The 57671-nt window shown below is 30.3% G+C and carries 55 protein-coding genes, 1 tRNA gene and 4 pseudogenes (1 of these 60 running past the window's edge); 38 read left to right on the top strand and 22 right to left on the bottom strand.

All coding sequences use genetic code 11. The features are described 5' to 3' along the window. Nucleotides 1-426: pseudogene (locus AJ888_RS01745) on the top strand (hypothetical protein) (it extends 152 nt beyond the left edge of the window). On the opposite strand, the gene pdxA reads toward AJ888_RS01745, so the two are convergent. Further along, on the bottom strand, nucleotides 409-1503 hold the full coding sequence (gene pdxA, locus AJ888_RS01740) for a 4-hydroxythreonine-4-phosphate dehydrogenase (RefSeq protein WP_002861933.1): 1095 nt from the start codon (nucleotides 1501-1503) through the stop codon (nucleotides 409-411). The pseudogene AJ888_RS01745 and the gene pdxA sit on opposite strands and share 18 nt — an antisense overlap. Further along, nucleotides 1500-2273, bottom strand: coding sequence for a pyridoxine 5'-phosphate synthase (locus tag AJ888_RS01735; RefSeq protein WP_002861932.1), 774 nt, complete (start codon nucleotides 2271-2273; stop codon nucleotides 1500-1502). The genes pdxA and AJ888_RS01735 overlap by 4 nt, the downstream gene beginning before the upstream one ends. A gap of 56 nt (nucleotides 2274-2329) precedes the next feature. On the opposite strand from AJ888_RS01735, the gene AJ888_RS01730 reads away from it, so the two are divergent. Continuing rightward, the gene (locus AJ888_RS01730; RefSeq protein ID WP_002861931.1) at nucleotides 2330-3304 is read left to right on the top strand and encodes an exopolyphosphatase; all 975 of its coding nucleotides are present in this window, start codon (nucleotides 2330-2332) and stop codon (nucleotides 3302-3304) included. Here the strand turns inward: AJ888_RS01730 and AJ888_RS01725 are convergent. The 8 genes from AJ888_RS01725 to AJ888_RS01690 are packed head-to-tail and all read right to left on the bottom strand — an operon-like array spanning nucleotide 3301 to nucleotide 10990. Next, a complete protein-coding gene (locus AJ888_RS01725) occupies nucleotides 3301-4251 on the bottom strand; it encodes an SAM-dependent methyltransferase (RefSeq protein WP_070296104.1) in 951 nt (316 codons plus the stop codon). The genes AJ888_RS01730 and AJ888_RS01725 overlap by 4 nt on opposite strands. Further along, nucleotides 4248-5069, bottom strand: a complete 822-nt coding sequence (locus tag AJ888_RS01720; RefSeq protein ID WP_070233561.1) for a M23 family metallopeptidase — start codon at nucleotides 5067-5069, stop codon at nucleotides 4248-4250. Before AJ888_RS01720 ends, AJ888_RS01725 begins: the two co-directional genes overlap by 4 nt. Continuing rightward, nucleotides 5066-7060, bottom strand: a complete 1995-nt coding sequence (gene glyS, locus AJ888_RS01715) for a glycine--tRNA ligase subunit beta (RefSeq protein WP_070296103.1) — start codon at nucleotides 7058-7060, stop codon at nucleotides 5066-5068. The genes AJ888_RS01720 and glyS overlap by 4 nt, the downstream gene beginning before the upstream one ends. 55 nt (nucleotides 7061-7115) lie before the next feature. Next, the gene (locus tag AJ888_RS01710; protein ID WP_052857466.1) at nucleotides 7116-7736 is read right to left on the bottom strand and encodes an HAD family hydrolase; all 621 of its coding nucleotides are present in this window, start codon (nucleotides 7734-7736) and stop codon (nucleotides 7116-7118) included. Further along, nucleotides 7733-8065, bottom strand: coding sequence for a hypothetical protein (locus tag AJ888_RS01705; RefSeq protein WP_002861926.1), 333 nt, complete (start codon nucleotides 8063-8065; stop codon nucleotides 7733-7735). Before AJ888_RS01705 ends, AJ888_RS01710 begins: the two co-directional genes overlap by 4 nt. A 9-nt stretch (nucleotides 8066-8074) precedes the next feature. After that, complete coding sequence (locus AJ888_RS01700) at nucleotides 8075-9700, bottom strand: cation:proton antiporter (protein ID WP_002861925.1); 1626 nt, start codon at nucleotides 9698-9700, stop codon at nucleotides 8075-8077. A gap of 6 nt (nucleotides 9701-9706) precedes the next feature. Next, nucleotides 9707-10081 (bottom strand): heat shock transcriptional regulator HspR, encoded by a 375-nt coding sequence (gene hspR, locus AJ888_RS01695; protein ID WP_002861924.1) that lies wholly within the window; start codon nucleotides 10079-10081, stop codon nucleotides 9707-9709. Nucleotides 10082-10096: 15 nt separating this feature from the next. Then, the gene (locus AJ888_RS01690; RefSeq protein WP_002861923.1) at nucleotides 10097-10990 is read right to left on the bottom strand and encodes a DnaJ family protein; all 894 of its coding nucleotides are present in this window, start codon (nucleotides 10988-10990) and stop codon (nucleotides 10097-10099) included. 199 nt (nucleotides 10991-11189) lie between these two features. Between AJ888_RS01690 and htrA the strand changes: the two genes are divergently transcribed. From htrA to AJ888_RS01670, 4 genes are all read left to right on the top strand, one after another. Beyond that, on the top strand, nucleotides 11190-12608 hold the full coding sequence (gene htrA / locus AJ888_RS01685) for a serine protease HtrA (RefSeq protein ID WP_002861922.1): 1419 nt from the start codon (nucleotides 11190-11192) through the stop codon (nucleotides 12606-12608). Nucleotides 12609-12683: 75 nt separating this feature from the next. After that, nucleotides 12684-13358 carry a response regulator transcription factor gene (locus AJ888_RS01680; protein WP_002777451.1) on the top strand — a complete coding sequence of 225 codons (675 nt, stop codon included), beginning with the start codon at nucleotides 12684-12686 and terminating at the stop codon, nucleotides 13356-13358. After that, on the top strand, nucleotides 13355-14602 hold the full coding sequence (locus AJ888_RS01675; RefSeq protein ID WP_002861921.1) for an ArsS family sensor histidine kinase: 1248 nt from the start codon (nucleotides 13355-13357) through the stop codon (nucleotides 14600-14602). Before AJ888_RS01680 ends, AJ888_RS01675 begins: the two co-directional genes overlap by 4 nt. A 92-nt stretch (nucleotides 14603-14694) precedes the next feature. Continuing rightward, a tRNA-Asn gene (locus AJ888_RS01670) sits at nucleotides 14695-14769 on the top strand. Between the two features lie 87 nt (nucleotides 14770-14856). Here AJ888_RS01670 and AJ888_RS09595 read toward each other — a convergent pair. From AJ888_RS09595 to AJ888_RS01660, 3 genes and pseudogenes are all read right to left on the bottom strand, one after another. Next, nucleotides 14857-14943 (bottom strand): annotated as a pseudogene (locus AJ888_RS09595) (CopG family transcriptional regulator); the annotation flags it as partial. Nucleotides 14944-14988: 45 nt separating this feature from the next. Then, nucleotides 14989-15228, bottom strand: a pseudogene (locus AJ888_RS09345) (ribbon-helix-helix domain-containing protein); the annotation flags it as partial. A 10-nt stretch (nucleotides 15229-15238) separates the two neighbouring features. Beyond that, complete coding sequence (locus tag AJ888_RS01660) at nucleotides 15239-15838, bottom strand: bacteriohemerythrin (protein ID WP_002861919.1); 600 nt, start codon at nucleotides 15836-15838, stop codon at nucleotides 15239-15241. 148 nt (nucleotides 15839-15986) lie between these two features. Between AJ888_RS01660 and dccR the strand changes: the two genes are divergently transcribed. After that, complete coding sequence (dccR, locus tag AJ888_RS01655; protein ID WP_002861918.1) at nucleotides 15987-16652, top strand: two-component system response regulator DccR; 666 nt, start codon at nucleotides 15987-15989, stop codon at nucleotides 16650-16652. Next, nucleotides 16645-17835 (top strand): two-component system sensor histidine kinase DccS, encoded by a 1191-nt coding sequence (gene dccS / locus AJ888_RS01650; RefSeq protein ID WP_002861917.1) that lies wholly within the window; start codon nucleotides 16645-16647, stop codon nucleotides 17833-17835. The genes dccR and dccS overlap by 8 nt, the downstream gene beginning before the upstream one ends. A 42-nt stretch (nucleotides 17836-17877) precedes the next feature. On the opposite strand, the gene groL is transcribed toward dccS, so the two are convergent. Together groL and groES are read right to left on the bottom strand one after the other, a co-directional pair. Next, nucleotides 17878-19515, bottom strand: coding sequence for a chaperonin GroEL (gene groL, locus AJ888_RS01645; RefSeq protein ID WP_002853460.1), 1638 nt, complete (start codon nucleotides 19513-19515; stop codon nucleotides 17878-17880). 21 nt (nucleotides 19516-19536) lie between these two features. Then, nucleotides 19537-19797, bottom strand: coding sequence for a co-chaperone GroES (gene groES, locus AJ888_RS01640; protein ID WP_002825273.1), 261 nt, complete (start codon nucleotides 19795-19797; stop codon nucleotides 19537-19539). 161 nt (nucleotides 19798-19958) lie between these two features. Between groES and AJ888_RS01635 the strand changes: the two genes are divergently transcribed. From AJ888_RS01635 to AJ888_RS01620, 4 genes are read left to right on the top strand one after another with little or no spacing between them, the layout of a single operon-like run. Continuing rightward, nucleotides 19959-22499, top strand: coding sequence for a hypothetical protein (locus AJ888_RS01635; protein ID WP_002861916.1), 2541 nt, complete (start codon nucleotides 19959-19961; stop codon nucleotides 22497-22499). A gap of 9 nt (nucleotides 22500-22508) precedes the next feature. Further along, the gene (locus tag AJ888_RS01630) at nucleotides 22509-23120 is read left to right on the top strand and encodes a riboflavin synthase (RefSeq protein ID WP_002853518.1); all 612 of its coding nucleotides are present in this window, start codon (nucleotides 22509-22511) and stop codon (nucleotides 23118-23120) included. Continuing rightward, nucleotides 23084-23764, top strand: a complete 681-nt coding sequence (locus AJ888_RS01625) for a polyphenol oxidase family protein (RefSeq protein ID WP_002861915.1) — start codon at nucleotides 23084-23086, stop codon at nucleotides 23762-23764. Before AJ888_RS01630 ends, AJ888_RS01625 begins: the two co-directional genes overlap by 37 nt. Before the next feature lies 1 nt (nucleotide 23765). Next, the gene (locus AJ888_RS01620) at nucleotides 23766-23969 is read left to right on the top strand and encodes a hypothetical protein (RefSeq protein ID WP_002853612.1); all 204 of its coding nucleotides are present in this window, start codon (nucleotides 23766-23768) and stop codon (nucleotides 23967-23969) included. Here the strand turns inward: AJ888_RS01620 and AJ888_RS01615 are convergent. After that, entirely contained in the window at nucleotides 23966-25126 is a 1161-nt protein-coding gene (locus AJ888_RS01615) for a M23 family metallopeptidase (protein ID WP_002852845.1), read from the bottom strand. The genes AJ888_RS01620 and AJ888_RS01615 overlap by 4 nt on opposite strands. 121 nt (nucleotides 25127-25247) lie before the next feature. Here AJ888_RS01615 and AJ888_RS01610 point away from each other — a divergent pair, with 121 nt between their 5' ends. From AJ888_RS01610 to AJ888_RS01600, 3 genes are read left to right on the top strand one after another with little or no spacing between them, the layout of a single operon-like run. Then, nucleotides 25248-25973 carry a plasminogen-binding N-terminal domain-containing protein gene (locus tag AJ888_RS01610; protein ID WP_002853792.1) on the top strand — a complete coding sequence of 242 codons (726 nt, stop codon included), beginning with the start codon at nucleotides 25248-25250 and terminating at the stop codon, nucleotides 25971-25973. 2 nt (nucleotides 25974-25975) lie between these two features. Next, on the top strand, nucleotides 25976-27358 hold the full coding sequence (locus tag AJ888_RS01605) for an FAD-linked oxidase C-terminal domain-containing protein (RefSeq protein ID WP_002861914.1): 1383 nt from the start codon (nucleotides 25976-25978) through the stop codon (nucleotides 27356-27358). A gap of 3 nt (nucleotides 27359-27361) precedes the next feature. Continuing rightward, the gene (locus AJ888_RS01600) at nucleotides 27362-28168 is read left to right on the top strand and encodes a YihY/virulence factor BrkB family protein (protein WP_002861913.1); all 807 of its coding nucleotides are present in this window, start codon (nucleotides 27362-27364) and stop codon (nucleotides 28166-28168) included. On the opposite strand, the gene AJ888_RS01595 is transcribed toward AJ888_RS01600, so the two are convergent. The 4 genes from AJ888_RS01595 to AJ888_RS01580 are packed head-to-tail and all read right to left on the bottom strand — an operon-like array spanning nucleotide 28112 to nucleotide 32037. After that, nucleotides 28112-29371 (bottom strand): ComEC/Rec2 family competence protein, encoded by a 1260-nt coding sequence (locus AJ888_RS01595; RefSeq protein ID WP_002861912.1) that lies wholly within the window; start codon nucleotides 29369-29371, stop codon nucleotides 28112-28114. The genes AJ888_RS01600 and AJ888_RS01595 overlap by 57 nt on opposite strands. Further along, nucleotides 29371-29928, bottom strand: a complete 558-nt coding sequence (locus AJ888_RS01590) for a DedA family protein (protein WP_002861911.1) — start codon at nucleotides 29926-29928, stop codon at nucleotides 29371-29373. Before AJ888_RS01590 ends, AJ888_RS01595 begins: the two co-directional genes overlap by 1 nt. An 8-nt stretch (nucleotides 29929-29936) precedes the next feature. After that, complete coding sequence (gene rny / locus AJ888_RS01585) at nucleotides 29937-31490, bottom strand: ribonuclease Y (protein ID WP_070296102.1); 1554 nt, start codon at nucleotides 31488-31490, stop codon at nucleotides 29937-29939. Next, a complete protein-coding gene (locus tag AJ888_RS01580; RefSeq protein WP_002860439.1) occupies nucleotides 31411-32037 on the bottom strand; it encodes a 5-formyltetrahydrofolate cyclo-ligase in 627 nt (208 codons plus the stop codon). The genes rny and AJ888_RS01580 overlap by 80 nt, the downstream gene beginning before the upstream one ends. An 82-nt stretch (nucleotides 32038-32119) precedes the next feature. Here AJ888_RS01580 and AJ888_RS01575 point away from each other — a divergent pair, with 82 nt between their 5' ends. The 8 genes from AJ888_RS01575 to AJ888_RS01540 all read left to right on the top strand — a co-directional run bounded on the left by AJ888_RS01575 (nucleotide 32120) and on the right by AJ888_RS01540 (nucleotide 39432). Then, the gene (locus tag AJ888_RS01575; protein ID WP_002861908.1) at nucleotides 32120-32677 is read left to right on the top strand and encodes a TlpA family protein disulfide reductase; all 558 of its coding nucleotides are present in this window, start codon (nucleotides 32120-32122) and stop codon (nucleotides 32675-32677) included. Continuing rightward, nucleotides 32677-33543, top strand: coding sequence for a signal recognition particle-docking protein FtsY (gene ftsY / locus AJ888_RS01570; protein WP_002861907.1), 867 nt, complete (start codon nucleotides 32677-32679; stop codon nucleotides 33541-33543). Before AJ888_RS01575 ends, ftsY begins: the two co-directional genes overlap by 1 nt. Next, on the top strand, nucleotides 33543-34883 hold the full coding sequence (gene radA, locus AJ888_RS01565; RefSeq protein WP_002861906.1) for a DNA repair protein RadA: 1341 nt from the start codon (nucleotides 33543-33545) through the stop codon (nucleotides 34881-34883). The genes ftsY and radA overlap by 1 nt, the downstream gene beginning before the upstream one ends. Nucleotides 34884-34951: 68 nt before the next feature. Continuing rightward, a complete protein-coding gene (locus AJ888_RS01560) occupies nucleotides 34952-35632 on the top strand; it encodes a F0F1 ATP synthase subunit A (RefSeq protein ID WP_002858390.1) in 681 nt (226 codons plus the stop codon). Further along, nucleotides 35629-35814: a hypothetical protein gene (locus tag AJ888_RS09340; RefSeq protein WP_002861905.1), complete on the top strand. Its 186-nt coding sequence runs from the start codon at nucleotides 35629-35631 to the stop codon at nucleotides 35812-35814. Before AJ888_RS01560 ends, AJ888_RS09340 begins: the two co-directional genes overlap by 4 nt. A 118-nt stretch (nucleotides 35815-35932) precedes the next feature. Then, nucleotides 35933-37351, top strand: a complete 1419-nt coding sequence (gene gatB / locus AJ888_RS01550; protein ID WP_002861904.1) for an Asp-tRNA(Asn)/Glu-tRNA(Gln) amidotransferase subunit GatB — start codon at nucleotides 35933-35935, stop codon at nucleotides 37349-37351. Beyond that, nucleotides 37348-38244, top strand: coding sequence for an NAD(P)H-dependent glycerol-3-phosphate dehydrogenase (locus tag AJ888_RS01545; RefSeq protein WP_074468983.1), 897 nt, complete (start codon nucleotides 37348-37350; stop codon nucleotides 38242-38244). Before gatB ends, AJ888_RS01545 begins: the two co-directional genes overlap by 4 nt. 9 nt (nucleotides 38245-38253) lie before the next feature. Continuing rightward, complete coding sequence (locus tag AJ888_RS01540) at nucleotides 38254-39432, top strand: metal-dependent hydrolase (protein WP_002861903.1); 1179 nt, start codon at nucleotides 38254-38256, stop codon at nucleotides 39430-39432. 7 nt (nucleotides 39433-39439) lie between these two features. On the opposite strand, the gene AJ888_RS01535 is transcribed toward AJ888_RS01540, so the two are convergent. Beyond that, nucleotides 39440-40966, bottom strand: a complete 1527-nt coding sequence (locus AJ888_RS01535) for an inorganic phosphate transporter (protein ID WP_002861902.1) — start codon at nucleotides 40964-40966, stop codon at nucleotides 39440-39442. Nucleotides 40967-41107: 141 nt separating this feature from the next. Here AJ888_RS01535 and AJ888_RS01530 point away from each other — a divergent pair, with 141 nt between their 5' ends. Then, nucleotides 41108-41914 (top strand): inverse autotransporter beta domain-containing protein, encoded by an 807-nt coding sequence (locus AJ888_RS01530; protein ID WP_002861901.1) that lies wholly within the window; start codon nucleotides 41108-41110, stop codon nucleotides 41912-41914. Here AJ888_RS01530 and AJ888_RS01525 read toward each other — a convergent pair. After that, nucleotides 41911-43287 (bottom strand): cation:dicarboxylate symporter family transporter, encoded by a 1377-nt coding sequence (locus AJ888_RS01525; RefSeq protein ID WP_002861900.1) that lies wholly within the window; start codon nucleotides 43285-43287, stop codon nucleotides 41911-41913. The genes AJ888_RS01530 and AJ888_RS01525 overlap by 4 nt on opposite strands. 261 nt (nucleotides 43288-43548) lie before the next feature. Here AJ888_RS01525 and cetC point away from each other — a divergent pair, with 261 nt between their 5' ends. The 14 genes and pseudogenes from cetC to AJ888_RS01455 all read left to right on the top strand — a co-directional run. After that, nucleotides 43549-44043 carry an energy taxis response protein CetC gene (gene cetC / locus AJ888_RS01520; protein WP_002861899.1) on the top strand — a complete coding sequence of 165 codons (495 nt, stop codon included), beginning with the start codon at nucleotides 43549-43551 and terminating at the stop codon, nucleotides 44041-44043. 117 nt (nucleotides 44044-44160) lie between these two features. Continuing rightward, entirely contained in the window at nucleotides 44161-45540 is a 1380-nt protein-coding gene (cetA, locus tag AJ888_RS01515; RefSeq protein ID WP_002861898.1) for a bipartate energy taxis response protein CetA, read from the top strand. 17 nt (nucleotides 45541-45557) lie between these two features. Next, nucleotides 45558-46055: a bipartate energy taxis response protein CetB gene (gene cetB, locus AJ888_RS01510; protein ID WP_002861897.1), complete on the top strand. Its 498-nt coding sequence runs from the start codon at nucleotides 45558-45560 to the stop codon at nucleotides 46053-46055. An 87-nt stretch (nucleotides 46056-46142) separates the two neighbouring features. After that, on the top strand, nucleotides 46143-48002 hold the full coding sequence (gene mnmG / locus AJ888_RS01505) for a tRNA uridine-5-carboxymethylaminomethyl(34) synthesis enzyme MnmG (protein WP_002861896.1): 1860 nt from the start codon (nucleotides 46143-46145) through the stop codon (nucleotides 48000-48002). Continuing rightward, nucleotides 48003-49289, top strand: coding sequence for an arsenic transporter (locus tag AJ888_RS01500; protein WP_002861895.1), 1287 nt, complete (start codon nucleotides 48003-48005; stop codon nucleotides 49287-49289). Nucleotides 49290-49378: 89 nt separating this feature from the next. Continuing rightward, the gene (petA, locus tag AJ888_RS01495) at nucleotides 49379-49882 is read left to right on the top strand and encodes a ubiquinol-cytochrome c reductase iron-sulfur subunit (protein ID WP_002852880.1); all 504 of its coding nucleotides are present in this window, start codon (nucleotides 49379-49381) and stop codon (nucleotides 49880-49882) included. A 1-nt stretch (nucleotide 49883) separates the two neighbouring features. Next, nucleotides 49884-51134, top strand: a complete 1251-nt coding sequence (locus AJ888_RS01490) for a cytochrome b (protein ID WP_002861894.1) — start codon at nucleotides 49884-49886, stop codon at nucleotides 51132-51134. Continuing rightward, complete coding sequence (locus AJ888_RS01485) at nucleotides 51131-52255, top strand: cytochrome c1 (RefSeq protein WP_002861893.1); 1125 nt, start codon at nucleotides 51131-51133, stop codon at nucleotides 52253-52255. The genes AJ888_RS01490 and AJ888_RS01485 overlap by 4 nt, the downstream gene beginning before the upstream one ends. Nucleotides 52256-52382: 127 nt before the next feature. After that, nucleotides 52383-53546: an SAM-dependent methyltransferase gene (locus tag AJ888_RS01480; RefSeq protein ID WP_002861892.1), complete on the top strand. Its 1164-nt coding sequence runs from the start codon at nucleotides 52383-52385 to the stop codon at nucleotides 53544-53546. A 115-nt stretch (nucleotides 53547-53661) separates the two neighbouring features. Then, the gene (gene rpsB, locus AJ888_RS01475) at nucleotides 53662-54453 is read left to right on the top strand and encodes a 30S ribosomal protein S2 (RefSeq protein ID WP_002861891.1); all 792 of its coding nucleotides are present in this window, start codon (nucleotides 53662-53664) and stop codon (nucleotides 54451-54453) included. Beyond that, nucleotides 54453-55526 carry a translation elongation factor Ts gene (tsf, locus tag AJ888_RS01470; protein ID WP_002852901.1) on the top strand — a complete coding sequence of 358 codons (1074 nt, stop codon included), beginning with the start codon at nucleotides 54453-54455 and terminating at the stop codon, nucleotides 55524-55526. The genes rpsB and tsf overlap by 1 nt, the downstream gene beginning before the upstream one ends. A gap of 12 nt (nucleotides 55527-55538) precedes the next feature. Further along, nucleotides 55539-56174 carry an ABC transporter ATP-binding protein gene (locus tag AJ888_RS01465; RefSeq protein WP_002861890.1) on the top strand — a complete coding sequence of 212 codons (636 nt, stop codon included), beginning with the start codon at nucleotides 55539-55541 and terminating at the stop codon, nucleotides 56172-56174. Continuing rightward, on the top strand, nucleotides 56161-56928 hold the full coding sequence (gene fliR / locus AJ888_RS01460) for a flagellar biosynthetic protein FliR (protein WP_002855878.1): 768 nt from the start codon (nucleotides 56161-56163) through the stop codon (nucleotides 56926-56928). Before AJ888_RS01465 ends, fliR begins: the two co-directional genes overlap by 14 nt. 56 nt (nucleotides 56929-56984) lie before the next feature. Beyond that, nucleotides 56985-57671: pseudogene (locus tag AJ888_RS01455) on the top strand (highly acidic protein); the annotation flags it as partial.

Here is a 57671-nt window from a genome sequence, read left to right as displayed (position 1 = left end):
AAATTGGTATATGTAATGAATTTGAGAATAACAAACTTGCTTTAGCAGATAATTCTATAGCAGTTTATATCAAAATATTTCAAAAAAGCAGATAAAAAGATGAAAAAATATTTTAAAGCCATTTCAAAAAAGATGGTCAAAGAAAGAAAAATTTGTATAAAAAATATGCAAAATACAAAAGCAGGGGAAAATCCTATTTTACCTTTACTCAATGCAAGTGATTGCATGCAAGAAGCTTATGCAAAGAGCAAATAAAGATACAAAGATCAAAGAATTTTTAAGCAAATTTTTAAAAATAAAGTTGATAAATATGAAAATTTACTCGCTCAAAGTTTAAATACCAATAAAGATTTGCAAGATTTTATAGACAGCTTAGCTAAAGAAGATTTGATTGATTCTAGGGCTAAATTAAGCCTTAGGATTTAAATTAATTGCGAATTTAGCCGCTTCAAAATAACTTTTAGTGTTGATTTTAGCATTTTTATAGGCCTTATCAAAGGCCGTACCATGATCAACGCTGACGCGTATGATAGGTAAATTTAAACTCACATTGATGCTTTTATCAAAATACAAGGCCTTTAAAGGAGCAAGGGCAAGATCGTGATACATAGCTACCAAGCGATTGCAGTTTTTTAAACCAGCCTTAGTAAAAGCCGTATCAGCTACTAAAGGATAGGGTAGATAAACACCCTTGTCTTTAAAACTTAAAAGCAATTCTTTTTGTAAATTTTCATCTTTTAAAGCTTTTTTGAAAAATTTTTCATCTTTTTTAGAGCGTAAAAAGGCATTAACAAAAGTTATAGATTTTTCCATGATTTTTTCTTCTTCTCCGCCTATGACTCCATAATCTCCAGCGTGAGGATTAAAACCTAAAAGCCCTATTTTTTTAAAATGCGTTTCTTTGTAAAAATCTTTTAAAAAGATGCTTAAATTTTTAAAAGTGATTTTTTTACTCACCTTAGCTAAAGGTACATGTTCGCTAAAAAGTCCTACAAACAGCTCTTTACAACCTAGCATCATAATGGCATTTTTTTTAAAAAAATCCCTTAAAGCATCGGTATGTCCTTTGTATTTAAGTCCTGCGTCTCCCCAAGCTTTTTTGTGTATAGGTAGAGTAAGCAAGGCATGGGCGTGTTTTTCATAGACAAAATAACTTGCCGCCTTAAAGCTTAAAAAACCATAAAGTCCACTTTTTGCATCTATTTCTCCGGCTTTGATTTCAAAATTTTCATCTACTTTAAAGCCTAAAGGAAGGCAAAAAGAGTAAATTTCAAGAGAATTTTGCTTTTTAAGAAATTTAAACTCATAGTCTTTTTTATCTTTAAAAGCTACGATTTTTACATTAAAAGGTTTTAAATTTAAAAGTTTTAAAGCTTTATCAAGCAAGCTTTCGTGGATAAAATAAAAAGGCGTGCAGATTTTACTTAGTTCTTCATGAGAACGCACTAAAATTTCAAGTCCTATGCCGTTTATATCGCCTATGCTAATGGCTAGTTTTTTCATCTTTTAATAAGTTCTTTCATTTCTAAAATAGCGTTTTGAAGTCCTGTAAATACAGATCTTGCTACAATGCTTTGTCCTATATTTAGCTCACAAATTTCTTTAATTTTTGTTATAGGTTTTACATTTTTGTAATTTAAACCATGTCCTGCGGCTACTTTTAAACCAAATTCTGTGCCTTTTTTAGCACAGAGTGTTAAATTTTGCAATTCTTTTTCAAAGTGAGCTTGCAGGGTTTTTTTATCTTGATCAAGTTCTTTTAAGGCAAAAGCAGTATGAGAGATATTGCTAAAAAGTGCGTTGTGTAAATTCGCATAATGTCCTGTATGAAGCTCTATGAATTGGGCTTTTAAAATTTTTGATTTTTCTATATCTTCTAAACTAGGATTGATAAAAAGCGAAACTTCAATGTTTGCACTTTGAAGTTTTTCTATGCTTTGTTTTAATTTAGCATGATTTAAACAAAGCCCTCCTTCTGTAGTAAGCTCTTCTCTTTTTTCAGGCACTAAGGTAACGCGGTGGGGTTTGAGTTTAAGAGCTAAATTTAAAATTTCATCATTTAAAGCACATTCTAAATTGATAGGGCTTTTGCAAAATTTTATAATATTTTCCAAGTCAAAATCCTGAGCATGACGGCGATCTTCTCTTACATGCAAAGTGATTTGATCTCCGTGTTTAGCTGCTATAAAAGCAGCCTCTAAAAGATCAGGATCATTTACCATTCTAGCTTGTCTTAACACTGCGATATGATCGATATTTACACCTAAAAGCATATTTTTCCTTTAGAACTTTTTTTGCTATTATACTATAAAATCAAATAAGGAAAGTCATGTTAGGTATAGATCTTGGTTCAAATACTTTAAGAGCAGTACAAATGGATGAAAAATTAAATAAATTAAAAGAATATGAATTTGTTATTGGGGCAGCGAAAAATCTAAATCAAAGTGGAGAAATTTCTAAAGAAGCCATACAAAGATTAAAAAATACTTTGAGTATTTTAGCTAAAGAGCAAGATTTAAGCAAAGCAAGAGCTGTGGCGACTGCAGCTTTTAGAAAAGCAAGCAATACAAATGAAATTTTTGCCTATTTAAAAGAAGAATTTGGGATTGATTTTAAGCTTATAGATGCTAAAAGTGAAGCTAAGATCAGTGTTTTAGGTATGCAATCAGGTTTAAGAAGGCTTAAAATTTGGGGAGAGTTTGCGTATTGTGATTTAGGAGGGGCTTCTTGTGAGCTTTCTTTTAGAAAAAGTTTTAAAAGTTTTGATTTTGGTATTATTAGTTTTTATGAAAAAAATTGCCATTCTTATTATAAATCTTGTATTTCTTATAAAAAATTGATAAAAAAATATCCTAAATTTATCATCAATATTAAAGATAAAAAACTTAAAATTCATTTTTTAATCGCAAATCCCTATTTAAAGCATTTAGCTTTTATGGCTTTTGATGAGGTGGCTATGATTAAAAAGGAGCTTCGTTCTTTAGGGGCTAAAGCGGTGGTTTTAAATTCCGGAGTTCCTACTACGCTTAGCGCATTAAAACAAAATATAAGCTATGAAAAGTATGAAACAACTAGAGTAAATGGTAAAAAACTTTGCCATAAGGATTTTTTAAATTATGCTATTAAACTTTTTCATATGGAAGAAAAAAAGGCTATAAAAGAAGTAGGCATGATGAGAAAAAATTATTTGAGTGCAGGTTGTTTGCTGTTTTATGCTTTGTTTGATAAACATAAACTTCTAGTCATTGATGAGGGTTTAAGGGAGGGAGTTTGTTTAGCAAGTATGAAAAATATAAAATTTTAGTTTTTTTGAAATTCGAAAAAATGAAATTTTTCATCAAAATTAAAAAATAAAATTTTAGCTTGAGATAAAAAACTTTCGTAAGTTTTAATGTTTTTATTTTTTGTGTATTCTAATAAATCTTCAAAACCAAAATCCATTAAAGCAAGACTTTGTTTTTTAAAAGCTAAAGGTTTAAAATCATATGCTTTGATGAGTTTTTGAAGATGAGTAAAATTGACATTATAGGTTAGATCGCTTTTGCCAAAAAAATCTTTCAAAGGTGCTTCAAAGGGGTTAAAAACTTCGTGCTTTTGATAAATTCTTAAACTAAAATTTTGCACATTAAAAGTTCCATAGTCAAATCCCGCAAATATAAACCTCTCGCAAGCTTGATCCAAATCTTTAAAAAAATTTTCAAGTTCTAAGCTGAGTTCGCCTTTTGTAAGATTTAAAGTTTTGCATTTTGTGATTAAATTTTCATCCATATTTTTAAAAATAAGTTTAAAATTTTCTACAAATGCCATTTTATCATGATCTATAAGTTCACAAGTAAAACTATCAAAAAGTTCATTGCAAAAGAAAAAAGCGTTCTTAAAATGGCATTCTTTAAGGCTATTTTTGTGAGTAAATTCCACTCCTTCTAAGGTCTTTTTCTGTAAATTTTTTAATTTTTCATGCGGTTCTATGATGAAAAAAGAAATTTGAGAAAAAATTTCAGGTCTTAATTCAAGCAAAGCGGCTAAAAAATCACGACTTAAATAGCCTTCATTAGCGCCTATTTCTACAAGTTCTAAAGGGGGTTGTAAAATTTTTTTATCTATTAAATTTAAAATATGCTTGGCTAAAAGTGTGCCAAAAAGATTTCCTACGCTCACAGCAGTAAAAAAATCTCCGTTTTTTCCTATACTTACAGCATTTTTATAATAGCTCTTATGGAGCCAAGCATGGAAAAAGTCACTAAATTTCATTGAAAAATAGCATTAAATTTGGAGACAAAATCCAAAGGATCGACTTGTTTGCCTCCAGCTAAAATTCCAAAATGCAAATGCGGTCCACTTACCCTACCTGTAGCCCCGCTAAGTCCTATAAGCTCACCTTTTTTTATCTTTTGTCCTACTTTAACATCGATTTTAGAAAGATGATAGTATTGTGAATAAATTCCAAAACCATGATCAATGACTACTGAATTTCCTGCAAAATAACGATCTTTTGCAATTTTTACTATGCCTGAATTGGCTGCATAAATAGGTGTTCCTGTGGCAGCTCTAAAGTCTGTTCCACTGTGATAACTTGCTACTTTTTCATTAAAAGTTCTTGCTTTGCCAAAATCACTTGTGATAAAAGATTTTAAAGGTATATTAAAAGCACCGTTAAATAAAGCTTTTGGAGTATAAGAGCTATAAATCGCATTGGCTTCTTTTAATTCTTTAGCGATGCGTTCTTGTACGGTTTTTGGCGGAAAAATCTTTTTGTTTTCAACTTGCAATTTTTCACTTTTATAATTACCTTCTAAAGTTTTTATGAAAATTTCTTCTTTTTTATTTTTATAAAATGCGATAAGTTTTGTATTTTTCGGGGGATTTTTGTAAGGTAAGGAAAAAATAGCTAGAATTTTTTCTTGATTTTTAGGATGTGCAAAGGTGAGAATATTTTTATCATTATTTTTTAAAGATAAAAAATCTTTCTTATCTAGCTCCAAAAATAAAGCTTGACCTTTGATGAGTTCTAAATTTTGAACTCCAAAAAGCCAAAGAGTAAGGCTTAAAAAAAGCCATAAGGCTTTCATAGGCTTAACTCTTTAAGATCGGCGATTTTTAAAAACTCCGCATAAATTTCATAAACCAAAGCTTGGCGATTATTTTTAAGTTTTTCATCTTCAGCATTAATCATCACTTGATTAAAAAACTCATCAATAAAAGGCTTGAGTGCAAAAAGATTTTCAAGTTTTTCTTGTAAAGAGTTGGCTTTAGTTTTTTCTTGAAAAGCTTTGTAAAGTTTGCTTTCTGCTTCTTGAGTAAAAAGACTTTCATCAACTTTATGAGGATTTTTAGTGGCGATATTGGCTAGTCTTTTAAAGGTTGCAAAATTTTCATTAAAATTATCTTTTTTGCTAAGTTTTATAAGAGCATTTACGCTTTGATTGATATGAATAAGATCTGTATTTTGTGAGCTTAAAACCGCTTTTACAAAAGAAGCATTGACCGTATAAAAAGTATAAAGTCTTTCAAAAATAAAATCTTTTAAAATTTGCATATCAAAGCTTTTATAATGACTTGAAAGTTTTTCTAATAAAATTTGGATATCAAATTCTTTATTTAAATTTAGAGCGATTTTAATGATCCCATTGGCTGCTCTTCTTAAGGCATAAGGATCCTTTGTTCCGCTTGGAATTTTTCCTATACTAAAAAGTCCTATAAGGGTATCAAGCTTGTTTGCAAGGGCTACTATGCTTGAAAATTCTGTGCTTGGAAGTGGAGCTTGTTCAGAATTAGGAAGATATTGTTCTTTGATGGCTAAGCAAATTTCATAATCTAAGCCCATTTTTTGCGCATAATAACTTCCCATAATGCCTTGCAAATCAGTAAATTCATAAACCATTTGTGTGGCTAAGTCTGCTTTGGCGTATTTTAGTGCTGTGCTGATATTTTCGATTTTATCATTATGAAGCATTTGACATAAAATTTCAGCAATTTTAATCTCTCTTAAACTTTTATCTTGCATTGTGCCTAAACCTTCAAGATAGGTCATTTTGGCAAGTTTTTCAGGTTGTAAACCATTTTGTAAATCATTTTGATAAAAAAACATTGCATCGCTAAGTCTTGCACGCAAAACTCTTTCATTTCCATGTATGATTTTTGAATAATCCTTACATACTGCATTGCTTACTACTATAAAATGATTACTTAAGCCTTTATCGTTAAAAACTGCAAAATAACGTTGATTTTCTCTCATTGAAGTGATGATTACTTCGCTAGGAATTTCTAAAAATTCTTCTTCAAAGCTTCCTAAAAGTGCATTAGGATATTCTGTGATAGCAACTACTTCAGCTAAAAGCTCCTCATCTTCTCCAATTTGTATATTTTTTTGACTTTCTATGAGTTTAAATTGTTCAAGTATTTTTTCTTTTCTTTTGATTGGATCAAGGATGATATAGTTTTTTTCTAGTAGTTCAAAATATTCTTTTGCATTGTTAAAATCTTGCAAATCATAACTTACACTTCTGTGAATGAAAGTTTTTTTAGCACTTTTTACCCCATAACTTTGAAAATTTACAAGTTCATCATTTAAAATGCAAGCTATAGAACGGATCGCACGAATGAATTCAAAAGAATTTGCACCCCAACGCATACTTTTGCCAAAACTAAGACTTTTTAGAAATTTTTCTACCATTTCTCCTAAAATTTCTTGACTTTGTAAACCTTTGATAGCTTTTTGATGATATAAAACTTCCTTACCTTTGATTTCTTTAAAAGCGAGTTCATTTTCACTGATCCCTGCTTTTTGCAGGAAGCTTTGTCCCGCAGGAGTTAAAACTCCATCTTTATAAGCAACATTTTTAGGTGCTCCTATAAATTCAGCAAAACTATCTTCTTGTTTGTCTGCAAAATTTTCATGAAAAAAAACTAAACGACGCGGAGTATAATAAAATTTAAAATCACTTACCAAGCGATATTCTTCTAAAACATTTTTCCATTTTTTTTCTATATTAGCTAATTCTTTTAACAAAGGAATAGCAGGTAATTCTTCTGTGCCAATTTCTATTAATAATTCACTCATAATTTACTCTTTTTAAAATTTGTTTCTAATTTTAACTAAAATTTCATTAAAAAACTTATAAATACTTTTGCAAAAAGCCTTTAAGTTCACTAGCGTTGCTAAATTCATTTTCTTTTAAATCTTTTTGATACCATTTGGCATGAAAATAAGGCAAATTGGCATTTTTAGCACATTCTTTATCTTTTTGACTATCTCCTATAAAAACGCTTGTTTTATGTGGAGCCTCGCTTTTTAAAAGCTCTAGCATCATAGGATGAGGTTTGGGTTCTATACCAAAACTTATGCCTAAAATTTTATCAAAATAAGGAATGATATCGTGTTTTTTAAGTATGCTTGAAAGTGAGCTTTGAGGGGCGTTAGTGGCAATAGCTAAAAAACAATTTTTGCTTTTTAAAAATTCTAAAAGTTCCTTCACTCCTTCAAAAAGCACCACGCTTTGTTCATAGTGTTTGACAAAATATTTTTCATAGCCTTCTTTAAAACTAGAATGATGGAAATTTTCTATATTATAAAGTTCTTTTGCCCAGTCAATATTGGGAGTATTGATGGTTTGCATAATGATTTCTCTTGAAAGTGGGGCTAGGTTTAAATCCTGCCTTATTTCATTAACTGCATAAGAAATGGCATTTGCACTATCGATTAAAGTTCCATCCATATCAAAAAATATATTAATCATTCATAATCCTTTAAATAATTTTTATGTTTTTCTTTTTTCTCACCTTGTTTTTTTTGCCTATCTAAAGCATTGGCAAGATTTAAAAGTTCACTTTTTTCTTTGGAAAAATCTAAACAAGCATTGACAAAAAATTCAAGATTTTTTGCATAGGTTGAGTTAAGATTTACCGCGGGATTTTTTTCAAAAAATTTAGCATTTTTTAACATTCTTTCTTCAAATTTAGTTTTATCAAAATCTTCTTTTTTAAGCGCAGATATGGCGCCATTGAAAAATTTTTCAAGATTTCTTAGGTATTTTACACGTAAGGCTTTTTCTTTATTTTTTGTCAAAATTCTTCCTTAGGTATTTTTATGAATGCGACATTCTAGCGCTTCTTGAACTAAATTTCTAGCGATTACTTTTTCAGAGCGAATGATGCGTATATTTTCATCTATGCTTGAAAAAAGCATCTTTTTCAAAGTTCCATTTACATGAATGATAGTATCTATAGGTTTTGGATAATTAGCTAGTACTTGACATAAAATTTCAAGTTTAGCTTCATTTGTAACTGTGATAATAGCTACGGCACATTCTTCTATATTGGCAATTTTTAAGGTTTCTTCTTGAGCAGCATTAGCAAAAACGACATTTTCGCCTCGACTAACTCCAAGTTCTACTAAATTTAAATCACTTTCTAAAACTAGGTAAGGCACACCTGTGTTTTTGATTTTTTGAACAACTTCTTGACCTAAACGTCCGTAGCCAAAAACAACAAGATGATTTTTAAGCTTGATATTGCTGTCAATATTTTGCACAGCGTTGGTATTAAGCGCTATATCTTCTACAACATTGGTAATTTTTCTTATATTGTTTAAAATAAAAGGCGTGATAATCATGGTTAAAATAGAAACAACAATTAAAATTTGTGAAGTTTTGATATCAAGCATATTTTTTGCTTGTAAAAGAGAAAAAATTGCTAGGGCGAATTCGCCAATTTGCGCTATGGCAAAAGCTGTTTTAAGTGCTACTCTTTTTTTGGTGTAAAGAAATAAAAAGCCAAAAACTATGCCAAATTTTAAAGCCATTACAAGAAGGGTTAAAACTATGATTAAAAACCAATTTTGCGCCACTACATCAAGTTGAATTTGCATGCCTACAGTTATGAAAAAAAGCCCTAAAAGCAAATCTCTAAATGGGATTAAGTCCGCTTCTATTTTGTGTTTATATTTTGTTTCTGCTATCAAAGCACCTGCTATAAAAGCACCCAAAGAATAAGAAAATCCAAAATAATTTGCTAAAAAACTTGCTCCAATAACCATAAATAAAACAGTACTAATAAAAATTTCCTGAGAAGAAGTGTGGATAATGAGTCTAAAAATTCTATCCACTAGATATTTACCTATGAAAAATAATAAAGTGATTAAAATAAGTGCTGAAATTAAAGTGGTAAAAAGGAGTTTTTCTATGTTTTGATTGTTGGATGAAAAAATATCTACAAGCAAAAGCAAAGGAATAACGGCTATATCTTGAAAAAGCAAAATTCCCAATGCTTTTCTACCATATTGCTCATTTATATCGCCATTATCATTTAAAATTTTAAGCACTACTGCGGTTGAAGAAAGTGCTAGTGCAAAGCCTACTATGGTAGCGCTTTTATCTCCAAGTCCTAAAATTCCTATAGCAAGTAGCATAAAAACAAAGCCACAAGTAAGCATCTGCAAAGAGCCGTTTAAAAAAACTTCTTGTTTCATTGCCATTAAATGCTTAAAAGAAAATTCAAGCCCTATGGTAAACATTAAAAATACTATACCAAATTCGGCTATATGGGTGATTTCGCCTTTGCCACTTAAATGATAAATTTCAGAAATGATTTCTCCAGCAGCTATATATCCAATGATAGTTGGAATTTCAAATTTTTTAAATATGACATTTAAAATTATAGCTATAGCAACGGTAATTAAAAAAATTTCTAAAAAATTATCCATTATTTTTTATTTTTTCTCATAAAAAATCAAGTCAAAGCTATTTTTATGCTTGACAACGGCTTTACTAGCCGCTTCTTTATCTTGTTGTTTACTTAATTCTAAGCGTAGTTCATCAATTAAATTTTCAAATTCGTGAAGTTGGTTTTTTAATTTTAAGATAACATCTACTCCAGCAAGATTGATTCCCATGTCTCTTGTTAAACGCAATATAAGTTTAATACGGTCAATATCCCTTTGAGAATAAAGTCTTATTTTGCCATCGGTTCTACTTGGCTCTATCAATCCTTCTCTTTCGTATTGCCTTAAGGTTTGTGGATGTATGCTTAAAACTTTAGCCACAACACTGATTAAATATACAGGTTCATCATAATGGTGTTCCATATTTTATTCCTTTCTTTAAGGTAATTTTTCTTTTAAGAGTTCTATAAATTTTTCATCAAGAGCATCTAAATTTGGCAAAACAACATTTAAAATCAAATACATATCTCCATAAATATCACTTTTTCTATTTTGCACCCCATAACCTTTTAAACGAATTTTTTGGTTATTTTTTGAATTAGGTGTTATGTTAATTGTCGCTTCTTCCTTGCCTTCTTTGAGTGTTTTTATATTTATTTTTCCACCAAAAAGTGCAGTTTTTAAAGAAATATCAACCTTTTGATATAAATCATCATCTTCTCTTGTGTAAATAGGACTTTCTTCTATTTTTACAATAATGATTAAATCGCCTCTAGCTCCATTTCTGCTTTGTTTTCCTTTAGAGCGAATTCTTAGTTTCTCGCCTTCTTTTATACCGTGTGGAATTTTAAATTTAATGGTTTCGCCTTGAAAATTAAAACTATGTTCCCCGCCTTTAACAGCTTTTTCAAAAGGAATGTGAAGCTCTAGATTGCTGTCTAAATTTTCTTCTTCAAAACCTCCAAATCCTCCAAAACCACTGCTAAAGCCTTTTGAAGAAAAGCCGTTAAAACCCCCTCTTGAGCGTCCACCAAAGCCTCCTCCAAAGAGATCTTTTAAAATATCGTCTAAATTTACCCCACCAGTATTTTTTGAAAAATCATGAAAACTTTGTCCACCAAACATAGAATCGCCGTATTGGTCATACTGAGCTCGTTTTTTTTCGTCACTTAAAATTTCATAAGCAGCATTAATTTCTTTAAATTTTTCTTCCGCACCTTTTTCTTTGTTGATATCAGGATGGTATTTTCTAGCTAGGCGACGGTAAGCTTTTTTTATTTCATCTGCACTAGCGTTTTTGCTAACTCCAAGAGTTTCGTATAAACTATTCATGTTATATTTCCTTAAAAATTTTTACTTGATTATATAAAGGATTAAATTATAACATAAACTTTAGCCTAAGTCAATCAAGTTTTATAAATTTTTATCACTCAAGGTTTTATTTACAATTTTGTAAATTTTCGGTTTTATACTATGAAGACAGTAAAATATTTTACGAGATAATTTATCTTTAAGAACAAAAGGAAATGAAATGAAAAAGATTTTTTTATCATTAAGTTTAGCGAGTGCTTTATTTGCCGCAAGTATTAATTTTAACGAATCAACTACAACGGCTAATCGTGTAAATCCTGCTGCTGGAAATGTAGTGCTTTCTTATCATGATTCTATTAAAGATGCAAAAAAATCAGTGGTTAATATTTCTACCTCAAAAACTATTACAAGAGCGAATCGTCCAAGTCCTTTGGATGATTTTTTTAATGATCCTTATTTTAAACAATTTTTTGATTTTGATTTTCCTCAAAGAAAAGGAAAAAATGATAAAGAAGTAGTGAGTTCTTTGGGATCAGGGGTGATTATTTCAAAAGATGGTTATATAGTAACAAATAATCACGTTGTAGATGATGCTGATACGATTACAGTGAATTTACCAGGAAGTGATACAGAATATAAAGCAAAACTTATAGGTAAAGATCCAAAAACAGATTTGGCTGTTATAAAAATAGAGGCTAATAATCTTTCAGCTATTACTTTCACAAATTCTGATGATTTAATGGAAGGAGATGTTGTTTTTGCACTTGGAAATCCTTTTGGAGTCGGTTTTAGTGTTACAAGTGGGATAATATCTGCTTTAAATAAAGACAATATAGGTTTAAATCAATATGAAAATTTTATACAAACAGATGCTTCTATCAATCCAGGAAATTCAGGTGGAGCTTTGGTGGATAGTCGCGGATATTTAGTAGGTATTAATTCAGCTATTCTTTCTCGCGGAGGTGGAAACAACGGCATAGGTTTTGCTATACCTTCAAATATGGTTAAAGATATAGCTAAAAAACTTATTGAAAAAGGCAAGATTGATAGAGGATTTTTGGGTGTGACTATTTCAGCTTTGCAAGGTGATACTAAAAAAGCTTACAAAAATCAAGAAGGAGCTTTAATCACTGATGTTCAAAAAGGTTCAAGTGCTGATGAAGCAGGGCTTAAGCGTGGAGATTTAGTTACTAAAGTTAATGATAAGGTTATAAAAAGTCCTATTGATCTTAAAAATTATATAGGAACTTTAGAGATTGGTCAAAAAATTTCATTAAGTTACGAAAGAGATGGAGAAAATAAGCAAGCAAATTTTACTCTTAAAGGTGAAAAAGAAAATCCTAAAGGCGTACAAAGCGATTTGATTGATGGTTTGAGTTTGAGAAATTTGGAACCAAGACTTAAGGATCGTTTGCAAATTCCAAAAGATGTTAATGGTGTTTTGGTGGATAGTGTTAAAGAAAAGAGCAAAGGAAAAAATTCTGGTTTCCAAGAGGGTGATATTATCATAGGTGTTGGACAAAGTGAAATTAGAAATTTAAAAGATTTAGAACAAGCTTTAAAACAAGTTAATAAAAAAGAATTTACTAAAGTTTGGGTATATCGCAATGGTTTTGCGACTTTGCTTGTGCTTAAATAAAAATAACGGAAGGATTTTCCTTTCGTTATAAATTTTAGTTTAAAATTAAAATTAAGTTTAAAATAAAGGAAAACTATGACAAATATTCTTATGATAGAAGACGATTTAGAATTAGCGGAAATTACAGCTGAATATTTGGAAAAATTTGATATGAAAGTTGATATAGCTCATGAGCCTTATATAGGTCTTTCTAAGCTCGCATTAAAAGAGTATCAGCTTATCATTTTAGACCTTTCTTTGCCAGGGCTTGATGGGCTTGAAGTATGTGAAGAAATTCGTAAAAAGTATGATACGCCTATTATTATTTCAAGTGCAAGACATGATATTACAGATAAGGTTAATGCTTTAGAGCTTGGAGCAGATGATTACCTACCAAAACCTTATAATCCAAAAGAATTACAAGCACGTATTAAAAGTCATTTAAGACGTATTTCAAATACAAAAAGCGCCATAGCAAAAAGTGTAAAAGATCTTGTTTATGATCAATATAAGCATATTATTACTATGAAAGGACAAGAGCTTACTTTAACTAATGCTGAATTTGATATTTTAAGCTATTTAATTAAAAAAGAGGGTGGAGTGGTAAGTCGTGAAGAGCTTGTTTATAATTGTTCTTCTATTAGTGAGGATTCTAGCAATAAAAGTATAGATGTTATTATCAGTAGAATTCGTCAAAAGATGGGAGATGATCCAAAAACTCCAAAATATATTCACTCTATACGTGGAATAGGTTATAAGCTTACTCAATGAATAAATCTTCGATTTTTTATACTATAACTTTTATTTTTATTTTTGCTGGGGTTAGTGTTATACTTGGCTTTTTATGGCTTATAGAATATGATCAGCAAAATTATACTAGAGAATTAAATACAAAATATTCTTTGATAGCTAATGCAAGGCTCTTAAATTTTGCAGGAGTTATCAGTGAAAAAGAATTTGAAGAGCAGACAAAAAATTATAATAAAATGGATGAGATAACAGAAGCAAAGCAGATCCGTAAAATTCTTTTTAGAGGTGATGTTTTAGCTAGGGTTGAGGTTAATAATGGCTTAATCGAGATTATTTCTTATAATAGACAGGTGTATTTAAATATTATTTATGATGGAAAGGTTTATCTTTATAAGGATCAAGATTATCAAACCTATAGGTATTTTATTATCAAAGCTATAGCTGTAGCTATGATTTGTATTCTTGTATTGCTTTATATTTATATATTTAAAAAATTAAAACCACTCAAAAGACTTAAAAAACAAATTGATAAATTTGCCCAAGGAAAGCTTAGTGATATAGAAGATGTAAGCACTGGGGTGGATGAAATTTCACAAGTAAGTGAAGCTTTTTATCAAGCCATTGTTCAAATTCGAAAGCTAAACCAATCTCGTCAGTTTTTTTTAAGAAATATTATGCATGAACTCAAAACTCCTATTACTAAAGGGCTCTTAACGTTAGAAATGATAGAAGATAATAAATATAAAGAGCGCTTAAATGGGGTTTTTACTAGACTTGAAATTTTAATTAATGAATTTGCTGCTATTGAGCAAATTACTTCAGGGGCTGCTTTTATAAATAGAAAAAAATACAATATTTTAGATGTTTTAGATGAAGCCAAAGAAATTGCAATGCGAGATGATAGCAATATACGTATTTTTATGGAAGAAAGTTTTTTTGTAAATGTGGATTTTAAACTTTTTACTACAGCGATTAAAAATATGATAGATAATGGTATTAAACATTCTGAAGATGGGTTTGTGCAAATTGATATTATAGATGATTATATTTGTTTTAAAAATCGTGGTCCTGAGCTTAACAATACTTTAGAATACTATACTCAAGCTTTTACTCAAGGATCAAAACAAAAATCAAGTTTTGGATTAGGGCTTTATATTGTAAATACTATTTTAGAAACACATGGAATGAAGCTTGATTATTTATATGAAGATGGGGTAAATTTGTTTTATTTTAGAAATTTAAAAAGTATTATTGTTAAGGAGTAAATTAATTTTTTGCATAAAAAATGCATTTTTATGTAAAAACCCTTGACAAAGTTTTTTAATTTCACTATAATCACATTTTATTTTTTAAATATTCCGGATTAGCTCAGCGGTAGAGTAGTCGGCTGTTAACCGATTGGTCGTAGGTTCGAATCCTACATCCGGAGCCACTTTTTAACTCCATTTTTAGTATTCATAAATGTATTTTAATATGAAAAATTAATAAGTCTTTATCACAAAAAATTGTGATAAAGTTTTTATTTTGTTTCTTTAAGATTTTTGACAATTTTATCTATTTTTTTACTTGCCTTTTGATAATCCCCATCTTTAAGTTCTTCTAAAGCTTCAATAGCAAAATCAAAATCACCAAGTTCGTTATCATTAGAATCTTCTTGAAGATTTTTAACAATTTTATCTATTTTTTTACTTGCCTTTTGATAATCCCCATCTTTAAGTTCTTCTAGGGCATTAACAGCAAAAGAAAAATCTTCAACTTCATTAAGATAAGCTTCTATAGCTTCTTTTACTATAGCTGATTTTGGCTTAGAAAGATTCTTACTTAAATTATCCAAACGCTCCTTAAGCTCTAAAGGCATTCTAAAAGAATAAGTTTTTACATTGTGTTTCATTTTATCCTCCTTAAGAATGTTTTTTGTAAAATTTTATAATTTGCTTACAAGTTTTGCAGGTAAATTTGTGACCTTGTAGTTCTATTTTTTGATGAATGTTATAAGGAACATCGTGAATTTTACCAGGACAATTACAGATATAAAGATAAAATTGTGGATGCTCATTATCTTCATCTTCTGCTGCTTCAAAGCTAATATCACTGCCATCATCTGTAGATAAAGAAGAACTTCTCCATTTTTCAACTTTCATGTCTTCGTATAGTATGTGTTCTAAAAGCCACTTTTTAGCCACTATATAAAGTTTTTCTTTAAGATCATTGGTTGATTTGATATCTTTGATTAAATTAATCATGGTTTGGATGATTTCTTTATGTATTTTTCGATGTTCTTCTAAATTTGGATAGCCTATTAGCTGCATGTATTTTTCTTCATCATTAAAGTGATCTTTCATATAATTAAAAAATTCAGCCAAAAGTTCTTTGACTTCATTTTTACTTACAGATCTATCTGATACAACTTCAACTTTTGCAGCAAGTTCAAAAAGCTTTTTATGTTGCTCGTCAATTTTAGCATTGTGCACACTATAGCTATTATCCCATTTTGGAAGCATTTTAACTCCTTAAGGAAAAATTTATTTATATAAAAGGATTATAGATAAAAATAAATTAAATAAAAATGAAATTTTATTAAATAATTGATAAGAATTTTGATACAATGATATATATTTTAAGAGATTTGAAGTTAGAAAGATTTAAATTATGGCTGCTAAAATTTTACTTTTAGAAGATGATTTGAGTTTGAGTGAGATCATTGAAGAGTTTTTAAATGATGAAGGATATGAAGTATTTTTATGCGATAATGCGCAAGAAGCTTTAGATATAGCTTATGAAAGATATTTTGATCTTTGGATTTTAGATGTAAAAGTTCCTTTAGGAGATGGATTTTCATTGCTTAAAGAATTAAGAAAAAGCGGAAAGCAAACTCCAGCAATTTTCATGACTTCTTTAAATACAACAAACGATTTAAAACAAGGCTTTGATGCAGGTTGTGATGATTACATAAAAAAACCTTTTGAACTTACCGAGTTATCTATCAGGGTTAAAGCTTTGCTTAAAAGAGCTTTTTCACATAAAAATGAAGATTTTGAAGATTTAGGGGATGGATTTAGATTTGAATTTACTACACAAATTCTTTACTATAATAATAAAGCCTTGACTTTACCGAGTAAAGAAATTAAGCTTTTGTCTTTATTGCTTAAAAATAAAAACAACTTTTTAAGCACAGAGAGAATTTTTGAAGAACTCTGGGATTATGATGAAGAGCCTAGTGAGCTAAGTTTAAGGGCTTATGTGAAAAATTTACGTAAAATTTTAGGAAAAGAAAAAATTATAAATCAAAGAGGCAGGGGATATTGCTATGGCTAAAAAAGTCATTAGGCAAATTTTATTAATCTACCTAACAACTACAGGTATTTTTTTAACTATTTTTTTTGCATTATGGTATCAAAAATTATATGAAGAATTGGTTGTTTTAAAGGGTGCTACTTTAAGAGAAAATCATAGAAATATTGTTATAAGCATCTTAAATTCTCGTTTTACTCCTATAGATATAAGTGCAAAAAATATTGCTCAAAGTGCAGCACTAAAATTTGCTATATTTGATGCTAAAAAGATTGTTTTTAGTAATATAGATTTTGATTTAAGAAAGGCAAAGATAGAGTTTAAAGGTAGAGGTATTTGTGATAATAAGGTTTTTTTTCTTGCTCCTATGAGTGCAGATCATTATTTTTTAAGACATGCTAGCAATGAAGAAGTAAATACTAACGATGGTTTGCAAATTTTAATACAGGGTGAAGATGTTGGTAAAGATCTTTTTTGGATTAGAACGAAAGTTTTTGGTTTTGCTGTTATGGCTTTTTGCATATTGGGCTTAATATCTTATATTCTAGTAAAAATTGCTCTAAAGCCTTTAGAGGATAAAATCAGCACACTAAATCGTTTTATTAAAGATTCAACTCATGAACTCAATACTCCATTAAGTGTTATTTTGATGAGTATAGAACAACTTGAGCATCAAAATTTAGGAGATAATGCTAAATTTACAAGGATTAAGCTTGCTGCAAAAAGTTTGTCTCAAGTGTATTCTGATCTTGTTTTTTATAATTTCCCTAATACCTTAGAAACAGAAAAACAAAAATTTGATTTAAGAATGCTACTTGAAGAAAGATTGGAATATTTTAAAGTATTTTTTGAGCAAAAAAAAATTACACTAAAGCTTGATTTAAATCAAGCAAATATTTTTGCCCCTAAAAATCAAATTTCTAAATTGATTGATAATCTTATAAACAATGCTATTAAATACAATAAAAAAGGTGGAGTAATTTCTATAATTTTGAAAGCCAATTTTTTAAGTATTGCGGATACAGGTTGTGGAATTTCAAAGTCAAATTTAAATCAAATTTTTGATAGATATACAAGATTTAATACCGATCAAGGAGGATTTGGTATAGGACTTTCTTTGGTTAAAAAAATATGCGATGATAATGATATTAAGATTATTTGCGAATCTGTAGAAAATCAAGGGAGTGTTTTTAAATTAAATTGGTAATCAGCAAGAATTTTTCTTGCTGATAAGAGGTTAGAGCAGATATTACATCATTCCGCCCATACCGCCCATTCCGCCCATTCCGCTCATATCCGGCATAGCAGGTTTATCTTCTTTAATTTCACTAATTGTTGCTTCAGTAGTTAAAAGCATACTAGCTACAGAAACTGCATTGAGTAAAGCTACTCTTTCTACTTTAACAGGGTCGATAATTCCACTTTCAAGCATATTAACATATTCACCTTTTGCAGCATCAAATCCTGTGTTTTCATCTTTAGCATTTTCTACGCTATTTACAACCACACCTGCATCAAAGCCTGCATTTTCAGCAATTTGTCTTAAAGGTGCTCTTAAAGCTCTTTCAACGATAGCTGCGCCGATTGCTTCATCACCTTGTAGATCAAGTTTGATTTTAGCTTTTGCTTTGATAAGTGCTGCACCACCACCAATTACTATACCTTCTTCAACTGCTGCTTTAGTAGCACTTAAAGCATCATCAACGCGATCTTTTTTCTCTTTCATTTCAGTTTCAGTTGCTGCACCTACTTTAATAACTGCAACACCGCCACTTAATTTTGCAAGTCTTTCTTGTAATTTTTCTCTGTCATAATCTGAAGTTGTTTCAGCAATTTGTGCTTTGATTTGATTTACTCTTGCATCGATATTTGCTTTTTCACCTGCGCCATTTACTATTGTTGTATTGTCTTTATCGATAATTACGCTAGAAGCTTGTCCAAGATCTTGTATGGTCGCACTTTCAAGAGTTCTTCCAAGTTCTTCAGAAATCACTTCTCCGCCTGTTAAAATTGCTATATCTTCAAGCATGGCTTTTCTTCTATCACCAAAACCTGGAGCTTTTACGGCTGAAATATTAAGAACACCGCGAAGTTTATTTACAACTAAAGTTGCAAGCGCTTCACCTTCAATATCTTCAGCGATAATTAAAAGTGGTTTGCCTGTTTTTTGAATTTGTTCTAAAACCGGTAATAAATCTTTTAAATTTGCAATTTTTTTATCAAAAAGCAGGATATAAGGGCTTGAAAGCTCTACGGTCATTTTTTCTGCATTAGTGATAAAATAAGGGCTTAAATAACCTCTGTCAAATTGCATACCTTCAACTACATTTAATTCATCATTGATTGATTTTGCCTCTTCAACAGTGATAACACCATCTTTGCCCACTTTTTCCATAGCATCGGCGATTAAATTTCCGATTTTTTCATCAGAGTTGGCTGAGATTGTAGCAACTTGTGCAATTTCTTTTTTATCTTTTACTTCGCGAGAAAGTTTTTTAAGTTCGCCTACTATAGCTTCGCAAGCCTTATCCATACCGCGTTTTACTTCAATAGGATTTGCACCTGCTGTGATATTTCTTAAACCTTCTTTGAAAATTGCATGAGCTAAAACCGTTGCAGTAGTTGTTCCATCCCCTGCTTGATCAGCTGTTTTGCTTGCTACTTCTCTTACAAGTGAAGCACCCATATTTTCAAGACTGTCTTTAAGTTCTACTTCTTTAGCAACACTTACGCCATCTTTAGTAATGCTTGGAGCACCAAAGCTTTTTTGGATTAAAACATTGCGTCCTCTTGGCCCCATAGTTACTTTTACCGCGTCATTAAGTTTTTTAACGCCCTCATAAAGTTTATTTCTTGCTTCATCTGAAAAAATAATTTCTTTTGCCATTTTTTATCCTTTTTGTATAAATTATTTTAAAATTCCTAAGATATCATCTAAATTTAAAACTAAATATTCATTATTATCGAGTTTAATTTCTGTTCCACCGTATTTAGCAAACACGATTTTATCACCATTTGCAATATCAGTGATTTCTTTACTTACTGCCACTACTTCACCCATTAAAGGCTTTTCTTTAGCATTATCTGGTATAATTATGCCAGAAGCTGTTGTTTTGGTTTCTTCAACGCGTTTAACTAGAACACGCTTTCCTAAAGGTTGAAAATTCATTTTTGTCCATCCTTAAAAATATTGATATTAGCACTCTTTTATTTAGAGTGATAATATCATACTATAAAAAATGAATTTTGTCAATACTTTAAATTAAAATATTTATAAAAGTTTAGTTTTATAGACTAAAGTTATTTTATAAAATAAACTAAAGGATAAAAATGAAAAAGATTTTTTATGGAGTTATAGCTTTTGTTGTTGTGCTTTTGATTGCTATTTATGCCATACTTTTCACAAGTTTTGGTAATAATATAGTGGCAAATATAGCGCAAAAAAAGATCAAAGAAAGTGCGGGATTAGATGTAAATATCACGCATTTTAATTTACGTTTTTCAAGTCTTGAATTGCAAGCAAATATCGCAAATATGGCAGATTTTAATCTTAAGGGAGCTTTAAGTCCTTTTAAGCTTGGATTTGATCTTGACTATCTTATTTCTTTAAATCAAAATTATGCTAAAAATTTAGGTTTAAATTTAAATCAAAACCTTTCTTTTGGCGGTAAGATTCAAGGTAAAGCAAGTGATTTTACTTTAGATGGAAAAGGTTACTTGCTAGGTTCAAATGTACTTTTAAATGGAAGAATGTATAATTACAGCCCTATTGCTTTAAATTTAGATGCGCAAAATCTTAAGATAGAAGAAATACTCCATCTTTTATCTTACCCTAGTTACGCTAAAGGTTTTTTAAATGCTCAAGCAAAAATTTCAGCACAGGATTTAAAACCTGATGGAAATATCATCATAAAACTTGATACAAGTTATATAAACTATGAGGCGATAAAAAAAGATTTTTCTTTAGACTTGCCTTTAAATTCTAATCCCAAAGCAGAAATTTTGGCCAATGTTAAAGAAGATAAGATTTATGCTGTAAGTAAAATTTACAATGATTATTTTAACTTACAAACCCAAAAAACTCTTTATGATATTAGCAAGAATGCTTTAAGTACTGATTTTAATTTAAGTATTCCTTCTCTTGCAAAGCTTGAAAAACTTACAAAAACTAGACTAAATGGTAGTTTGGGTGTGATAGGTCAAACAAGTGTTGTAAATAATATTTTATCAAGTTTAAATGCTCAAGTTATCGGACTTGGTGGAGAGGTAAAGGCAAGTTTGAAAAATAATAAACTTTTTGCAGATATTAATGAAGCAAGTTTGGAAAAATTATTAGCTCTTGCAGGATATGGAGCTTTGGTTTCTGGAAATTTAAATGCTAAACTTCTAAATGCGGATTTAGATTTTTCTAATTTCGATCTTGAAGCAAAAATAAACAATGCAAAGATTAACACCAATGAGCTTAAAAAAATAGCCAAAATAGAACTTCCAAATACAATTTTTAGTCTTGATACTAAAGCAAATGCAAAAAATAGCAATATTTCTTACAATGCTTTACTTGCTTCAAATTTGCTTAATATTAAAAAACTTCAAGGAACTTATAATTTAAAAAATAGTGAGTTAAATACAGATTTAAATGCTTTTATTGATGACTTGTCTCAGTTTAGTGCTATAGCAGGACAAAAATTACAAGGTAAGGCAGATCTTACTGCAAAAGCTCATATTATAGGCACTCAAATACAAAATTTAAATGCAAATGCAAATTTGGCAGATGGCGTAATCAAGGTTGATTCAAATGGTAAAAAACTTGATTTAAACATTGATAAACTTGATTTATCTAAACTTTTTGTTATAGCAGGTATGCCAAATTATGCCAGTGGGATTGTTAATGCAAAAGTTAATTTAGATAATATCGATTTTAACAACCTTAATGGTAAAGCAAATTTAGAAGCTAAAGGTATATTAAATGCTGCAACTTTAAGTAAAATTTTAAATAAAAATTTTCCAAACAATACAAGTTATGATTTAAATACCAAAATTAATTTTAAAAACAATATCGCTCAATTTGATTCTGTTTTAAATTCATCTTTAGCTGATCTTACAAAACTACAAGGAAGTTTTGATATAAGTAAAATGCTTTTAAATTCGGATTTTAATCTAAAGATAAATGATTTTTCAAAACTAGGCTTTTTGTTGGATAGAAAACTTAAAGGTAGGGCAGAATTTAATGGAAAGGTAGGTTTTGATAAGAATTTAAATTTTGTTGTAAATAGCCCAAATTTATTTGAAGGGAAGCTTCAAAGCACACTTAAAGATAACCTTTTGCTTGCTGATTTAAATGGAGTGGATTTAAGTAGTCTAGCTCAAGGTTTGGACTTTATGGATGTTTATCAAGGCAAGGCAGATGTGAAGGCAAATTACAATCTTTTAAGCGAAGAAGGCGAGGTTAATTTGGACATGAAAGAGGGTAAATTAAAACCAAATCTTATTACCAATGCTTTAAAAATTTTAACGCTAAAAGATATTACAAATGATGTTTATCGCACTGTTAATGCTAAAGCTTTGATTAAAAAAGAAAATATCAAACTTGATCTTAATATGCAAGCAGATCGTTCTTATATTTTAGTACAATCAGGAGTTTTAAATTCTAAAAGCGGGGCTTTAAATTTGCCTTTTGATATTAAACTCGATAGAGCCAATTTTAAAGGAAGTATTACAGGAACTACGGAAAATCCTAAAGTAAATTTAAATGCAGGAAGTGTGTTAAATTCTATTAAAAATGTAGTAGGTGGTGGTGTGAGTGATGGTGCTAAAAGTACAGGCGATAAAGTAGATAAAGCGGTAAATAAATTATTAAATAAGATTTTTTAAGGTAAAAAAATGTTTAATGGACTCATAAGAGAAATTGCTAAAGTTCAATCTTATCAAAACAATACTTTAAGTTTAAAAGCAAAATATCGCCCAAATCTTGGCGATAGTATAGCTGTGAATGGAGCTTGTTTGAGTGTGACAAAACTTTATGAGGGAGGTTTTGAAGTGGAGCTTTCTCGTGAAAGTCGCACTCATATAGCTATAGAAAATTTAAAAGATAAAGTTCATATAGAACCTGCTTTAAGATACGGCGATAGAATTGATGGACATCTTATGCAAGGACATATTGATTTTATCGGCACACTTGAAAAGATTCAAAAAGATGAAAATGGAGTGGATTTTTATATATCTTTACCTAAAGAAGCTATGAAATTTATGGCAGAAAAAGGAAGTATAGGCGTTGATGGAGTAAGTCTTACTATCAATGAAATTTTAAAAAATGGTATTAGGCTTACTATTATTCCTATTACTTTTAAAGAAACGCTTTTTAAAGACTATCAAGTAGGTAGAAAAATCAACATAGAAAGTGATTTGCTTGCTCGTTATATTTATGCACAATTACAAGGTAAAAACAAAGGATTATCATGGGAAGAAGTGGAAAGAATTTCTTATCTTTATTAGAAAATGATAAAGTCGGTATTTTTTGTGCTTTTGATAAGGATTATAATGTTTTTAGGGCTAAAATTCATAATGAGAATTTATTTTCTCATTTAGGTTTTAAAGACATTGAAAAATGTGTTTTTATGGATCAAATTCACTCTCATAAAGTTATTATTTATGATAAAAATTTAAAAAATCTCAGTTGCGATGGGATTATAAGCAAGGAAAAAAATACTGCTCTTTGTGTTTTAAGTGCGGATTGTTTGCCTTTAATTTTATATCATGAAAGTGGCATTATAGCAGCTTTGCATTCAGGTAGAAAAGGAAGCTTTGAAAATATCCTAAAAGAATGCGTTGATCAAATTGCTATGCAAAATTCACATTTAGATAAGAATAAATTTCATCTTTTTATCCTGCCTGGAATTTGTGCTAAAAATTATGAAATAGATGGAGAAATTTTAGAATTTGCTAAAAAAGAATTTAAAGAATTTGTTCAAGATGATAAACTTGATTTAAAAGCTTTAGTAAAATTTCAAGCGCAAAATTTAGGCATTGAAAATATTAAAGATTGTGGAATTTGTAGCTTTGATGATGAGAGTTTTTTTTCTTATCGTCGAGATAAAACGACTAAGCGTTTTGTGAGTGTGGTTTATTTAAAGGATTAAAATGTACGAAAGAAAAGATTTAAGAGTGTTAAAAATCATTCAAAAAGCTAGAGAATTTGGCGATGGGGATTTGTTAAATGAAGCTTTGGTGAAACAATTGATTGATGCAGATTTTTGTGAAATTAATGAAAAAGAAAAAGAAGAGCTTGCAACTCTTCTAAATTCTTTAATCAATGCAAAAGATAAAGCGTTGTTGAGTAATTAAAATTCTATATAGTTTTCAAAATCTTCTTCTTTTGGAGGATTAGGTTGATTCGAGGCTAGGGCTTCTTTAACAACCTGCTCGTATCCAGCTATGATATGTTTAAAATTCTCTTTCGCTTTTCCACTAAGTTCTGATTTGGCGATTTTTACAACAGATGCAGGATTTATAGCTTTATTGTTTAAATATACTCCAAAATGCAAATGAGGCCCTGTGCTCATACCTGTTGAACCAACATATGCAATTACTTGTCCTTGATTTACCTTTTGTCCGTTTTTAATTTTTGCAAAACGACTAAGATGAGCATATAAAGTCATATAACCTGAGTCATGCTTGATTTGAATTACATTTCCATAACCACCTTTTGTGCCTATAAAGGTTACTACTCCTTTGCCAGCACTTTTTACAGGAGTTCCAGTAGGTGCAGCATAGTCTATACCAAGATGGGCGCGATAGCGTTTTAATATAGGATGATATCTTGCTGTTGTAAAAGGAGAGGAAATTCTAGTGTAGTTCACAGGTTTTGTAAGTAAAAAAGATTCTAATTCTTTGCCATCGCGATCATAGAATATATCATTATAAGAAAAGACTTCTCTAGCGCTTTTATTGATTTCTACCATTGCCATTTTTATATTTATATCGCCCCAAAGTTTACCCATGCGTCTTTTTTGTTCATAATATAGGGTTACTTCATCACCTTTTTGGATATTGCGAAAATTTATACTTCCTCGAAAAGCACGAACCATAGCACGAGCTAAAGTACTGCTACCACTTTCTTCATAGACATCTTGATAAGCAGAGCTTTTAATGGTTAAATGTAAAATTCTATCTTCTTTTTGATAAGATACAGGAGTAAAAGCAAGAGTGTATTGTCCATCTTTATCTTTATAGATATGAATTTGTAAATCATCACTAATTGGAATTAAAACTTGTTCTATGTTGTTGTTTTCATCTTTTAAAACTTGATATTTTATTTTATAGGCTATATCAGAAGCAAGTTCTTGATCTTCTCTATCAAGTCCATAATAAAGCGACATAGGTATGGAATTTCTTTGTAAGAATTTAAGCAAGGTATCTCCATTATCCCAAGTTAGCTCTTCAACACTTAAAGCTGCAAAACTTTGAACAACAAAAATAAATAAAAGCAATAATTTTTTCATGAGATAACCTTAATTTTTAAAAGAATTTTGAAATTTGAAAGCTATATTTTACTTTATTTTTCTTACAATTGCTTAACAAAAAAGGATTATAATTCTATAAATTTTTATTTAAGGAGCAAATTTGTTTAAAACTATAGTGTGTTTTTTAGCTTTAAACCTTAGCCTCTTTGCGGTTGGATTTGATTTAAAACCTATAAAAAGTGAACTTGTAAAAGTTGATGATATTTATGGTTATATTAAAGATAGTGATGATATAAAACTTTATTCAAGTGGCGTAGTAGTGCAACATTTTAGCAATTCGCAAAGTATCATCGCTAGAGCAAGTGTTATAGATAAAAAAAATGGTTTGGCAAAATTAGAATTTAGTGTTTTTTCAGCTCTTAAGCAAGATGCTTTGCCTTTACCAAATGTTTTACCTAAAGTAGGTGATGAGGTTGTTTTAAATTTTCTTTATGATAGAGGATTGGTAATTGCTCCTGATGAACAAACTTATAATGAACTTGTTAGAGAATTTCCGCAGATATATTTTACCCATATTGACATTTTTGGAGCACAATTAATTAGAACGGCCACTCTTTCTCCTAAGCGTTCAGATTTTAGGCAATTTTGTGATGATAATGCGGTTGGCATTTTGGTTGTGGCTTTGGAAAATCAAGCAGAAGTTGTGGATTGTCAAGATTTTAATAAGCTTTATGAAGTGCCTATAAGCAAGCCAACTAGCGTTCAGGTTCCTTTTTATTCTCGTATAGGTGGATATAAAAGTAATTTTTTTGATTTTAACTCTCAAGAAATAGGGAATTATTATAGGTATTATGATGCTTTGATTAATCTTCCTAAGGTGCAATAAACATGAAAAAAGAATTTGAACAATATTTTAAACGATTTTTAGGAGAAGAAAACGCTTATTTTGATGAAATTCACAAAAGAGCTTATAGCTATGATGCGACAAAAAAACATTATTTACCCGATGGGGTTCTTTTTCCAAGAAATGAAGAAGATATTGCTCAAATTTTAAAATTTTGCAATGAAAATAATATCATAGTCATACCACGAGGCTCAGGATCTGGTTTTACAGGAGGAGCTTTAGCTGTTAATGGCGGTGTGGTGCTTGCTTTTGAAAAGCATATGAATAAAATTTTGGAAATTGATCTTGAAAATTTAGTGGCTGTTGTGCAACCTGGGGTTATTAATATACATTTACAAAAAGAAGTGGCTAAATACGGACTTTTTTACCCGCCTGACCCTGCTAGCATGGAGTATTCTAGCTTAGGGGGTAATGTAAGCGAAAATGCTGGGGGAATGAGAGCTGCAAAATATGGCATTACAAAAGATTACGTGATGGCTTTAAGGGCTGTTTTGCCTAGCGGAGAAATCATTCGTGCAGGAAAACGCACTATTAAAGATGTGGCAGGTTATAATTTGGCAGGAATTTTAATCGCTAGTGAAGGTTCTTTGGCAGTTTTAAGTGAGCTTACTTTAAAATTAATGCCTTTACCTAAATTCAAAAAAACCGCTTTTGCTATTTTTCCAAGTGTAAAAAGTGCTATGAATGCGGTTTACAAAAGTCTTGCTAGCGGTGTAAGTCCTGTATCTATGGAATTTTTAGACAATCTTAGCATTAGAGCGGTTGAGAGTAAATTTAATAAAGGTTTGCCTATAGAAGCTGGTGCTATTTTGATTGCTGATGTGGATGGTAATGTTAAAGAAGCTATTGATGAGGATTTAAGAAATTTAGAACATTATTTTTTAGAAGCTGGAGCTAGTGAATTTAAAATAGCAAAAGACGAACAAGAAGCCGCAGATATTTGGTTTGCTAGAAGAAATTGTTCTCAAAGCATTGCCATGTATGGAACTTTAAAACTTAATGAAGATATTACAGTTCCGCGTTCTAAACTACCTGCCTTGCTTGAAGGTATAGATGAGATTTCTAAAAGATATGGTTTTAAAATTCCTTGTTTTGGGCATACAGGGGATGGAAATGTGCATACTAATGTGATGGTTCCTGATAAAAATGATCAAGAGCAAGTGAAAAAAGGCTATGAAGCTGTGGAAGAGATTTTTAAATTAACAGTGAAACTTGGAGGAACTTTAAGCGGAGAGCATGGTATCGGACTCTCTAAAGCACCTTTTATGAATTTAGCTTTTTCTGAAGCCGAAATGAATTTAATGAGAAATATTAAAAAAGCTTTTGATCCAAATAATATACTAAATCCTTTTAAAATGGGACTTTAGAAGGTGAAAAATTTTTTTACTATTTTGCTAAATTTGCGTGATAAGGAAATTTTAAATTATGCAGCAGCGCTTAGTTTTTATACTGTATTATCTTTAATACCTATTTTATTTGTATGTTTTTCTGTTTTTACGCAAATTTCTAGTTTTAAAGCTTATTATGAAAAAGCAAAGCAAGTAATTTTTGCTTTTTTAATACCAACGCAACAAGATGTTGTTGCTACTTACATCGATACTTTTTTAAAAAATAGTGTAAATTTGGGTATTGTAGGTCTTATTGCTATGGCATTTACTTCTTTAGCTTTTTTTTCAGGCTATGATTTTGTAATCAATCGCATTGTTAAAAATGAACCTAAAGGACTTTGGCAAAGCATTAGTTCTTATTGGACTCTTTTGACTCTTGTTCCTTTAGGGCTTGGGCTTAGTTTTTATATTTCAGGTTTTATCCAACAAACTTTAGATGATTATAAAATAGGGTTTAATTTTTTTGAAATTTTACCCTTTGTAATTATTTGGGGTTTATTTTTTATATCTTATTCAAGTTCTGTTCATAAGGGAACTCTTAGAAGTTTAGCTTTAGTATCTTTTGGAGCGGGTGCTATTTGGTATATAGGAAAAAATTTGTTTGTATATTATGTGGTATATAATAAAACATACGCTAGTGTTTATGGATCTTTTTCTACTATTTTATTCTTTTTTATTTGGATTTATATTTCTTGGATTATTTATCTTTTTGGGCTTAAACTCTATTATTTTCTAAATCACAATCATAATGAAGGGAATAAAATTCGCAAAAATACAAAGAAAAGCTAGATATTTAAATCGCACAGAGATTAAAGAAGCAATAAGATAACTTATAAAAATCCAAAACGGGATATGGATATTAGTTCCATAAATTTTAAATTTAAAAAATTCATCCAAGATAAAATTGAGCAAATCTCCATAGTTTATAAGATGCAAAAATAATACTAAAGGATAAAATATTACAAAAATTCCACTCAAAATAATACCTAAAATTTGTTGGTAGCTTATAAGTGGAAAAAAATAAAGCACAGGTAAAACCATAGCAAAAAAAGTCCAAATATTAAGCAAAATAATATTTATAAGATTATTAAATTTATTTGCAAAATGATGCATATATAAAAAAATATAAAAAACACCTAAAATAGAAAATAAAAATCCAATACTAAATAAAAGTCTAGGGTAAAGAGAAATGCACAATAAAATACTACAAAAAAGTGTAAAGAAATTAATAATTTTTATATTTTTACACAATAGATAAAAAACCCAAAAAGCCATAATCAAGGAGCGCACAAAAGAAGGGACAAACCCTATTAAACAAGCATAAGCTAAAAGTAGTGTAAAAATTAAAATACTTAAATCTAAACGTAAATTTCTATAAGGAAAATATCTTTTTTGGAAAAAACTATAAATTGGAGCTAAAATAAAGAAAACTAAACTAAAAAGTAAGCCTATGTGATAACCGCTAATTGCTATAAGGTGTGCTATGCCGTAGTAATTTACATCGTCTCTAAGCTCTAAAGATATGGGCAGTGCAAAAAATAAAGCACCATAAAATTCTTTAATTTTTTCATTTGTATGTTGATTTAAGAAGTAAGATATAATGGGATTGTATTCTTTTTCTTTTAATTTTTTAAAATCATAAGAAGGTGCATAAAAACTTTTGCTCAGATAGTCTTTAAAGTTAATATTATGGGTGATAATTCTAAGGCTTAAAAGTTGATTCTTGCTTAAATTTAAATCCTTAAAACTTGTAGTATAAAAAGTGAAGTTTTCAGTTTGTAGCTTTAAAACCCAGTATTTTTTATTTTTTTTATTATATTTTATATATTGGTGCGTTAATAGAGCGTTATTTATAAAGTAATGTTTTTGGTTTTTAAAGTTTAAAAAATTATTATATTCTAAAAGGATATTAAAAATAAAAATAATAACAATAGATAAAAATAAATAATGAAATTCTTTAAAAGAGTAAAAAAAAGAATTCCATAGAGACATTATTTTTTAGAAAATTTACTTAAATAAAGCCAAATTATTCCAGCTAAAAATAATAAAAATAAAGGAGCAGTATAAGGATATAAACTCAGTTTATCAAAAACTGCTTCAATAACATACCCAAAAGTATAAGCAGCAAAACCTAGAACAATAGCCCATGCCAAACTAGCTAGAGTATTGATAATAAAAAATTTAATAAAATTATATTTTGCCATACCTGCAGCTATAGGAATGAAAGTTTTTAAACCATAAATAAATTTTTGAGTTACAAGTAAAATAATTCCGTGTTGTTTTGTTTTCATCATAGCAAGGGCTAGCTTGCGTCGGTGTTTTTTAAAATAAGGCATAATATCTTTTTTATAATATTTTCCAAGTATAAAAAGCAAAGTTGAACCTATGGTATTAGCAATAAAAGCAAGAGTAATGCAAAAACTAAGATCCATTTTTCCTTGAGAACTTAAAACTCCTGCAGCTAAAATTCCAACCATTCCGCCCCCTAAAGAGTAAAAGAATAAAACAATATAACCATATTTTATTAAAGTATCAATCATATCTTGCATAATAAACCTTATTTAGCGTATTCTACAGCTCTAAGTTCACGTATAACATTGACTTTAATTTCGCCAGGATATTGCATTTTTTCTTGAATTTCAGCTGCTATTTCCTTAGCCAAAAGTACACTTTCATCATCATTAACAAGCTGAGCATTGGCTATGACGCGAATTTCTCTTCCGGCATTGATTGCATAGGCATTTTTAATCCCTTCTTTACTTTTAGCGATATCTTCTAGCTCACTGACTCTTTTTAAGAAAGCTTCTAACACTTCTCTTCTAGCTCCAGGTCGTGCAGCACTTAAAGTGTCTGCTGCACAAACAGCTGCTGATTCTATACTTGCAGCTTCTTCGTGTCCATGGTGTGCGTAAATAGCATTGATTACTACAGGATGCTCTTTGTAGCGTTTGCAAAGTTCTGCACCTAAATCCACATGAGATCCTTCAAAATCATGGGTTAATGCTTTTCCTATATCATGTAAAATTCCCGCACGACGTGCTAAATTCTCATCTCCACCACACTCAGCAGCAATGATTCCTGCAAGGTGAGCCACTTCCAAAGAATGTGCTAAAGCGTTTTGTCCATAGCTTGCTCGGTATTTGAGTTTTCCTATGAGTTTTACAATTTCAGGGTGTATTTTATTTAAACCTAGATCCATAACTATGGTTTCGCCTTCTTCTAGAATGGCACTATCAAATTCTTTACACACTTTTTCGTGAATTTCTTCTATGCGTGCGGGTTGAATTCTGCCATCTTCAACTAAAAGTTCTATAACTTTTGTAGCAATAGCACGGCGATAAAGATTAAAACAACTTACTATAATAGCACCTGGTGTATCATCGATGATAATATCAACACCTAAAACCATTTCCAAGGTTTTAACATTGCGCCCTTCTTTACCAATGATACGTCCTTTAAGTTCATCGTTTTTAATGTTAATAACATTGATAAGTCTTTCAGCTGCAAATTCACCTGCAAAACGAGAAGTAGCTTGAGCAATGATGAAATTAGCTTTTCTTTTAGCTTCATTTTTTGCTTCTTCTTCATATTTTCTTACTATATGTGCAATTTGCTCGCGAGAATTTTCTTCTACTTTTTTAAGAATGATTTCTTTGGCTTCATTTTGTGTAAGTCCTGTCGAATGTTCTAAAATTTTTAAAACATCGTCAAGTTTTTCTTGATATTTATTTTTTAATTTATCAACATCAGATTGTAAGTTTTGAATGTGTTTTTGTGACTTGCAAAGGTATTCTTTATCTTCTTTTAGTTTTTCTTCTTCTTGCTGAAGTTTTTGTTCTTTTTTAGAAAGATCATCAAATTTTTGATTAAAATCTTTTTGAATTTTGTGAGTTTTTTCTTCGTATTTTTTTTTAACTTCTAATTCTGCATTAAGAATTGAATTTTTTGCATCTTTTAAAATAAGCTCCGCTTCGTATTCTATAGCTTTGGCTTTAGCTTTGGCTTGTTCTACGAAAATTTCATATTTGGCATCATTGATTTTTTTTGCAACTAAATATCCTATACCGAGTCCGACTATAGCGGCTATAAGTGCGATAAGTGATTCTATCATTTTTTCTTTCTTTCTTGTAATATTTTTTATAAGGGTTTATGTATAATTTTCCTGAAATATCATGCTTTTGTGTTAGATTATTTTGACTTAAAGCATCTATACTTTGGACAAATATTATATGAGGTTTGTAATTTAAATTTTCAAAAAATCTATCATAAAAACCTTGCCCATGTCCTATTCTTTTTAAATTTTTATCGACGCCAATTACAGGCACAATAGCTAAATCAATTTTTGCTTTAAAAAAAGAATCTATAGGCTCTAAAACCCCAAACCTTTTTTTAATAAAAGGCAATCTTAATTTTACAATTTTTAAACTTTTATCTTGCATAAATGGAACAAAAAGTTTGTAATTTTTATTAAGAATATGGCGAAATTTTATTAAGTTTGGTTCATAATGCAAAGGAATAAAAATTAAAATATTTTTAGCTTTAAATAGTTTTATTATTTTAAGACATTCTTTAAATATTTTATAATCTTGTTTGAAATTTAGTTTTGAATGTTTGAAAAGGCGTATTTTTTGCAATGCCCTGAAATCTGTTTTTTCCATTAATATGCCTTTAAAAAAATATTATCTTATGTATGTTATAATTTTAGCATTTTTATAAAGAAGAATAAAGGATTGATAAATAATGAAAATTAAAAAAATACTTTTACTAGTGACAATATCTTGTTTGTTTGTTGCTTGTAGCAATGATAAAGAAAAGCAGCAAAATGATGTAAATTTAAGCACCGAGACAAGTATAAATCAAAGTGATGATATGAATTTTAAACTTAATTTGATTGATGGAGGATCAATTTCAGTAAAAAAAGAAAATGCCGTTTTAAATTTCAACGATGAAGATAAGGCAACTTTGTTTGTATTTTTTACTACTTGGTGTACTCCTTGTATTGCCGAAATTCCTCATCTTAACAAACTGCAAGAAAAGTATAACAATGATTTTAATATAGTTGGAGTTTTATTAGAGGATAAGTCTAATGAGGAGATTCAAAAATTTATAGAACAACATAAAATATCTTATAAAGTCTCTAATGGTGAAAATAACTATCTTTTAGCTAAAGTTTTAGGTGGGGTAAATGGAATTCCTACCATGTTTCTTTACAACAAGCATTCTAAATTGATTAATCAGTATTTAGGGCTTATTCCTGAAGAAATGCTAGAAATCGATATACAAAAGGCTATACTTTAATGTTTAATTTTTTTAAAAAAGGACTTACAAAAACTCTTGAAAATATTATTGGAGTTAAAGGAGAGAATAAAAAGATAACCAAAGATTTGCTTGAAGAAATTTTGCTTGAAGCAGATGTAAGTTATGAAATAGTTGAAGAGATAGTTTATTATTTACCACCTCAAAATGAAGTAAAAAAAGAAGATTTAAAGCGTGTTATGGGTTCTTATTTTCTTTATGAAAAAAAAGAAACCAATCAAGAAAAACCTTTTGTAGAACTTATTTTAGGAGTAAATGGAGCAGGAAAAACAACAAGTATTGCCAAACTTGCTTATTTATATAAAAACCAAAATCAAAAAGTGATTTTAGGAGCGTGTGATACTTTTAGAGCAGGTGCGATTGAACAATTAAAACTTTGGGCACAAAAAGTGGATGTAGATATAGTTTTAACTGCACAAGGGCATGATCCTTCAGCGGTTGCTTTTGATACCATTTCTAAAGCAAAAGCAAAGGATTTTGATAGAGTTATTATCGATACAGCAGGGCGTTTGCAAAATCAAAAAAATTTAGCCCATGAGCTTGAAAAAATTGTGAGAATTTCAAACAAAGCTTTAGAAGGTGCACCCCATAGAAAAATTTTAGTTTTAGATGGAACACAGGGAAATGCTGGAATTTTACAAGCTAAAGCTTTTAATGAGCTTGTAAAACTTGATGGTGTGATTATCACAAAGCTTGATGGGACAGCTAAAGGGGGTGCACTTTTTAGTATAGCAAGAGAGCTTGAGCTTCCTATTTTTTATGTAGGCGTGGGTGAGCAAATGACGGATTTACAAGAATTTAATGCAAATGCTTACTTAGATACTTTATTAGATCCTATTTTTGAATAATGGCAAAAAATAAAGCACTTTTTGAATGCCAAGCTTGTGGAAATCAACAAAGCAAATGGCTTGGAAAATGTCCTGATTGTGGAGCTTGGGATAGTTTTATAGAATTAAAAGCTGAGCAAATTAAAGTTTTAAAAGAGCTTGCACAAGTTAGTATGAAAACAAGTGAGGCTGTTTGTATTGAAGATGTGGAGTTAGAACATTTTACAAGATACAGCACAGATGATAATGAGCTTGATTTGGTTTTAGGCGGAGGGCTTGTTGAAGGTTCTTTAGTGCTTATAGGCGGAAGTCCAGGTGTGGGAAAATCTACGCTTTTGTTAAAAATTGCTTCAAATTTAGCTAAACAGGGTAAAAAAGTGCTTTATGTCAGTGGCGAAGAAAGTAAAACCCAGATTAAATTAAGAGCTGATCGTCTTGAGGCTAATACTCCGAATTTATTTTTACTTACTGAACTTTGCCTTGAAAATATTTTAGAAGAATTGCACAAAAAAGATTATAGCATTCTTATCGTTGATTCTATACAAACTCTATATTCAAATAAAATCACTTCAGCAGCAGGAAGCATCACTCAGGTGCGTGAGATTACTTTTGAACTTATGCGTGTTAGCAAGGCTTATAATATCAGTACTTTTATCATAGGGCATATTACTAAAGAAGGTACTATAGCAGGGCCTAGGGTTCTTGAGCATATGGTAGATGTGGTGCTTTATTTTGAAGGAGATGCCACTAAAGAAATCAGACTTTTAAGAGGCTTTAAAAATCGTTTTGGTGGAACGAATGAAGTAGGTATTTTTGAGATGACTGCTAAGGGTTTGATCAGCGCAAAAGATTTGGCAAATCGTTTTTTTACTCGTGGAAAGGCTATTTCAGGAAGTGCTTTAGGTGTTGTGATGGAAGGATCTCGTGCTTTGGTTTTAGAAGTTCAAGCTTTAGTGTGTGAAAGTTCTTATCCAAAGCGTAGCGCTACGGGATATGAAAAAAATCGCTTAGATATGCTTTTGGCTTTGCTTGAAAGAAAGCTTGAAATTCCTTTAGGACATTATGATGTATTTGTAAATATTAGTGGCGGAGTAAAAGTAAGCGAAACTGCGGCGGATTTGGCTGTGGTTGCAGCTATTATTTCAAGTTTTAAAAATCGCCCTTTGAGCAAAGATAGTATTTTTATAGGGGAGCTTAGTTTAAATGGAGAAATTAGAGAGGTTTTTAGCCTTGATACGCGTTTAAAAGAAGCTAAAATGCAAAAATTTAAAAATGCCATTGTTCCTTCTAAGCCTTTGGAAGATATAGGGCTTAAGTGTTTTGTTGCTAAAGAACTTTCGCAAGTTTTAGAATGGATGTAAATTTTCATTAAAATATAAGTAAGATTTTGCTAAAATTTCGAGTTTAGAATAAAATTTTTGAGGAAACCATGAAAGATTTATTTTTATTTAGCTCTTTGCTTGATGCAAGTCATACTTTTTCTTATTTTTTTCACATAGGTTTGGTAGCTTTAATTGCTGTTATAGTGGCTATGATGGCTACTCGTTCTATGCAACTTGTTCCACGCGGTATGCAAAATTTAGGTGAGGCTTTTTTAGAGGGAGTTTTATCTATGGGTAGAGATACCATGGGAAGTGAAAAAGGTGCAAGAAAATATCTTCCTTTGGTTGCAACTTTGGGGATTATAGTGTTTTTTAGTAATATTATAGGTATAATACCTGGTTTTCACGCTCCAACTGCAAGTTTAAATTTGACTTTGTCCTTGGCTATTATAGTTTTTGTATATTATCATTTTGAGGGTATTAGGGCACAAGGTTTTGTAAAGTATTTTGCTCATTTCATGGGACCTATTAAACTTTTAGCTCCTTTGATGTTTCCTATAGAGATAGTCTCTCATCTTTCTCGTGTGGTTTCTTTGTCCTTCCGTTTGTTTGGAAATATTAAAGGTGACGATTTATTTTTGATGGTAATTTTAGCTTTAGTTCCTTATATAGCTCCGCTTCCTGCTTATGTGCTTTTAACTTTTATGGCATTTTTACAAGCTTTTATTTTTATGATTTTAACTTATGTATATTTAGCGGGTGCAACTGTTGTTGAGGAAGGTCATTGATCTATATTTTAGAATTTTTTAAAGGTGCATCTTTAGCTTTAATGCTTTTGTGCACCTTTTTTCTCCTTTTTAAATTTATATTTTATTTTTATCTTGTTTTGGGGTTTATTTTTAGCCTGCTTTTATTTTTGGTTTTTATGTTGTTTATAGAAAACTATGAACTTAAAAATCAGAAAAAATAGTTGTTTTATAATTTCATAATTTTAAAATTAAACAAATACAAATCAAAGTCTAATATTTAAAGCCTTTTCTAAAAGAAAAAAAGATAAAATAAAGCATTTAAAAATTCAAGGAAATTTTATGTTTGAAGTAGTTATAGGTCTTGAAGTTCATACTCAATTAAATACTAAAACAAAAATCTTTTGTTCATGTGCAACTTCTTTTGGAGAAGCTCCAAATACCAATGTTTGTCCCACTTGTTTGGCCTTACCAGGAGCTTTGCCTGTTTTAAATGAAGAGGTTGTAAAAAAAGCTATAGCTTTTGGAAAAGCTGTCAATGCAACAATTAATAAAAAAAGTGTTTTTAATCGTAAGAATTATTTTTATCCAGATTTACCTAAGGCTTATCAAATTTCACAATTTGATATCCCTATAGTAGAAAAGGGTGAGCTTTTTATCAATGTAAAGGGTGAAAATAAACGCATAGGTATTACAAGAGCACACTTAGAAGAAGATGCAGGTAAAAATATCCACGAAAATAATTTTTCTAAAGTGGACTTAAATCGTGCAGGAACTCCTTTGCTTGAGATTGTCAGCGAACCTGAGCTTAGAAGTAGCGATGAGGCAGTAGCTTATCTTAAAAAGCTTCATTCTATCATACGCTTTTTAGACATTTCAGATGCAAATATGCAAGAAGGAAGTTTTAGATGCGATGCAAATGTTAGTATAAGACCTAAGGGTGATACAAAACTTTATACTAGGGTAGAGATTAAAAATCTTAATTCTTTTCGTTTTATCCAAAAAGCTATAGAATATGAGGTAAAAAGACAAAGTGAGGCTTGGGAAGATGGAACTTACGAACAAGAAGTAGTTCAAGAAACCAGACTTTTTGATACAACAAATTTAGTTACAAGAAGTATGCGTGGTAAAGAAGAGGCGGCAGAATATCGCTATTTTCCAGATCCTGATTTATTGCCTGTTTTATTAAAAGATGAGTTTTTGGATATTAAAATCCCTGAACTTCCTGATGAGAAGAAAGCACGCTTTATAGACGAGCTTGGTATAAAAGAAAGTGATGCTGAGGTTTTAATCAGTTCTTTAGAAATGAGTCGTTTTTTTGAAAGTCTTATTTCTCAAAATTTAAATCCTAAGCTTTGTGTAAATTGGTTAAATACTGAACTTATGGGACTTTTAAAAGGAGAATTGACTATAGAAAATTCTCCCGTAGATGCTCAAAAGCTTGGAGTTTTAATTAAACGCATAGAAGATGGCACTATCAGTGCAAAAGCGGCTAAAGATGTCTTAGCTTTTGTGTTTGAAAATACTAGCATGGAAATTGATGAAGCTATAGAAAAGCTAGGACTTAAGCAAGTAAGTGATGATTCAGCTATAGAAGCGGTAATTGAACAAATTTTAAATGCAAATGCTGATAAGGTTGCAGAGTATAAAAGCGGTAAAGACAAGCTTTTTGGATTTTTTGTGGGTCAAACAATGAAAGAGGGTAAGGGAGCTTTTAACCCTGCAAAAGTAAATGAAATTTTAAAAGCAAAGCTTGGTTGATGCGTATAGCGGTTATTGGTGCGGGAAAATGGGGCAGTGCTTTACATCTAGCCTTAAAAGAAAATCACAATTGTTTTATCAGTTCTTTGCATCAGCGTGATTTAGAAGATTTTGTTAGCATAAAAGAAGCTTTAGAATGTGAATACCTTGTTTTTGCTTTAAGTTCTCAAGGGATGCGTGCTTGGCTTAAAGAAAATTTCATCAACAAAGGACAAAAAATTTTAATTGCTTCAAAAGGCATAGAAGATCAAAGTTGTCAATTTTTAGATGAAATTTTTTTAGATTTTGTGCCAAAAGAAAATTTTTGTGTTTTAAGCGGTCCTTCTTTTGCTGCTGAAGTAATGCAAAAACTTCCTACTGCTTTGATGATTAGTGGAATAAATCAAGAGCTTTGTAAAAAATTTGCAAGTTTTTTCCCTGATTTTATTAAAACTTATATTGATAATGATGTTCGTGGTGCTGAAATTTGTGGTGCTTATAAGAATGTTTTAGCGATTGCAAGTGGGATTAGCGATGGGTTAAAACTTGGCAATAATGCAAGAGCGGCACTGATTTCAAGAGGGCTTATAGAAATGCATCGTTTTGGTAAATTTTTTGGCGCTAAAGAAGAAACTTTTTTAGGGTTAAGTGGAGCAGGGGATTTGTTTTTAACTGCAACGAGTGTTTTATCAAGAAATTATAGAGTGGGTTTAAAACTGGCGCAAAATCAAAAATTAGATAGTATTTTAGCCGAACTTAATGAAGTAGCAGAAGGTGTAAAAACTGCTTATGCTATAGAAAAATTAGCAAAAATGAAAGGAATTTATACACCTATTGTAAATGAAGTAGTGGCAATTTTTAAGGGTAAAAGTGTGCAAGAAGCAACGCAGAATTTATTAAAGCAAAATGATTAAGGAAAAATCATGATAATTAAAAATGCAAAAATTTATGGAGATTCTTTACAAGATATAGAGATTAAAGAAGGAAAAATTACCAATATTGGTTCTAATTTACAAGGTGAAGAAATTTTAGATGCTAAAGGTATGACTTTACTTCCATCTTTTGTGGATTTGTGTGTAAGTTTGAAAAATGATAAATTTTCTTTAGCTAATTTAGAGCTTTTAGAAAATGAGTGTCTAAAAGGAGGAATTTCTAGTATAGTTTTGCGTGATTGCATGGATTTTGATGAAGAAAGTTTTGCTTTATTTTTACAAAATTTAGCTCAAAGAAAGATGCAAATTTTTTCAAGTGTGCGGGTTAAGGATGCAAATGGCAAGCTTAAAAATTTAGCCACTCTTTTAAACAAGGGGGCTTGTGCTTTAGAGCTTGATAGCTCTTTGGATGCAAATACTTTAAAAGTAAGTTCACAATATGCTTTTATGAAAGACTCTCCAATTTTTGTGCGTTGTTATGATAAGGATTTTGATGATAATGGAGTGATGAATGATTGTGAAATGAGTTTTGAGTTAGGGCTTATAGGCATGAGTAAAATCGCTGAAACTAGCCAGATAGCTAAAATGAAAGAATTGGCTAAATTTTATAAAAATAAAGTTATTTTTGATCTTTTAAGTTTGAAAGATTCTTTATTATTATTAGATGAAAAGGATTTAAAACTTGTAAGCATTCATCATCTTATCAAAGATGATAGTGCTTGTGAAGATTTTAATACTGCTGCGAAACTTATGCCACCTTTAAGAAGCAAAGAAGATGTTTTGGCTTTAAGAGAGGCTTTAAAAGAAGGAAAAATCAGCTTTTTAACTTCCTTACATAGTGCAAAATCAATTTCTTTAAAAGATTTAGCTTTTGATGAAGCGGCCTTTGGAATCCATAGCGTATGCGAATTTATAAGTCTTTGCTATACTTTTTTAATCAAAGAAGGATTTTTAAATTGGCAAGAGCTTTGTCAATTTACAAGTAAAAATCCTAGTGAATTTTTAGGTTTAAATAGCGGAGTTATAGAAGTCGGAAAAGAAGCTAATCTAGTTCTTTTTGATGAGAATGAAGAAATTTTTGCTCCAAAAAGTTCTCTTTATTCTGAGGATAAACTTTTTGGAAAAATTAAAATGCATATAATTAAAGGAAAAAATATTTTAGAAAAATAAGCTTTACTTAAATTCCTAAAGATAGTTTAAATCCTAAAAATACAAGTGCTGCCATAATACCAGCGACTGGTAAAGTGATAATCCAAGCCAATCCTATAGGCTTCATCATAATCCAATTTGCGTTTTTATTATACACTCCTATACCCAAGATAGCACCTATGAGTATATGGGTGGAGCTAACAGGAATTCCAAATTGTGTAGCTAAGAGTATAACTATGCTTGCACCAAGTTCTGCAGAAAATCCAGTAGTAGGGCGTATGGTTGCAAGTTTTGAACCCACTGTAGTAATCACTTCTTTACCTAAAAACCAAAGCCCTACAACTAGAGCAACTCCAAACATAGCTAAGGCAGCAAAAGGTACAGGAGAAGTCGCGTTAATTGTGCCGTTTTTTAAGACATCTAAAATCGCTGCAAAAGGACCTATAGCATTGGCTATATCATTGGCTCCGTGTGAAAATGCAAAACTAGAGGCTGTAAATATTTGAAACCATGAGAAAATTCTATCAGTAGTTTTATTAAGTTCTGTTTTTTTAACGATTTTGACTATAGCAAATGTTACAACATAACTTATAGTTCCTATAATTCCGATAATCCAAAAGTTTTGTAAAATATCTAAAGTGCTAACATTATTTAAACCTTTAAATAAAAACATTGCCGAAATGATAGCAGCAGCAATACAAGCAATGATTGGCATATGAGTTTTTAAAATAGAGTAAATATCTATATCTTTTTCTTGATCCTTAAATTCCTTCATTTTATTTCTATAGAAATTATTTTCTTGTTCTTCCTCATCTAAAGCTATAGCGGAAAGTTCTTTAATTTGTTCTTCTTGGGATTTTGTTTTTAAATTTAAAAAATATTCTTCTTTGAATTTTTTTCTTTCTTTTTTGATATTTTTCAAATCATCATTTAGTTTTTCTGATGGTTTTAAAATTTTCTTATCAATATATGAATAAATAATATAAGCTACAATACCCCCTAAAAGAGGCGAAGCTACCCAAGAAATAGCTATTCTTAAAATTTCACTCCATTTAACCATGGAGAGTGTTTGAATCCCATCAAATTTTAAAAGCCCCATCATAATACTAGCACCTACAATCCCACCGACTATACTGTGTGTGGTTGATACAGGTAAGCCTTTCTTGGTTGCAATAAAAATCCAAACCCCAGAGCTTAAAAGTGCGGCAAGCATAATGATAACAAAAAGCATAGGATCTAAAGAATTTGGAAAAATAACAATACCGCTGCGTATGGTCTTAGTAACTTCTGCGCCTGCGAAGATTGCCCCGCTTAGCTCAAAAACAGCTGCTATAATTAAAGCTTGTTTAATGGTTACTGTTTTTGCACCAACGCTTGTTCCAAAAGAATTGGCTACATCATTTCCACCTATATTAAATGCCATAAAAATGCCAAATATAGAAGCAAGAATAAAAAGAATGAGTTGATGTTGCGAAATATAACCAAATCCCCAAATAACAAATGCGATAGTGCTGATAATAAAAATAACAAAAGCTATGAGGTTGTCTTTTTGCATTAATAACCCTTTTTTATTTTAATTATACACTTATTTACTTTAAATTTGCTAATTTTAGTTTTTAGTCTTTGTGGAATTTTTATTTATATTATTTTTTTATAATAAATACTCAAACAAGAAATAATAAGGAATATAAGAATAATGAGGGGTATTTTTTATATAATAGCATTGTTTTCTTTACTCCATGCCGATGAACTTGCAGAGGCTTTAGTAAAAAATAATAATCAAAATTCTTGGGAGCACTTTGATTATAAAAACACCAAAGAAGCTCCAAAAATTCAAGAAGAGAATGTGGATTTTAAAAGTACTTTTGATAGCTTGCTTTCAAAAACTTTAGAAAATAATAATGGTATAGATAAAACAGATGGGAATTTAGATTTTCAAAACGAAAACGCGCAGGTTAAAAATTTAAGTTCTCTTTATGAGGGAGAGAATAATTCTTTGCTTTTTCAAAAAGAACTTTTTGTGGCTCAAGATAATTATAATTACTCAGGGGGCTTAATCAATCGTTATGAAAAAGATGAATTTTTATTTGGAGTTAATGGTTTTATTGACAAACAAAAGGAACAAAAAGATACTAAAAGCTTTGGTACAGAGTTTGGTTATAGTAAATTTATAAAGGCTTATAGTAATTATTACATACCCAATGAAGCAGAAAAAAATTTACAGCTTGGAATGAGTTTTGTAATTCCAACTTACACCGCTTTTGCTTTTGATATAAGCAAGGATAATGATAAAACTAATTATCAAGTATCTTACTCTCCTTATAGTGTATTTAGTTTAAATTTATTGCGTCGTGATTATAGCGCAAGAGAGACTGTTGATGATACCGTTGTTCAAGTTGGATTTAGTTTTAATTTCAATGAAAGTTTTTTAAAACAATTTAGGAAAAAAGATAATACTTTAGAGGAGGTTAATCGATATGATTTCCTCCAAAGAACCCATTAGTTCATTCCAGCATTATGGAATTTTTCTGGATTATCCATAGCATAGTTGAATTTTTCCTGATCAATTTGTTTATCCCAGATCGCAACGATTAAGGCTGCTACTGAATTTCCACAAAGATTTCCAACAGCCCTCATTTCAGACATAAATTTATCAACACCTAAAAGAACGCCTATAGCAGCTACTGGTAGAACTTGCGCTAAGGTTGCATTTGCTTCTGAAATTTCCATATTTCCTAGAGCTGCAAGCGTACTTCCAAGCACTATAAAACCTGATCCAGTTACACCCACTGCACCTTTTGAAGCTATCATTAATACTATTAAAATACTGATTTCGTGTGTTAAACTTAAATTTACATTAAAAGCTTGTGCTAGAAAGATTAAGCTCATAGCTAGATAAATATTTGTACAATCAAGATTAAAACTATATCCCGTTGGTAAAACAAGTCCGACTGTTGCTTTAGAAAGTCCCGCTTTTTCTAGTTTTCTCATTAAAGGAGCAAGTGCAGACTCGCTTGAACTGGTTGCAAAAACGATCAATACTTCTCTTGAGATAAATCTCATAAATTTGAAGATATTTACTTTTGCAAAATAACAAATCAGACCTAAGATTCCAAATATAAAAACAAGACATGAAATCAGCATCACTAAAAGTAAATATGCTAAGTTGATCAAAGAGCCAATTCCGTATTGAGCTATGAGTACAGCCATTGCTGAAAAGGCGGCAATAGGACTAAAATACATAATGATTTGTAGAATTTTAAAAACAAAATTTTGCACCACTTCAAAAACTCTTTGAATTGCCTGTTTATCTTCTATTCTCATTAAAGAAATAATCAAAGCAGTAACTATAGCAATAACTAAAACTTGTATGGTTTTTCCTTCTGTAAAAGGCGTGATAATATCAGTAGGCATAGCATCTTTTAAAATATGCATGATCTCAGAGCTTGCGCTTACTTCTGTGGTTTGAGAAATGTATTTTTGAACGCTTTTTGTATCAAGTTGACTTGGATCAAGATTCATTCCATGACCTGGTTGCATAACATTTGCCATAAAAATACCTATAGCAAGTGCTAAAGTACTTACAACTTCAAAGTAAATAACCGCTTTAGCACCAATACTACCTACTTTTTTTAAACTTTCAAGACTAATGATACCCAAAACCAAAGTAACAAAAATAATAGGACCTATAAGAACCTTTAAAGCACCTATAAAATAATCAACTCCTGGTTTGCTAGCAATGGCTAATTCTTTATCTGTATAGCCAAGTATAATACCTGTAATAATGCCTATAATCACCCAAAATCCAAGACTTTTTATAATACGTTTATATAAAGGCGGTTTTCTTTCAGCTAAAGTTTGACTTAAAGTTTCCAAGTTTATTCACTCCTTTTGATCTTTTGTGAAATATAATTTTAACAATGCGTATTGTAAATTTTAACAAAAAAACAAATCTAGAAATACTTTCTTTTATATGATATGACAATTTTTTATATAAATGTTACAAAATTTCTCATTATTTACATTATAAAATTTAAAATATTTTTTGAAAATTTTATAATTTAGTATACTTTTTATTGTTTATTATTAGTAATAATTCTATTTTTGATTTATTTGTTTTATTGGGATGTTTTAATTATGAAAGAAATAGTTTTGTCTGAAAATGCTTTAATTACTTCTAAAACAGATCTTAAGGGGAATATCATTTATGCCAATAATGACTTTTTACAATACGCAGGTTATAAAGTCGATGAGCTTTTGTATAAATCTCATAATATAGTAAGACATGAAGATATGCCACGTACTGTATTTAAATGTCTTTGGGATTATATTCAAAAAGGAGAAGAAATTTTTGCATTTGTAAAAAATAAAGCCAAGGATGGTAGTTTTTACTGGGTGTTTGCAAATGTAAGTGCTTCATTTGATGCCAATGGAGATATCATCAACTACTATTCTGTTCGTCGTGCACCCAATAGAAAATCTCTTCCTATAATTGAAGAAGTTTATAAAATTTTACTTGAAAAAGAGCAAAAATCAGGCATTAATGCTGGAGTTTCGGCTTTAATGGATATTGTAAGTTCTTATAAAATGACTTATAATGAACTTGTTTTTAACTTGCAAGAAGATAACTAAATAAGATATATTTAATCTTTTTTATTGTACAATCTTCGCCTAAAAATTAAAGTAATATATTATTAAAGTATTACTTTAATTTATGACTTCAAAAATTTTTAATAAAGGGGTAAATTTATGGTGAAAAATGGATTATTATTAACTATTTTTCTAAGTATTATCGGTGTTTTAGGTGCCATTTTTATTCATATTTATGTTGGAGTGATAATTTTTATTTTAATCGCTGTTTTAATGATTTATTTGCTTAGACAACACAAAGATGAGCAAATAATGATAGATAAACTTTTGGTTCTTTGTAGAGAGTTAAAAGAAGGAAATTTTGACAATAGAATGATCTATGTAAAAACAAAAAGCAAAAAATTAGCCGAAATAGCAGATAATCTTAACAATACTATTGATGGACTAGAAGCTTATTTAAGGGAAATTAATACTTCTATTTCTTGTTCCCAAAAAGGCGAATTTTATCGTAAGGCTTTGCCTGAAGGTTTAAAAGGAATTTTTGCTCATAATATCGAATTTATAAATAAAGCTTTAGCAAACATAGAAGTGACAGCAAGATCCACTTTTAAAAATGCTTTATCAAGAACTTTAATGGATTTAAGCCTTGGAAATCAAAATAAAGATATGTCTCAAATTTCTAGCTCATTAAATCAAGATATTAGCATGATGAAAAATGTATATGATACAGTTGATGCCATTACTCATACAGCTACAGAAAATGGCTCAGAGGTGGATTCTTTGCAAAGTGCCATGGGTTCTTTAATGGATGTTGTAAATTCGAGCAAGGAAACAGTACAAACTTTTGTGGCTAATTCCCAAAATATTACTTCAGTGGTTGAAGTAATACGCGATATAGCTGATCAAACCAATCTTCTAGCTTTAAATGCTGCTATTGAAGCTGCACGTGCAGGAGAACATGGTAGGGGCTTTGCGGTTGTGGCTGATGAAGTTAGAAAGTTAGCAGAAAGAACTCAAAGATCTACAAGCGAAATTTCCATTGCAATTCAGACTATGCAACAGGATTTTGTAAATATCCAAAGTGGCAGCGATCAAGTTTTTAACATTGTTAGTGAATCTGAAGAAAGAATTAATAAATTTTCTCAAGCTTTTAAACGTCTAGAAGAAAATAGTAGTGCTCTTGGTGTTAATTTTGGATCCTTTGCAAAGAGATTGATTTTATCTGTAGTTAAAATCGATCATATTCTTTATAAATCAAATATATATTTAAATTTAAATGGGGCTCAAAATTTCAATCTTGAAAGTGTAGATCCAATTTCTAATCTTTGCCAAGATGAGAGAGCTCAAGGTGTTATTAATGAACTTAGTTCTGAAACTGAGTTAAATTTAGCTAAAGAATTTATAAAAGATAACGCTAAAAAAGCAATAGAAGAATCAAGTCAAGATTATATCGATCAAAAAGCTTATGATGCGATTGTAAATGATATTAAATCACTAGAGCAAAGAAGTGCTGAAATCTTAGCAAAATTAAAAATATAAATTAAGAGGGTGGGGAAATGTCAAGAGAAATTTTTTTACAAGAAGATAGTTTAATTACTTCTAAAACAGATTTAAAAGGTAAAATAGTTTATGCAAATGATGATTTTTTAAAATATGCAGGTTATACCATGGGTGAAGTTTTAAATAAACCTCATAACATAGTAAGACATGAAGAGATGCCAAAAACTGTTTTTAAATATTTATGGGATTATATGAGAGAGGGTAAGGAAATTTTTGCTTACGTAAAAAACAAAACTAAAGATAACAATTACTACTGGGTTTTTGCAAATGTAACTCCATCAATAGATATTAATAATAATATCATAGGCTATTATTCCGTTCGTCGTATGCCAAATAAAAGCGCTATTTCTACAATAGAAAGCCTTTATAGCGATCTTTTAAGAGTAGAACAGCAACAAGGTTTAAATAAGGGTGTTGAGATGCTTAAAAATTTCTGCAAAGATGCAGATAAAACTTATAATGAGTTAATTTTCTCTCTCCAAGAAGCTAAATAAATTTTTGTTAGGCTTAAAACGAGTTTGTTTTAAGTCTAAATATTATATAATCTTTCTTTTAAAAATTCACATTTTTCAAGGCAAAATATGTTTGATGTCATTGTTATAGGTGGTGGACATGCGGGTGTTGAAGCAAGTGCTGCTGCTGCTAGAATGGGTAAAAAAACCTTACTTTTAACTACATTGATTGAGCAAATAGGAGCAGCAAGTTGTAATCCAGCTATAGGTGGACTTGCAAAAGGGCATTTGGTAAAAGAACTTGATGCCATGGGTGGTCTTATGGGTGAAATCACCGATGAAGCGGGAATACAATTTCGCATTTTAAATGAAAGTAAGGGTGTAGCCGTTCAAGGAAGTAGGGCGCAAATTGATATGGATAAGTACCGTATCATTGCACGTAATAAACTTTTAAAACTTCCAAATTTAGAAATTTCTCAAGAACAAGCGAATGCTTTAATCGTAGAAAATGATGAAGTTAAAGGCGTAAAAACAAATTTAGAAAATACATATTTTGCCAAAAAAGTGATCCTAACAACAGGGACTTTTTTAAATGGACTTATTCATATAGGCGAAAATAAACTTCAAGCAGGAAGGGTAGGGGAGCTTGCTTCAGTAAATTTAGGCAATTATCTACAAACTTTGGGTTTAAAAATGGGGCGTTTAAAAACAGGAACTTGCCCAAGAGTAGATGCAAAAAGTATTGATTTTAGCGCACTTGAAATCCAAGATGGCGATGTAAATCCTAAAGCTTTTAGTTTTCGTTCAAGAAATTTTAATCCTACTCAACTTCCTTGTTATATCGCACGCACTAATACAACTACACATGAGATTATTAAGAATAATTTTTATCGTGCCCCACTTTTTACAGGACAGATTGAAGGCGTGGGGCCAAGGTATTGTCCTTCTATAGAAGATAAGATCAATCGTTTTAGCGACAAAGAAAGTCATCATCTTTTTATAGAGCCTCAAACTATCGATGCAACGGAGTATTATATCAATGGTTTTTCTACTTCTTTGCCCTATGAAGTGCAAACTCAAATGCTACGTTCTGTAAAGGGTTTTGAAAATGCTAAAATAACCCGTTTTGGTTATGCTATAGAATATGACTATATAGAGCCAACTGAACTTAAGCATACTTTAGAACTTAAAAAGATTAAAAATCTTTATTGTGCAGGACAGATTAATGGAACTACAGGTTATGAAGAGGCTGCAGCACAAGGCTTTATGGCAGGAATCAATGCAAGTTTAAGCATAGATATGAAAGAGCCTTTGATTTTAAGGCGTGATGAAGCTTATATAGGAGTTTTAATCGATGATTTGGTAGTAAAAGGTACAAAAGAACCTTATAGAATGTTTACTTCAAGAGCGGAATTTAGACTGCTTTTAAGGGAAGAAAATGCTATACTTAGACTTGGAAAATATGGCTATGATTTAGGGCTTTTAAGCGAGCAAGATTTTACTTATATACAAAATATCGCAAACAATCTTCAAAAAGGACTTGAATTTTTACTTTCTAAAGAATTCACGCCTAATAACCAAAATAATGCTTTTTTAGAGAGTTTAGGAGAAGATAAAATTTCTTCTATAGTCAATCTTCAAAAAATTGTCGCAAGAGCAAGTTTTGATATAGAAAAATTAAAAAAACTTGATCCTATGTTTGAAACTATGGATCATTACTCCTTAAGAGAGATTTTAAATGAGGCAAAGTATTATCATTACATTAGTATGCAAAAAGCTCAAGTAGAAAAAATGAAAAATCTTAGCGAGCTTAAAATTCCTGAAAATTTTGATTTTAAAAGTGTAAGCGGTTTGAGTAATGAAGTTGTAGAAAAGCTTAATCATCATAAACCTCCAACTATTTTTGCTGCAAGTCAAATCAGTGGAATCACTCCTGCGGCGTTGGATATTTTGCAAATTTATATCAAAATGCAAAAGAAAAAAGCTTAAATGCTTGCTTTTTTTATTTTTTTATCTACTTTAATTTTACTTTTTTGGCGTCCATGGAATTTACCTATTTGGGTATTTTCTAGCTTGGGAGCTTTTTTTGTTTTTATTTTTCAATTGGTAGATTTTAAAGATGCTTATTTTGTTTTTTCTTTGGTTTGGGATAGTTCTTTAACTTTAGTTGGGTTGATTATCCTTTCTTTTAGCTTGGAAGCTTTAGGATTTTTTGATTTTATTGCGAGTAAAATTTTGCATTTTTCTAGAGAGAAAAATCAAGAAAAAATTTATATTAGCACAAAAAAGTTGATGTTATTTTTGTTGATTTTTGTCTTTTTTCTTTCTGCATTTTTTGCTAACGATGGAGCGATTTTAATCATTACACCTATTATTATAGCTTTATTTTCAACTCTTAAAGATTGTAAAAATCATGCTTTTATTTTAAGTTCTTTTTTGCTTAGTCTTTCTTTTTTATGTGATGCAAGTTCAAATGCTTTGGTTATTTCAAATTTAACCAATATCATTACAGCAAATTATTTTAAGATAGAATTTTTAGAATTTGCTAAAAATATGTTTTTGCCAAATTTTTTTGTTTTGCTTTCTACTATAGTTATGGTTTTTATGCTTTATGGGAGAGTTTTGCCTAAAAGGCTTGAATTTAAATTAGTCAAAAAAGAGCAAATTTCATTGAAATTGTTTTTTCTTTGCATAGTATTTTTACTTCTTTTTGTGATCAGTTTTTTTATAGGTGAAATTTTTGATATTAAAATAAGTTTTTTTGCTTTGCTTTGGGCGGGAATTTTTTGGCTTATTGTTTTAAAAATTCAAGGTAAAAAAAGTGTTAAAATTCTTTTTGAAGCACCTTATGGAGTTTTGCTTTTTAGTTTTGGGCTTTATATGGTGGTTTTTGCTTTACATAAAATAGGCGTGAGTGAAATTTTGGTTAAAAGCTATGCTTTTTTGATGCAAGATAAGAGTGGAATTTTTGGTGTGGCTTTGATTTCAGCTTTTGGATCTTCTGTGTTTAATAATTTGCCTATGGTTTTAATCGGCGATTTGGCATTAAAAGAATATTTTGAGAATTTTTCTTTTGATTCCTTGATGATTTATGCGCATCTTTTGGGGGTAAACATAGGCCCAAAACTTACGCCAATAGGTTCTTTGGCAACTTTGCTTTGGCTTGGAGTTTTGGCTAGAAAAGGCATTAATATTTCTTTTTGGCAATATTGTAAATTTGGCTTTTTGATAACTTTACCTGTGCTTGTTTTTTCTCTTTTTGCTCTTATTGTCTAAATATCAAAACTTGTTAAACAAAGAAAAAATTTATTTTAATTTCGATAAACTTTTAACTTGGTTAAAAAATAAAATCGAAAGGACAAGTTATGGCTACATCTGAGAGTAGACGAAGCTTTATGGGCTTTGCATTTGGAAGCGTAGCTGCTGTAGGCGGTGTTTTCTCGCTTGTTGCGATGAAAAAAACTTGGGATCCACTTCCAAGTGTCAAAGCTGCAGGTTTTACTACAGTAGATTTATCAGGAATGCAAGATGGAGAGCTTAGAACTATAGAATGGCGTAAAAAGCCTATTTTTATATTAAAAAAAGATGCGAGTATGCCAAAAGATGAAAAACGTGATGTTGTGGTAGATAACGCAGCTTATACTGTGGTTATAGGACTTTGTACGCATTTGGGTTGTATACCTGCTTACCAACCAAGCGAGCAATTGTTTAAATGTGCCTGTCATGGTGGAGAATTTGACACAAGTGGAAAAAATGTCTTTGGACCTCCTCCAAAGCCTCTTGAAATTCCTCCTTTTAAGATTGATGGAACCAAACTTGTTTTAGGTGAAGAGGGTCCTGAATATAAAAAAATGATAGCGGAGGCTTAAGATGGCACAAATTAGAAAAGCTAATGGTCTTGTAGATTGGCTTGATCAAAGACTTGCAATACATAAACTACTTGATGTTTTAATGGTAAAGTATTGGATACCAAAGCAAATTAACTTTCTTTGGGCAATGGGGGTTATTTTAACCACTCTTTTTGCAGTGCTTTTTGTTACAGGACTTTTACTTGTGATGTATTATAAACCAGATACTGCACTTGCTTTTGATAGTGTGAATAAGACTATTATGCAAGAGGTGGATTATGGATGGCTTTGGCGTCACATGCATGGTGTTGCCGCTTCTGTTGTATTTTTGATTATATACATACATATGCTAACAGGAATTTATTACGGTTCTTATAAAAAAGGTCGTGAGATGATTTGGGTTAGCGGTATGCTTTTGTTTGTTGTATTTTCTGCTGAAGCTTTTAGTGGGTATATGCTTCCTTGGGGACAAATGAGTTATTGGGCAGCTCAAGTAATCACTAATCTTTTTGGAGGGATACCATTTATTGGCCCTGAGCTTGTGATTTGGATTCGTGGAGATTATGCGGTTTCTGATCCAACTTTAACAAGATTTTTTATGCTTCATGTGTGCTTGCTTCCTATAGTTATCATTGCTATTATAGCATTTCACTTCTATTCTTTAAGAATTCCTCATGTTAATAATGAAATTTCTGAAGAACTTGACTTTGACTTAGAGGCTGAAAAGTACATGGCAGGTGACACAAAGGGTTCTAAAGTGATTCCTTTTTGGCCAGGATTTTTATCAAAAGATTTTATGTATATAAGCTTTTTTATGATTTTCTTCTTTTATTTAGTCTGTTTTAAATTTGAATTTGCAATGGATCCAATTAATTTTGATCCGGCTAATGCGCTTAAAACACCAGCTCATATTTATCCTGAGTGGTATTTCTTATGGAGTTATGAAGTTTTAAGAGGATTTTTCTTTGATATTGCAGGTATTAAAGCTTTTGATATAGGTTTGGCTGCATTTGGTATTGCTCAAGTGATTTTCTTCTTGCTTCCTTGGCTTGATAGAAGTGATGTTGTAAAACCAGCCCATGAAAGACCTTTATTTTTCATTTGGTTTTGGATATTACTTATTGATTTAATTGTTTTAACAGTTTATGGAAAATTACCTCCAACAGGTGTAAATGCTTGGGTAGGATTTTATGCTTCTATAGTATTTTTACTTTTACTTATTGTAGTTTTACCGGTTATTACTATTATGGAGAGAAAAGGAGCTAAACAATGAGAGAAATAAAAATATTTTTAGTTGTGGTAGTTTTTACTGCGTTTGTATATTGGGGGGTAGAGCCTTATGCTCATTCAGTGATGAAACCTCATGTTGCTCCTGCAAATTTTGATTTTGCTGTTGAAGATACTACTTTTGCAAAAGGTATAGTTGAAGCTAAAGAATTAGCTCTAAAAGATGCACAAGCTTCAGGAGATGCTAAAAGAATAGAGAGTGCAAACAAAGAACTTGAAAAAGCAAAAGAAGAATTAAGCAAAGTTGAAACACTTTGGGCAGATGTTGCAAAGATCGATTTTGCTAAGGGTGATGCAAAAAAAGGTAAAGAATTTTTTGAAAATAACTGTTTTGCATGTCATGGTCTAAAAGAAGATGGAATAACAGCTAATATTACTGATTCTTCTATGGGAGTAATACCACCTGATCTTAGTGCAGCTGGTGCTATTTTTGATGAAAAATTTTTAGCAGCTTTGATTATGCATCCTGCGCTTGCTTTAAAAGTAGATCATAAATTTGGTGATGCTTTTATTATGACAGCTTACAATAAAGATACTTCAGGAGAAAGCGAAGAAGCTACAAATGCAAATATAGCCAATGTAATTGCTTATCTTAAAGATGTGAGTGTTAAATTTGAAGCCAATGAAGATGCTACTATTAAGAAAGATGTTGAGGCAAAATATGCTAAAATGGAAAATAGTGCTCAAAAAGCGGCTTTAATGGAAAAAGATATAAAATTTGCTAAAGATAAAGCAACTTTTATTGAGGCTTGCGGACGTTGTCATGATATGAAATACGATAGCTTTTTTACTCCATCAAATCAAAATGATTTAAAAACTTATTTAGGTTCTGTTCCGCCTGATCTTTCTATGATGATAAGATCTCGTGGTGAGCAATATTTACATGATTTTATTAATAACACTCAAAAACTTCTTCCAGGAACCGCTATGCCAAGAGTAGGTTTAACAGAAGCTGCACAGGCTAAGGTTGTATCTTATATTGATCAAGTGGGTGATAGCAAAAAAGAAGAAAGAAAAACTACAGGAATTTATGTAATGATATTCTTTGTAATTTTAAGTATTTTTGCTATAGGTTGGAAGCGTTCTGTTTGGTCTAAATTACATTAATATTACATTTTTTGCCATTATTTAATGATAATGGCAAAAATCTTATTTTTTCTTCATTTTTATTAATTTTTAATATTTAAAGAGAGATACTTCAAAATATAATTATTTTAGAATTTAGGAGTATTTTATGTTAGAAAAAACTTTAATCAAATCTATTTTAAAAAAATGGGATTATGGGGATTTTAGAGTTGTTTTTTGGGATAAAGAAGAATTTTTTATCGGAAACAAACCTGCTAAATTTTCTTTAATTTTTAAAGAAAAAATTCCTTTTTTGGAGTTATTTGGTGATACAAGTTTGGTTTTTGCAAGACATTATATGCAGGCAAAACTTGACATAGAGGGCGATTATGATGAAATGGCTAGGGTATTATATTATTTTTCTAATCAGCAATTTTTTAAAACCAAAAAAGATGTATTGAGTAAAATAACTCAAAAGCAAGAAAGTAAAAATATCAAAAGTCATTATGATATAGGTAATGATTTTTATAAGCTTTGGCTTGATGATACTATGAGCTATTCTTGCGCTTATTTTAAAGAGCCTAATAATACTCTTTATGAAGCTCAAATTAACAAAATAGAACATACCCTTAAAAAACTTGATTTAAAAGAAGGAGAAAAGCTTTTAGATATAGGTTGTGGCTGGGGTTGGCTTTCTATTATGGCGGCTCAAAAGTATGGAGTTAAGGTTGTTGGAATTACTATTTCAGAGGAGCAGTGTAAAAAAGCTAAGGAAAGAGTAAAAGAACTTGGTCTTGAAGATAAAATAGAAATAAGACTTCAAAATTATCAAGATTTAGAATTTGAAAATTATTTTGATAAAGTTGTTTCTGTGGGTATGTTTGAACATGTAGGTAAAGAGAATTTAGGACTTTATTTCATGAAAGTAAAACAAGTGTTAAAACCTGGAGGTTCTATGCTTTTACATTCTATTTTAGCCATGTTTGAAGGAAAAACAAATGCTTGGATAGATAAATATATTTTTCCAGGAGGATATTTACCTTCTTTAAGAGAGGTTGTAAGTGCTATGAGCGAGTGGGATTTTCATCTTCTTTTAGCAGAAAGTTTAAGAATGCACTATGCAAAAACTTTAGATTTATGGGATGAAAATTTTAACAAAGTATTGGACAAGGTAAGGGAAAAATATGATGAAGAATTTATAAGAATGTGGGATTTATACCTTCGTTCTTGTGCCTCTGCTTTTCGTGTTGGAAGCGTGGATTTGTTCCAATTTTTAATCACAAAAGAAATCAATAATAATCTAAGCCTTACCAAGGACTACATATATAAGTAAAAACTAAACTTAAATTTGATAGAATCTTAGCTTCATTTCACACACATCAATTCTTTTTAGCTTGTGTAAATTAAGGGATGTGGAGGAATAAAGCTAAATTTATAAGGAGAAACTCATGGTTAGTATGAGAGATTTATTAGAATGCGGTGTGCATTTTGGACACCAAACAAGACGCTGGAATCCAAAGATGAAAAAATTCATTTTTGGCGAGAGAAAAGGTATTTATGTAATTGATTTACAAAAAACTTTAAGATATTTTAGATATACCTATAATATCGTTCGTGAAGCTGCTGCCGAAGGAAAAACTATACTTTTTGTTGGAACAAAAAAACAAGCAGGTGGAGCGATTAAAGAATACGCTGAAAAATGCGGTATGCCTTATGTAAATCATAGATGGCTTGGCGGTATGATGACAAATTTTGGTACTATTCGCCAATCAATTAGAAAATTAGAAGTAATTGAAAAAATGGAAGAAGATGGAAGTATTAAGCTTTTAACTAAAAAAGAAGCTTTAATGCTTACAAGAAAAAAAGAAAAATTATTAGCTTATTTAGGTGGAATTCGTTATATGAAAACTCAACCTGATATGATTTTTGTTGTTGACACAGTAAAAGAAAAAATTGCTGTTCAAGAAGCAAATAGATTAAGAATTCCTGTTGTAGCTCCACTAGATACAAACTGCGATCCTGATTTGGTAACTTATCCTATCCCAGGAAATGATGATGCAATTCGTTCAGTGCAACTTTTCTGTCAAGAAATGGCTGAAGCGATTAATGAAGGAAAAGCTTTAAGAGAACAAGATGGTGAAGCTTTACCAAATGAAGAAAAAGAAATCACCGATGAAGAGAAAAAAGAAGTTTTAGATGAAGCGATGAGCGAAGAAGACTTCAGTGAGGAGCAAGAATAATGGCTGAAATTACTGCTGCAATGGTAAAAGAACTCCGCGAAAGTACAGGTGCGGGGATGATGGATTGTAAAAATGCTTTGAGTGAAACTAATGGAGATTTTGATAAAGCAGTACAACTTTTAAGAGAAAAAGGTTTAGGTAAGGCTGCTAAAAAAGCAGATAGACTTGCTGCAGAAGGTTTAGTAAGTGTAAAAGTAAGTGATGATTTTACAAGTGCAACTGTAAGTGAGATTAATTCCGAAACAGATTTTGTGGCAAAAAATGATCAGTTTATCGCTTTAACAAAAGATACTACAGCTCATATTCAAAGTAATAGCTTACAAAGTGTGGAAGAACTTCATTCAAGCACAATCAATGGCGTAAAATTTGAAGAATATTTAAAAAGTCAAATTGCAACTATAGGAGAAAACTTAGTTGTAAGAAGATTTGCAACTTTAAAAGCAGGTGCTAACGGCGTTGTAAATGGTTATATTCATACAAATGGCCGTGTTGGTGTTGTGATCGCTGCAGCTTGTGATAGTGCTGAAGTAGCTTCAAAATCAAGAGATTTATTAAGACAAATTTGTATGCATATTGCAGCAATGAGACCAAGTTATTTAAGTTATGAAGATTTGGATATGACTTTTGTTGAAAATGAATACAAAGCTTTGGTTGCTGAACTTGAAAAAGAAAATGAAGAAAGACGCAGGCTTAAAGATCCAAATAAACCTGAACATAAAATTCCTCAATTTGCAAGTCGCAAACAATTAAGCGATGCAATTTTAAAAGAAGCTGAAGAAAAAATCAAAGAAGAACTTAAAGCTCAAGGTAAACCTGAAAAAATTTGGGATAATATTATCCCAGGTAAAATGAATAGCTTTATAGCAGATAATTCTCAACTTGATAGCAAACTTACTTTAATGGGTCAGTTTTATGTGATGGATGATAAAAAAACTGTAGAACAAGTGATCGCTGAAAAAGAAAAAGAATTTGGCGGAAAAATTAAAATTGTTGAATTCATTTGCTTTGAAGTTGGTGAAGGTTTAGAAAAGAAAACTGAAGATTTTGCGGCTGAAGTTGCTGCACAACTTTAAAAACGGTTAAAAATGGAACTCTTAAGAGCGGAAAATTTAAGCCATAGTTTTGATTATCCGCTTTTTGAGGGTTTAAATCTTACTTTAAATACTAAAGATTGCATTGCTATTCAAGGGAGCAGCGGTTGTGGTAAATCTACTCTTTTGCATATACTTTCTTCTTTATTGATTCCAAAAAAAGGTGAAGTTTTTTTTAAAGGTTCTAGTCTTTATCAGATAGATGAAAACAAAAGATTAAAAATTCGCCGTTATGATTTTGGTATTATTTTTCAGACACATTATCTTTTTAAAGGTTTTTCAGCTTTAGAAAATATCGAACTTGCTAGTGTTTTATCGGGTCAAAATTTAGATGAGAAAATTTTAAAAAGATTAGGTATTGATACGCTTTTACATCAAAAAATAGGAAAGCTTAGCGGCGGACAACAACAGCGTGTGAGTATCGCACGTGTGCTTTGTAAAAAACCAAAGATTATTTTTGCTGATGAAGCAACTGGAAATTTGGATTTTGATAATGCTAAAAATGTTATCGAGCTTTTAATATCCTATGTTAAAGAAAATGATGCAGCTTTATTTTTTGTAACTCACGATAGCAAGCTTGCAAGTTTTTGTGATAAAACTTATACTATAAACGCCAATGGAATTTGTTAATTATTTAGGTGATAAAAATGTTGTAACTTTTATGTTGCTTCTTGCTAGAATGAGTGGTCTTATAGTTTTTTTTCCTTTTTTTTCACATAATTCTATTCCTATGGTGATAAAAAGTACTATAGTTTTATTTTTGACTATGTATTTATATCCTTTGGCTAGATTAGAATCTTTGCATTTAGATAGTTTTTTTGTTTTGCAGCTTATTAGTGAAGTGATTTTTGGAATGATAGCAGGATTAATGCTTCAAATTATTTTTGCTATTATTATGATGGCAGGTGAGCAGATTGCTTTTACTATGGGATTTACTATGGCAAGTATATTAGATCCAAGTTCTGGAACGAGTATGCCTATCACATCTCAAATTTTAAATTTGCTTGCTTTGATGTTTTTTCTTGCTTTTGATGGTCATCATTTAATGCTTTTGTTTTTAAGTCATTCTTTAGGTTATATTAGTTTAGGTGGATTTTATCCGCATGAGAATCTAATGCATTATTTAAATATGGGTATGTTTAATATTTTCATCATAGGTTTTACTATGAGCTTTCCCATACTTGGAATTTCACTTTTAGCCGATGTTATTTTTGGACTTTTGATGAAAACAATGCCACAATTTAATCTTTTAGTTATTGGCTATCCTATAAAGATAGCTTTAGGCTTTGTAGTTTTGATCGCTATTTTATTAGTTATGATGCAATATTTTAAAAATTTAATTTTAGAACTTTTTACTCATATGCAAACTCTTTTTTTCTCCTAAGGAAAGGATAAATGAAATTATCGTAAAATAGTGATTATTTTTTAAGGATTAAAGTGATGAAAATTTTACTTTTAAATGAAAACCCTGTAGTTTCAAGACTTGTAAGCCTTAGTGCTAAAAAAATGTCTTATGATTTTGAAGAACTTAATGCTTATAGTGAAAATTTGGGTAATTATGATGTGATTGTTGTAGATAGCGATACTCCAGCACCTTTAAAAATTCTTAAAGAAAAATGTGATAGATTGATTTTTTTAGCTCCGCGAAACCAAAATGTAGAAGATATAGATGCGCAAATTTTACAAAAACCTTTTTTACCTACAGATTTTTTAAATTTACTTAATAATAAAGATACAAACAAACATACATCTATTGATTTGCCAATGTTAAGCAATGATGAAAATCCTTATGCTGATATAAGCTTGGATTTAGATAATTTAAATTTAGATGATTTGCCTGATGAAAATTCTTTAGATATAAATTCAGATGGAATGGAAGATTTGAGTTTTGATGATGATGCGCAAGATGATAATGCAAACGAAACTTTAGAAACTCAAAATTTAGAAGATGAAAATTTAGAACAAGAAGCAACTAAAGAACAGACTCAAGAAGACATTCAAACTGATTTAGATTTAACTTTGGAAGATGGCGGAAGCGAAAAAGAAGACTTAAGCCAAGAACATACAGCTTTGGATACTGAGCCTAGTTTAGATGAACTAGATGATAAAAATGATGAAGATTTAGAA

Origin of the sequence: Campylobacter sp. BCW_6467 (assembly GCF_001762855.1) — a bacterium.
Taxonomy (GTDB): domain Bacteria; phylum Campylobacterota; class Campylobacteria; order Campylobacterales; family Campylobacteraceae; genus Campylobacter_D; species Campylobacter_D jejuni.
Note: the sequence above shows the minus strand (reverse complement) of the source record. Positions and strands in the feature narration are given on the sequence as shown.

Excerpts from the sequence above, each read along its gene's own strand:
- pdxA (WP_002861933.1), bottom strand. The coding sequence starts at position 1,503 with ATGAAAAAACTAGCCATTAGCATAGGCGATATAAACGGCATAGGACTT.
- AJ888_RS01735 (WP_002861932.1), bottom strand. The coding sequence starts at position 2,273 with ATGCTTTTAGGTGTAAATATCGATCATATCGCAGTGTTAAGACAAGCT.
- AJ888_RS01730 (WP_002861931.1), top strand. The coding sequence starts at position 2,330 with ATGTTAGGTATAGATCTTGGTTCAAATACTTTAAGAGCAGTACAAATG.
- AJ888_RS01725 (WP_070296104.1), bottom strand. The coding sequence starts at position 4,251 with ATGAAATTTAGTGACTTTTTCCATGCTTGGCTCCATAAGAGCTATTAT.
- AJ888_RS01720 (WP_070233561.1), bottom strand. The coding sequence starts at position 5,069 with ATGAAAGCCTTATGGCTTTTTTTAAGCCTTACTCTTTGGCTTTTTGGA.
- glyS (WP_070296103.1), bottom strand. The coding sequence starts at position 7,060 with ATGAGTGAATTATTAATAGAAATTGGCACAGAAGAATTACCTGCTATT.
- AJ888_RS01710 (WP_052857466.1), bottom strand. The coding sequence starts at position 7,736 with ATGATTAATATATTTTTTGATATGGATGGAACTTTAATCGATAGTGCA.
- AJ888_RS01700 (WP_002861925.1), bottom strand. The coding sequence starts at position 9,700 with ATGGATAATTTTTTAGAAATTTTTTTAATTACCGTTGCTATAGCTATA.
- hspR (WP_002861924.1), bottom strand. The coding sequence starts at position 10,081 with ATGGAACACCATTATGATGAACCTGTATATTTAATCAGTGTTGTGGCT.
- AJ888_RS01690 (WP_002861923.1), bottom strand. The coding sequence starts at position 10,990 with ATGAATAGTTTATACGAAACTCTTGGAGTTAGCAAAAACGCTAGTGCA.
- htrA (WP_002861922.1), top strand. The coding sequence starts at position 11,190 with ATGAAAAAGATTTTTTTATCATTAAGTTTAGCGAGTGCTTTATTTGCC.
- AJ888_RS01680 (WP_002777451.1), top strand. The coding sequence starts at position 12,684 with ATGACAAATATTCTTATGATAGAAGACGATTTAGAATTAGCGGAAATT.
- AJ888_RS01675 (WP_002861921.1), top strand. The coding sequence starts at position 13,355 with ATGAATAAATCTTCGATTTTTTATACTATAACTTTTATTTTTATTTTT.
- AJ888_RS01660 (WP_002861919.1), bottom strand. The coding sequence starts at position 15,838 with ATGCTTCCAAAATGGGATAATAGCTATAGTGTGCACAATGCTAAAATT.
- dccR (WP_002861918.1), top strand. The coding sequence starts at position 15,987 with ATGGCTGCTAAAATTTTACTTTTAGAAGATGATTTGAGTTTGAGTGAG.
- dccS (WP_002861917.1), top strand. The coding sequence starts at position 16,645 with ATGGCTAAAAAAGTCATTAGGCAAATTTTATTAATCTACCTAACAACT.
- groL (WP_002853460.1), bottom strand. The coding sequence starts at position 19,515 with ATGGCAAAAGAAATTATTTTTTCAGATGAAGCAAGAAATAAACTTTAT.
- groES (WP_002825273.1), bottom strand. The coding sequence starts at position 19,797 with ATGAATTTTCAACCTTTAGGAAAGCGTGTTCTAGTTAAACGCGTTGAA.
- AJ888_RS01635 (WP_002861916.1), top strand. The coding sequence starts at position 19,959 with ATGAAAAAGATTTTTTATGGAGTTATAGCTTTTGTTGTTGTGCTTTTG.
- AJ888_RS01630 (WP_002853518.1), top strand. The coding sequence starts at position 22,509 with ATGTTTAATGGACTCATAAGAGAAATTGCTAAAGTTCAATCTTATCAA.
- AJ888_RS01625 (WP_002861915.1), top strand. The coding sequence starts at position 23,084 with ATGGGAAGAAGTGGAAAGAATTTCTTATCTTTATTAGAAAATGATAAA.
- AJ888_RS01620 (WP_002853612.1), top strand. The coding sequence starts at position 23,766 with ATGTACGAAAGAAAAGATTTAAGAGTGTTAAAAATCATTCAAAAAGCT.
- AJ888_RS01615 (WP_002852845.1), bottom strand. The coding sequence starts at position 25,126 with ATGAAAAAATTATTGCTTTTATTTATTTTTGTTGTTCAAAGTTTTGCA.
- AJ888_RS01605 (WP_002861914.1), top strand. The coding sequence starts at position 25,976 with ATGAAAAAAGAATTTGAACAATATTTTAAACGATTTTTAGGAGAAGAA.
- AJ888_RS01595 (WP_002861912.1), bottom strand. The coding sequence starts at position 29,371 with ATGTCTCTATGGAATTCTTTTTTTTACTCTTTTAAAGAATTTCATTAT.
- AJ888_RS01590 (WP_002861911.1), bottom strand. The coding sequence starts at position 29,928 with ATGCAAGATATGATTGATACTTTAATAAAATATGGTTATATTGTTTTA.
- rny (WP_070296102.1), bottom strand. The coding sequence starts at position 31,490 with ATGATAGAATCACTTATCGCACTTATAGCCGCTATAGTCGGACTCGGT.
- AJ888_RS01580 (WP_002860439.1), bottom strand. The coding sequence starts at position 32,037 with ATGGAAAAAACAGATTTCAGGGCATTGCAAAAAATACGCCTTTTCAAA.
- AJ888_RS01575 (WP_002861908.1), top strand. The coding sequence starts at position 32,120 with ATGAAAATTAAAAAAATACTTTTACTAGTGACAATATCTTGTTTGTTT.
- ftsY (WP_002861907.1), top strand. The coding sequence starts at position 32,677 with ATGTTTAATTTTTTTAAAAAAGGACTTACAAAAACTCTTGAAAATATT.
- radA (WP_002861906.1), top strand. The coding sequence starts at position 33,543 with ATGGCAAAAAATAAAGCACTTTTTGAATGCCAAGCTTGTGGAAATCAA.
- AJ888_RS01560 (WP_002858390.1), top strand. The coding sequence starts at position 34,952 with ATGAAAGATTTATTTTTATTTAGCTCTTTGCTTGATGCAAGTCATACT.
- gatB (WP_002861904.1), top strand. The coding sequence starts at position 35,933 with ATGTTTGAAGTAGTTATAGGTCTTGAAGTTCATACTCAATTAAATACT.
- AJ888_RS01540 (WP_002861903.1), top strand. The coding sequence starts at position 38,254 with ATGATAATTAAAAATGCAAAAATTTATGGAGATTCTTTACAAGATATA.
- AJ888_RS01535 (WP_002861902.1), bottom strand. The coding sequence starts at position 40,966 with ATGCAAAAAGACAACCTCATAGCTTTTGTTATTTTTATTATCAGCACT.
- AJ888_RS01530 (WP_002861901.1), top strand. The coding sequence starts at position 41,108 with ATGAGGGGTATTTTTTATATAATAGCATTGTTTTCTTTACTCCATGCC.
- cetC (WP_002861899.1), top strand. The coding sequence starts at position 43,549 with ATGAAAGAAATAGTTTTGTCTGAAAATGCTTTAATTACTTCTAAAACA.
- cetA (WP_002861898.1), top strand. The coding sequence starts at position 44,161 with ATGGTGAAAAATGGATTATTATTAACTATTTTTCTAAGTATTATCGGT.
- cetB (WP_002861897.1), top strand. The coding sequence starts at position 45,558 with ATGTCAAGAGAAATTTTTTTACAAGAAGATAGTTTAATTACTTCTAAA.
- mnmG (WP_002861896.1), top strand. The coding sequence starts at position 46,143 with ATGTTTGATGTCATTGTTATAGGTGGTGGACATGCGGGTGTTGAAGCA.
- AJ888_RS01500 (WP_002861895.1), top strand. The coding sequence starts at position 48,003 with ATGCTTGCTTTTTTTATTTTTTTATCTACTTTAATTTTACTTTTTTGG.
- petA (WP_002852880.1), top strand. The coding sequence starts at position 49,379 with ATGGCTACATCTGAGAGTAGACGAAGCTTTATGGGCTTTGCATTTGGA.
- AJ888_RS01490 (WP_002861894.1), top strand. The coding sequence starts at position 49,884 with ATGGCACAAATTAGAAAAGCTAATGGTCTTGTAGATTGGCTTGATCAA.
- AJ888_RS01485 (WP_002861893.1), top strand. The coding sequence starts at position 51,131 with ATGAGAGAAATAAAAATATTTTTAGTTGTGGTAGTTTTTACTGCGTTT.
- AJ888_RS01480 (WP_002861892.1), top strand. The coding sequence starts at position 52,383 with ATGTTAGAAAAAACTTTAATCAAATCTATTTTAAAAAAATGGGATTAT.
- rpsB (WP_002861891.1), top strand. The coding sequence starts at position 53,662 with ATGGTTAGTATGAGAGATTTATTAGAATGCGGTGTGCATTTTGGACAC.
- tsf (WP_002852901.1), top strand. The coding sequence starts at position 54,453 with ATGGCTGAAATTACTGCTGCAATGGTAAAAGAACTCCGCGAAAGTACA.
- AJ888_RS01465 (WP_002861890.1), top strand. The coding sequence starts at position 55,539 with ATGGAACTCTTAAGAGCGGAAAATTTAAGCCATAGTTTTGATTATCCG.
- fliR (WP_002855878.1), top strand. The coding sequence starts at position 56,161 with ATGGAATTTGTTAATTATTTAGGTGATAAAAATGTTGTAACTTTTATG.